Raw genomic sequence first — 56324 nt, 5'->3', positions numbered from 1 at the left:
TCTATTGGAATGGGCAGGGGAGGACGGCTTCAACGTTACGCCCGAAGCCATCGAAAAGGCCGTGGGCGCCCGCTGCAACCGGCGCAACTGGGAAGGTTGGATCATCACCCTCAGCAGTTGGCTCGGCCACCTGCTGCAAACGCCACTGCCTGTGGATAACGGTCACGTCTCCCTCAGTGGTTTGCAGCAGTACCAGATCGAGATGGAGTTCTGGTTCGCCAGCCACAAGGTTGATGTCCTCGCCGTCGACAAACTGGTGTGCCAATTCACCCACAACGGCGCTTCCCGCGTTGCCGCCGAACCTGTACTGCTCAACGGCATGTTCAAGGGCTTCATCGATTTGACCTTCGAACATGATGGTCGCTATTACGTGGCCGACTACAAATCCAACTGGCTGGGCCCCGACGATTCGGCCTACACCTTGGATGCCATGGAGCAGTCGATCCTTGATCATCGGTACGACCTTCAATACGTACTTTACCTGCTGGCTCTGCACCGCCAACTCAAGGCGCGCCTGCCGGACTACGACTACGACCACCATATCGGCGGCGCGCTGTACATTTTCTTGCGGGGCACGCAGTCCGCGAGCCAGGGCGCGTATTTCACCCGACCGCCGCGGGAACTGATCGAAGGCCTGGACCTGCTGTTCCAGGGCAAGCCCATCCCGCCCAAGGTTGAGCCCGCCTGGGAACAAGGAGTGTTGTTATGAGCCTGTCGCCGCTACCGCTGGAGGCGCTGATGCCCCTCAGCCGCGCCGCTGACCTGGTGCAACTGCTGGAGCGCTGGGTCGATCGTGGCTGGTTGCGTGCCTTGGACAAAGCCTTCGTTGGTTTCCTGCACGAGCTTGACCCTCAGGCCGACCCGCTGGTGCTGCTGGCCGCCGCGCTGACCAGCCACCAATTGGGCCATGGTCACGTCTGCCTCGACTTGTTCGAAACCCTCAAGGCGCCGGATTTTGCCCTGTCCTTGCCGCCAGAGGGCGATCTGCAAACCGACGCCATGTTGTTGCCGTCGCAGCTACTGGAAGGCCTGGACGGCGCCCACTGGTGCCACGCACTGGCCGCCAGTCATCTGGTCGCGCTGGCGGTCGATGGCAGCGAATCCGCGCAGAGTCGTCCTCTGGTCCTGTCCGGCAAGCGTCTGTACCTGCGCCGCTACTGGACTTACGAACGGCGCATCGACAGTGCCTTGCGCCTGCGTCTTGCCACCCAGGAAAACGTGGCCGTCGATTTGCCGCAGCGCCTCAACAGCCTGTTCGATCAACCGCCGCCTGACGGCGTGATCGACTGGCAAAAGCTCGCCTGCGCCCTGGCCACTCGCGGCGCATTCAGCATCGTCACCGGCGGCCCTGGCACTGGCAAAACCACCACCGTGGTGCGCCTGCTCGCGCTGTTGCAGGCGCCGGCTGTGGAATCTGGCAGCCCATTGCGCATTCGCCTGGCCGCCCCCACCGGTAAGGCCGCCGCACGCCTCACCGAGTCAATCAGCCAACAAGTGCTGTCACTGAAAGTGCCGGACAGCGTGAAGGAAAAAATCCCGACCCAGGTCACCACCGTCCACCGCTTGCTGGGCAGTCGCCCAGGCACACGGCATTTTCGTCATCACCTCGGCAATCCATTGCCCCTGGATGTGCTGGTGGTGGACGAAGCCTCGATGATCGACCTGGAAATGATGGCCAACCTGCTCGACGCCTTGCCGCCCCACGCACGCTTGGTACTGCTGGGTGACAAGGACCAACTCGCGTCGGTAGAGGCGGGCGCTGTCCTCGGTGACTTGTGCCGCGACGCCGAAGCCGGTTTCTACAGCGCCGAGACCCGGCAATGGTTGCAAGCCGTCAGCGGCGAAGACCTCAGCGCCAGCGGCCTGCAGGAAGACCTCGACGCAAGCCACCCCTTGGCCCAGCAGGTGGTAATGCTGCGTTACTCGCGACGTTTCGGCGAAGGCAGTGGCATCGGCCAACTGGCGCGTTGGGTCAACCAGCAAAACGCAGAGGAAGCCCGCAAGCTGCTCGCCGCACGCAGTCACGCTGACCTGTTCTGCGTCAGCCTCAAGGGCGAACACGATCACGCCCTCGAATGCCTAGTGCTGGACGGGCAGGGCGACGGTGCTGAGGGCTATCGCTATTACCTCAACCTGTTGCAGAGCGCTCGCCCGTCGCCGGATACGCCCCGTGAAAGCCAAGCCTGGACCCACTGGGCGCAACAACTGCTGCAAGCCTTCGACGCTTTCCAACTGCTCTGCGCGGTACGCAAAGGCCCCTGGGGCGTGGAGGGCCTGAACCTGCGCATCACCGCCGCCCTGCGCAAGGTGCGGCTGATCGAAGGCGATGAACAGTGGTACGAAGGCCGCCCGGTGCTGATGACCCGCAACGATTACGGCCTGGGCCTGATGAACGGCGACATCGGCATCGCGCTCAAACTGCCCGAAAGCGACGGCGGGCCCCAGGTGTTGCGCGTGGCCTTCCCACGCAATGACGGCCAAGGCGGTGTGCGATTTGTGCTGCCCAGCCGTCTGAACGATGTGGAAACCGTGTACGCCATGACCGTGCACAAATCCCAGGGCTCGGAATTCACCCATACCGCACTGATCCTGCCGGATGCGCTGAACCCGGTGCTGACCAAAGAGCTGATCTACACCGGCATCACCCGGGCCAAGCGCTGGTTCAGCCTGATCGAGCCCCGAGGCGGCGTGTTTGAAGAAGCCGTCAGGCGCAAGGTCAAGCGTTTGAGTGGGTTGATGCTGGAATTGGGTCACGAATCCGAAAATAACTGACTGCTAGGTCATGTCAGATTTCTGGTTCAGTCGCCTGATTTTTCTGGAAAAATAGCGCCCCCTGCGAAGACCTACTCTTCGCGGGGTTTTCCGCCGCTGTGCTATCGTTGCGGCATCATCTAAAAAACACCTGAGAGAATCGCTGCATGAACGTGGCTGTCTCGCCCACAGAGCGCAGTTTGAGCTGGAGACGCCTGCTGCTGGTGGCGGTCCTGTGCGTGTTCGCGCCATACACCTTCGCCCAGGCGCCCGACCCTGCGGGCCTTGCCGCCCAGCGTGCCCAGGCAGTGACGCAAGTGGTACTCGGTATCCTCAGTTATGCGCGCTGGCCGGTAGAACCTGCGCAATTGCGCCTGTGCATCGTCGGCCCGACCCAATACACCGACGACCTGATCAAAGGCACCACACAAGCCACCGGCCGTCCGGTAGTGGTGCAGCGCCTGCTGGCCAGCCATCCCGATATCGTCAATGCGTGCGACGCGGTGTATATCGGCAAGCTCAGTGCTGATGAGCGCAGCCAACTGTTCACGTCGTTGATCGGCCATCCGGTATTGAGTATCAGCGAAGGCGGCGACCAATGCACCGTGGGCAGTCTGTTCTGCCTGCGCGTGAGCGATGAGCAGGTGTCGTTTGAGGTCAACCTCGACTCCGTCGCCCGCAGCGGCGTGCGCATTCACCCGAGCGTGTTGCAGTTGTCCCGCCGCCGAGCGCCTGCCTCATGACAGCCGTCAAAGCGCGGCCGACCCTGCGTTCCGTCATTGGCCGGGGGCACATGATCCTGGCGCTGGTGGCGGTGACGCTGGCAAGTGTTTCCCTGACCCTGCTTGGCGTACTGGCACTGCGGGTCTATGCCGAGCACAACCTGCACCTGATCGCCCGCTCTATCAACTACACCGTGGAAGCGGCGGTGGTGTTCAACGACAGCGCGGCGGCCACTGAAGCCCTCAGCCTGATCGCCTCCACCGAAGAAGTGGCTGAGGCCGAAGTCTTCGATGCCAATGGCAAGCTGCTGGCGAAGTGGGTACGCCCGGAAACCGGCATGCTCTCCCGGGTCGAGTTGGAGTTGGCGCACACCCTGCTCGAACAACCCATCAGCCAGCCGATCCTGCATCAAGGCAAAGCCATTGGCAGCATTCATCTCACCGGCCATGGCGGTAGCCTGCTGCGCTTCCTGCTCAGCGGCCTGGCCGGGATCCTCATCTGCACCGCGCTTAGCGCGTGGATTGCCCTACACCTGGCGCGACGCCTGTTGCGCGGCATTACCGGCCCGCTGCAAAGCCTTGCCGCCGTGGCCCACGCCGCCCGCAGCGAGCGCGACTTCGACCGCCGCGTGCCGCCGGCGCGTATCGCCGAACTCGACAGCCTGGGCAGTGACTTCAATGCCTTGCTTGGCGAAATGGAAGCCTGGCAAAGCCACCTGCAAAGCGAGAACGAATCCCTCGCCCACCAGGCCAACCACGACAGCCTGACCGGCCTGCCCAATCGTGCGTTCTTCGAAGGCCGTTTGATCCGCGCCCTGCGCAGCGCAGCCAAGGCCAAGGAACAGGTGGCGGTGCTGTACCTCGATAGTGACCGTTTCAAAGAGATCAACGACAGCTTTGGCCACGCCGCCGGCGACGCCGTCCTCGTCGCCGTCGCCGAGCGCGTGCGTGCGCAATTGCGTGAAGACGACCTGGTGGCGCGCCTGGGCGGCGATGAGTTCGCCATCCTGCTGGCACCGTTGCACAAGGCGCAAGACGCCGAGCGTATTGCCGAAAAGATCATCGCCAGCATGGACCTGCCCATCCCCGTGCCCGGCAACACCCAGGTATTGACCTCCCTCAGTATCGGCATTGCGATCTACCCCGATCATGGCGCCACCCCTGGCACCTTGCTCAACGCCGCCGACGCGGCGATGTACCAGGCCAAGCGTTTATCCTCGGGCGGCCAGCAAACGGCGGAGTCGGATAACCCCGTCGTCAACGTTCAACACAGGAGTTGACCCCTTGTTCACGACCGCACGTTTCATGTTTATCACCCTGCTGGTAGCGCTGCTCGCCCTCGGCGGCTGCCAGACGCCGCCCCCCAAAGGCCTGACCCCGGCGCAAGTGGCCGTCCTCAAGCAGCAAGGCTTCGAACTGACCGACGAAGGCTGGGCATTCGGCCTGTCCGGCAAAGTGCTGTTCGGCAGCGACGTCGAGACCCTCAACCAACCCAGCACCGACATCGTCCAGCGCATCGGCAAGGCCTTGCTGAGCGTCGGCATCGAACGCGTGCGCGTCGACGGCCACACCGATGCGTCGGGCAAGGAAACCTACAACCAGCAACTGTCCCTGCGCCGCGCAAAAAGCGTGGCGGCGGTGTTGACCGGTGTGGGCATGAAGGAAGAGAACATCCAGCTGCGCGGGCTGGGTAGCAGCGAGCCGGTGGCGCCGAACACCACGGTGGCGGGGCGCACGGAGAATCGTCGGGTGTCGATTGTGGTGATGTCTGACTGATCCCGCCCCGCGCCAATCACAATTTGAAACCCAATCAATTGTAGGAGCCGGCTTGCCGGCGATAGCGGTGTCTCAGTACCGGATGTACTGACTGACACACAGCCATCGCCGGCAAGCCAGCTCCCACACTTATTTGTGAAAGGCCTGAATTTTGCGGCTTACCCAGTTCAACTGTGGGAGCAGGCTTGCTCGCGAATGCGGTCATTCAGTTAAGAATCTATTGCCTTACCCACCGCCATCGAAGGCAGGCCCCCACATCTGAACGGTGTCCGCTTAACGGTCCGGCGTGCATATCTAGGGTGGCTTCCATGGTGAGTTTCTTGAGGCAAAACTGCTGGGGTTGAGGTGTGTTCATGACCAGCCGCCTGCATAAGCTATCAATTTTTTGACTCTAGGAAAGGTCTGGCATGACGAATCTTGATGGCTAGGCTGATGAGGTTTCGCTTTTTTGCATCTGTTGGGCTTAGTTAAATAGCCGCTCTAACTAACAGCCGTAAAGGATTGCGATGAACATCAATGTCAGTGTCGTTGGCCAAGAGGCATCTAAAATCAAGCGTTCAACAACTCTGCTTGATGAGTTGGCAGGCGCGCAAACTGGCCTGCCGGGAAAGCAGAAAGTGTCGATCAGTAATCCCGAGGTATTGGCGCTGATTTATTCCGGTGCTGATGTAACAGTGGATTCTTCGATGTTCTCCGCGTTGCAACGTGATAGTCAGGCAATAGCCGCTCGGGATTCGAAGAGCCAAGTTACGTTCCGCAATGCAATGGTGGTTGATCAGCTCGAACGACTAGCTCTCTCGAAAAAAGCCCCCCGAGCAGTGCATTTCGATTTTTCTTGAGCGTTATCTCCGTATTGAGATGTACAAGGTTTCAGACGCGGCTTGCCAACCACTTCATTTCTCCCTGTCTCCAAAAGAACAAAGCCGAGCCCCATGGACAACTCCGATATCGCGATCACGCTGGTCTTGATCTCTGCCTTCATGCACGCCACCTGGAACGCTGTCGTCCGCGCCGGCAGCAGTCGCTTCATGACCTTGGCGATGGTGGATGGCACCGCGCTGGTGATATGCCTGTTGGCGTTGCCGTTTGTCAGCGTGCCGAGCCTGGAGGTGTGGGGCTACATCCTCGTCTCCGTGGGACTCAATACGGTCTATCGGCTATTTCTGATCAAAGCCTATGAAACGGGAGATTTCGGGCAGGTGTACCCGGTGATGCGTGGGATACCGCCGGTACTGGTCGCGTTGTTTTCCTACTTTCTGTTGCATGAGCAGTTGTCACGCGAGGCGCTGGCGGGTGTGGTGTTGATTTGTGTGGGCATCATCAGCCTGACATTTGTGCGCAGGATGACGGCGCAGATGCTCAAGCCGATCCTGATGGCGGTGTGTGCCGGGGCGTTTATTGCGGCTTACACGGTGGTGGACGCCAAAGGCGTGAGAGCCAGCGAAACGGTGTTGCAATACATCATCTACCTGACGGTATTCCAGAGCATTCCGATCCCGGTGCTGGCGTTTTCCAGGGAGCGTTTGGCCTTGATGCGTGCGATACGTGGGCATTGGCGAGTCGGCCTGTTGGGCGGTGTTTTTTACCTGGCGTCTTACGGATTGGTGTTGTTTGCGTTGTCGCTGGACGCGGTGGCCAAGGTCTCAGCGCTGCGGGAAACCAGTGTTATTATCGGCGCCATTATTGCCGCGCTGTTCTTTCACGAACGGTTCGGTTGGCGACGGATGCTGTCGGCATTCGTCATTGTTTGCGGGATCATCTTGATCAAAGTGAGCTCCTGATGGCCCAGCGTCCGCCTCCCACTCCAATGCTTCAAGCGTTCGTCAGCGCTGCGCAAACCGGTAGCTTTGCGCGTGCGGCGTCGCAGCTTAACCTCACTGCCAGTGCCATCAGCCATCAAATTGCAGGCCTGGAGGAGTGGTGGGGCGTGCAGTTGTTTGAGCGGCATTCGCGCGGCGTCAAGCTGACGGCCGCAGGGCAGGCTTTGTTGCCGGTCACCGACGGATTTTTCAAGGCGCTGGATGGGGTCTTGCATTCACTTAACCCCGCAAAATCCCGACCGCTGTACCTCTCATGCACGTCCTCGCTCTGCTCGACATGGCTGATCCCCAGGATGCACGGCTCTCACACTGAGGCCTCATTCAACCTTGATCTGGTGTTGACCAGTGCTGACATCAACCGCACTAGTCTGGAAGCGCATCAATACGATGTCGCGGTGGTGATGGGGTATGGCGATTACCCGGATCATCATGTTGAACTGCTGATGCGTGACGCGGTGTTCCCTGTTTGCTCGCCGGAATTTCTACGGTTGAAGGGGGATATCGCGCCGGGGGATGTGGCCCAATACCCGCTGATTCATCGGGTGGACGATCAGGTATGTCCGGGGTGGGAAAGCTGGTTTGCGTTTCAGGGCCTGCCGACGCCGCCTTATCACCATGGGCCTCGATTTCCGGATTCGAGCCTGGCGATCAGTCTGGCGGTAAAGGGCACAGGGATTGCGCTGGGCAGGACTGCGTTGGTGTATGACCAATTGGAAAACGGTGCATTGGTTGCGTTGAAAAGCCCCGTGATGATGTCCCCAGCGGCCTACTACATCATTTGTCGAAATGGGCGGCAGTCAGAGCCGGATATTGCGCGTCTGATTGAATGGCTCAAGACCCGTGCGGGTGAGTTCCTGCGCGAAGTTCGGGCTCGGTATCCACAAATAGCCGGGACCACCGCCGTTTAAATGTTGGGAGGAGCAGGGCTCCTCCCGCATTCGAACGGTGTTCGCTTAACGGCCCGGTGTCATCGCTTGCGTCAGGTCATCGACCACGGCTTTGCCCATCTCACACAGGTAATGCGCGGCCCACGCGTATTGCTCGCCGCGTACATCCATGGCGGCTTCCATCGCGAGTTTCTTGGAGTAGAAAAGCAGGGTTGAGGCGTGCTCTAACGCTTCCTCAATGGGCATGCCGGCGTTGACGCGGAATAGGGGTTTTTCGTTTTCGCCGTAGTCCCCGAAGGCGACGACGCCGAGGGTGGTGATGGAAGAAAGCGGTGGGTCGGAAACAATTTTGGTCATGATGATTGCTCTGTATTGGAGTAGAGCCGCCACATCACATCGCTAAACATGAAGAGGGTGGCAGCTGTGTGCAGGTTAGCGATCCGGGCCAGAGCGCATCCCGGGTAGACTCGAAAGTCTCCCGCACACAGCCGCCATAAAACGCTAAAAGCTGACGGACGCCAGCTGATACTGTTGGGGCAGTGTCACGCTTGAAACCCGGATCGCTAAACCCGGTCGCTGATGTGCAGCGACCCCAGGAGGCTAGTGACCCAAACGGTAAGGCGCAATGGGGTAGAGAGTCTCTAGGAAACGTCCTGCAAATTAAAGCGAATCATCGTTGATGGCCCTTTAATCCGCGAACCTGATCTCTCGCGTCTCCCCCATCAACAACCCCTGATTCTGCTCCGTCACTTCCCTGATGTAGTCCCACAACAACGTAATCCGCTTCAACTTCCTCAAGTCCTCCCGGCAGTACATCCAGAACTGGCGAGTGATGGAAATCTGCTCCCCCAACACTGGCAACAACCGTGGATCCTGCGCCGCCAAAAAACACGGCAATATCGCCATCGACCGCCCTTGCTGCGCCGCCACGTACTGCGCAATCACGCTGGTGCTGCGCAAACTGGCGCTGGCGCCGGGCACCACATTCGCCAGGTACAACAACTCCGAGCTGAACGCCAAATCATCCACATAACTGATAAACGGATGCTCGGCCAAGTCCGCCGGTTTGCGGATCGGCGGGTGTTGGTCGAGGTATTCCTGGGTCGCGTACAGCTGCAATTTGTAGTCGCACAATTTGCAGCACACATACGGCCCATGTTCCGGCCGTTCCAGGGCGATGACGATGTCGGCTTCGCGCTTGGACAGGCTGATGAAGTGGGGCAGGGGCAGGATGTCCACCGAGATGGCCGGGTAGGTGTCGACGAAGTGGCTCAATTGCGGGGTGACGAAGAAGCTGCCGAACCCTTCGGTGCAGCCCATGCGCACATGCCCCGACAGCGCCACGCCGGAGCCGGAGACTTGCTCGCAGGCCATGTGCAGGGTGCTTTCGATGGACTCGGCGTAGCCCAGCAAGCGCTGGCCTTCGGTGGTGAGGACGAAGCCGTTGGTCCGGGATTTTTCGAACAGCAGGGTGCCGAGGGACACTTCCAGTGAACTGATGCGCCGCGACACGGTAGTGTAGTCCACCGCCAGGCGCTTGGCGGCCACGCTGGCCTTGCGGGTGCGGGCCACTTCGAGGAAAAACTTCAGGTCATCCCAGTTCAGGGAGCCCAGCGACGTGATGTTTTTTTGCATATTGGTCCGGCTTTTATGTGCGTTCTTATTAGAGATTTGCACATCTATACTCCAAAAACAGTCCGAACGCCTCATTTCCCAAGGCGGTTACGCGCCTTGTCTCTGCATAACTATAAGATTGGAGACCACATGAACGCATCTGCCGATATTTCCGTGCAACAGGTCAGGTTGCTGATCAACGGCGAGTGGGTCGAGTCCAAGACCACCGAGTGGCAAGACATCGTCAACCCGGCCACCCAAGAGGTGCTGGCCAAAGTCCCGTTCGCCACCGCCGATGAAGTCAACGCTGCCATCGACGCTGCCCACCGCGCCTTCCAGACCTGGAAGCTGACGCCGATCGGCGCACGCATGCGCATCATGCTCAAGCTGCAAGCCTTGATCCGCGAACATTCCAAGCGCATTGCCGTGGTGCTCAGCAACGAGCAGGGCAAGACCATTGCCGATGCCGAAGGCGATATTTTCCGGGGCCTGGAAGTGGTGGAACACGCCTGCTCCATCGGCACCCTGCAAATGGGCGAGTTCGCTGAAAACGTTGCGGGTGGCGTCGACACTTACACCCTGCGCCAGCCAATCGGCGTGTGCGCCGGTATCACCCCGTTCAACTTCCCGGCGATGATTCCGCTGTGGATGTTCCCGATGGCGATTGCTTGCGGTAACACCTTCGTCCTTAAACCGTCCGAGCAGGACCCGTTGTCGACGATGCTGCTGGTAGAGCTGGCGCTGGAAGCTGGCGTGCCGGCTGGCGTGCTCAACGTGGTGCACGGCGGCAAGGATGTGGTGGATGCGCTGTGCACCCATAAAGACATCAAGGCCGTGTCCTTCGTGGGTTCGACCGCCGTGGGCACTCACGTCTACGACTTGGCCGGCAAACACGGCAAGCGTGTGCAGTCGATGATGGGCGCCAAGAACCACGCCGTGGTGCTGCCGGATGCCAACCGCGAACACACCCTCAATGCCCTGGTCGGCGCCGGTTTCGGTGCGGCGGGTCAGCGTTGCATGGCGACTTCGGTGGTGGTGCTGGTGGGTGCGTCCAAGCAATGGCTGCCGGACCTGAAAGCGCTGGCGCAAAAGCTCAAGGTCAACGCCGGCAGCGAAGCCGGTACCGATGTGGGCCCGGTGATTTCCAAGCGCGCCAAGGCACGTATCCTGGAACTCATCGAGAGCGGCGTAAAAGAAGGCGCCAAGCTGGAGTTGGACGGCCGCGACATCAAGGTGCCGGGCTTCGAGCAAGGCAACTTTGTCGGCCCGACCCTGTTCTCGGGCGTGACCACCGATATGCAAATCTACACCCAGGAAATCTTCGGCCCGGTGCTGGTGGTGCTGGAAGTGGCGACCCTCGATGAGGCCATCGCCCTGGTCAACGCCAACCCGTTCGGTAACGGCACCGGCCTGTTCACCCAGAGCGGCGCGGCGGCGCGTAAGTTCCAGAGCGAAATCGACGTGGGCCAGGTCGGCATCAACATCCCGATCCCGGTACCGGTCCCATTCTTCAGCTTCACCGGCTCCCGTGGTTCCAAGCTCGGCGACCTGGGCCCGTATGGCAAGCAAGTGGTGCAGTTCTACACCCAGACCAAGACCGTCACCAGCCGCTGGTTCGACGACGACACGGTCAACGATGGCGTCAACACCACCATCAACCTGCGCTGATTCCGGGAGACGACCATGAAGATTGCATTTATCGGCCTGGGCAACATGGGCGCACCCATGGCCCGCAACCTGATCAAGGCCGGCCATGCGCTGAACCTGTTTGACCTGAACCAGACAGTGCTCAAGGAACTGGCCGAACTGGGGGGCACAATCAGTGATTCACCGCGTGATGCGGCCACGGGCGCTGAACTGGTGATCACCATGCTACCGGCGGCGGCGCATGTGCGCAGCGTGTGGCTGAATGAAGACGGTGTACTGGCCGGCATCGGCCAAGGCGTACCGGCGGTGGATTGCAGCACCATCGACCCGCAGACCATCCGCGACGTAGCGGCTGCGGCGGCCAAGCAAGGTGTGGCCGTGGCCGATGCCCCCGTCTCCGGCGGCACCGGCGGCGCCGCAGCCGGGACGCTGACCTTCATGGTCGGCGCCACCCCGGAACTGTTCGCCACCCTGCAACCGGTGCTGGCACAGATGGGCCGCAACATCGTGCACTGCGGTGAGGTCGGCACTGGGCAAATCGCCAAGATCTGCAACAACCTACTGCTGGGGATCAGCATGGTCGGCGTCAGCGAGGCCATGGCGCTGGGTGATGCATTGGGTATCGACATGCAAGTGCTGGCGGGGATCATCAACAGCTCCACCGGGCGATGCTGGAGCTCCGACACCTACAACCCATGGCCGGGCGTGATTGAAACGGCACCGTCGTCCCGGGGTTACACCGGTGGGTTTGGTACCGACCTGATGCTCAAGGATTTGGGCTTGGCTACCGAAGCCGCGCGTCAGGCCAAACAACCCGTGATCCTGGGTGCGGTGGCCCAGCAGTTGTATCAATCGATGAGCCAGCGTGGGGAAGGGGGCAAGGACTTCTCGGCGATCATCAACAGCTATCGCAAGCCCAAATAGGGGCGTTTTCCGGGAGCCGGCTTTGGGTGGCTCCCGGTTTTTTGCAATTAGCGAGCCTTTTGACCTTTCAGCCAGCATCCCACCACATAAGGCACCAGGCTTGATGCCTTTCCTCGCATGAATTCGTAGCCGTAGGGCTTACGCGAAACGGCCAATCCAATCAGGACCTTTTCGGCAGAATGCCTGGCTTTTGTAACCAGTCCTGCGGCCGGCTGAGTGGTCAGTGATGTGCCCACGACCAGCACTTTCTCTGCGTTTTTAAAGTGCTGTAGCGCCTTCTCGATATTCGGCACATTTTCGCCATACCAGACGATATGGGGGCGTAATTGGCTGCCTTTTTCACAGGTGTCGCCCATCAAGATCGGCTTATCGTCGATCTTGTAAATCAGTTGCTCGTCGACCGTGCTTTGCGCCAGGTTGATTTGACCATGCAGATGCAGAACGCACGTGGACCCTGCGCGCTCGTGCAGATCGTCGACGTTTTGCGTGATCACCACGACGTCAAACTGCTGCTCCAACTCCGCTAGGGCGCGGTGCGCCGCATTGGGCTGTGCAGTCCACGCCTTATGCCGCAACGCGTTATAGAACGCCAGCACGTCTGCGGGGTGCCTATGCCATGCCTCGGGCGTAGCGACGTCTTCGACGCGATGGTCCATCCACAGTCCGGTCTCGTCGTTGAACGTGTCCAGGCCACTTTCGGCACTGATGCCGGAGCCGGTGAAGATGACGATTTTTTGCCTGTCGAATTCAGCCGTCATGGGGAGGGCTCCATTGCTCGTGACGAATACGCCTGAAAAATCTTGAATTCATCGTCGGCCCAAGGCTACACCCGATCTTGCTACCGTTTGCGCCCTTTCGCTGTTAACGCGACTTTCTGATCTTTCCACAACCCTCATAAGAATCTGATCGTAATGGCACGTCGATACTCGAACTCCCTCAAGTACCTGATCTTCCAGTCTCAATCGAGGAAGGCGGCGCTGGCTTCATTCATCGAACAGTGGACAGCGTTGGGTCACCAGTGGCTCGACGCTTCGAAAGTTCGCTTCGATGTGATTGATGGTCGGGCCGTAGAGGCGTGTTACCTCTGGGGAGGTGACGCTCAATTTCCCTGGGAGGATGTTCCCGCCTGGAGGGCCTTGGACGCCAAAGGGTTTGATCTGTCGATCTGGCACGATGAGCAACTGTGTGGCCTTTGTTATGCAACGCCTCGTGACAGTAAGGTCACGATCAAGATTGTGCTTCTCGAAGGTAACTCAGATAACGAACATCCTTTGAAAGGCTTGATCGCAGCGCTTGCTCTCGGCGCCATCGACGCATACGCGCGCGTCATCGGCTGCTCTCGTATCGAAATTCAGGAGCCACGACCGGACGTCGTACAGACGTATGAGCGACTTGGCTTTAGCTATGACGAAAAGCGGCGTCTTGTGATTTCAGTTGAGCACACCTAGTATGGGCCGCATATACAAGGCTTACAGAGGCTTGGTTTGATGAAAATTACTACCCAGAAAACAAAAGCGAAATTGGTTGAGAAGTTTTGCGCCGAAGCTAAAAAGCTTGGTGGAGCGACGTCTGCCAATCAAAAAAGGTTTTTCAGCGTTGCTATTGAACACGGCAAGACCATGGAGCCGGCAGGGCCCTTGGCTGGCCTGAGCCGCTAAGCCGCACAGAAAAAAACCGCCGTTCAGGGCGGTTTTTTATTTGCGAGCGTGGGTGGTCACTAGCTCACGCAAACACAAAATACTTACGCACTGTCTCCACCACTTCCCACGTCCCCTTCATCCCCGGTTCCACCACAAAGATATCCCCAGCCCGCAAGTGAATCGGCGCCAACCCCTCGGGCGTGATGATGCAGTAGCCTTCCTGGAAGTGGCAGTATTCCCACTTCACGTAGTCCACGTACCACTTGCCCGGGGTGCAGATCCAGGTGCCCATGATCTTGCTGCCGTCTTCGCTGGTGTAGGCGTTGAGGTTGACGGTGTGCGGGTCGCCTTCGAGTTTTTCCCATTTGCAGGCGTCCAGGACCGGCAGGGGTTGGGTGTCGCGCAGTACGGTGATGGGCTTGGACATGATGTCTCCAGGGCAGGGAATGGAAAGATCCACCCTAAGGCCTCGGGCGTTGTGTCAGTGGTCTGAACTCGACATCGGGATGCTCAGAAGCGCAGGTCCTGCGCAAGACAAGACCCTGTAGGAGCCGGCTTGCCGGCGATAGCGCCCGTCGGAACGCCATCGCCGGCAAGCCGGCTCCTACATTTGGAATATCCAGTCACGAATTCTGTATTTCTTCGCAGTAAGTGCGAAAGATTTCCTGCTTCACGCCAGAATTCGCAAGAAAATTCGCAGCCGGCCCTCGTATCATTCACCCCAGTAACCGCCGAGAGCCTTCAAATGAACCCAATAAAAACGTGGTGGGATATCAGCCCGCCCTTGAGTACGGCGACCCCGACCTGGCCGGGGGATACGCCGTTCCAGGAAGAGCGCGTGTGGCAGTTTGGCCCGGAGTGTCCGGTGAATGTCGGGCGTATCACCTTGTCTCCGCACACCGGCGCCCATGTGGACGCGCCGCTGCATTACAGCGCGGACGGCGCGCCGATTGGCGAGGTGTCGCTGGATGTGTACATGGGCCCATGCCGGGTGCTGCATTGCCTGGACAGCGGCGCGCTGGTGCAGCCGCATCAGTTGGAAGGCCGTGTGGATAACTTGCCCGAGCGCGTGTTGCTGCGCACTTATCCACAAGCGCCGCTGACTGAGTGGGATTCGAATTTCACCGCCATCGCCCCGCAGACCATCGAACTGCTAGCCAGCCTGGGTGTGCGCTTGATCGGCATCGATACGCCATCCCTGGACCCGCAGCAGTCCAAGACCATGGATTCCCATAACGCCGTGGCCCGTCATGGCATGGCGATTCTCGAAGGCATCGTGCTCGATGACGTACCGGAGGGCGACTATGAATTGATCGCCCTGCCGCTGCGGTTTGCCAACCTCGACGCGAGCCCGGTCCGCGCCATTCTCCGCCCGCTCAAGGAGCCCACGCGATGAGCCAATGTCCCTTCTCTGCTGACTACCAGCCGCCCGAAGAATGGCATAACGCCGAACTGAATTTTTCCGAGTCCATGAGCTACGGCGATTACCTGGACCTGGGCAAAGTCCTCAGCGCTCAGCACCCGCTGTCGCCGGACCACAACGAAATGCTCTTCATCATCCAGCACCAGACGTCCGAGCTGTGGATGAAACTGATGCTCCACGAACTCAAGGCCGCCCGTGAACACGTACGCCTGGGCGAGCTGCCGCCGGCGTTCAAGATGCTGGCGCGGGTGTCGCGGATCTTCGATCAACTGGTGCACGCCTGGGCGGTGCTGGCGACGATGACGCCGTCGGAGTACAAGTCGATCCGCCCGTTCCTGGGGCAGTCGTCGGGGTTCCAGTCGTTCCAGTACCGTGAGATCGAATTTATCCTCGGCAACAAAAGCGCGGCGCTGTTGCGGCCCCACGCCCATCGGCCGGAGCTGTTGAACGAGTTGAAAGTGGCGATTGCCACGCCGTCGCTGTACGACGAAGCGATCAACCTGATGATCAAGGCCGGCCTGGCGATTGATCCGAAACGCGCCGAGCGCGACCCGACGGCGGCGACGGTTCACGATGAGTCGGTGGAGGCGGCGTGGCGTGAGGTGTATCGCGATCCGAGCCGGTATTGGGATTTGTATCAGTTGGCCGAAAAGTTTATCGACCTGGAGGACTCGTTCCGTCAGTGGCGCTTCCGCCATGTGACCACGGTCGAGCGGATCATCGGCTTCCAGCCGGGAACCGGTGGCACGGAAGGGGTGGGGTATTTGCGCAAGATGCTCGACACCGTGCTGTTCCCCGAGTTGTGGCGAGTGCGCTCAACGCTGTAAGCAAAAAGCCCCGGAATTCCGGGGCTTTTTATTGGCTGAAACACGCCTTTTGTAGGAGCCCGGTTTGCCGGCGATGGCGTCCTCAAAATTACCGCAAGGCTTGAGGCCTATCGCCGGCAAGCCGGCTCCTACAGGTTTTATGCGGTCACGGCTTTTGCGTTTCTCATTCGCAACCGGTAGGCAATGTAGATAATCCCCACCCACACCGGCATCGCATACACCGACTCACTGATCCCCGGAATCGCCAGCATCACGCTGATGATCATCACCATGAACGCCAGGCACAGGTAATTGCTGAACGGGAACCAGAAGGTCTTGAACGACGGCGTCAGGCCTTGTTCGCCCATGGCTTTGCGGAACTTGATGTGGGTGATGCTGATCAGCGCCCAGTTGATCATCAGCGAGGCAACTACCAGCGCGAACAGCAGTTCCAGCGCGCTCTGCGGTGCCACGTAGTTGACCACCACGCACAGCATCGTCACCAGCGCCGAAATCGCCAGGGCGCGGATCGGTACGCCTTGCTTGTTCAGCTTCATCAGCGATTTCGGTGCATCACCTTGCTCGGCCAGGCCGAACAGCATGCGGCTGTTGCAGTACACGCCGCTGTTGTACACCGACAACGCCGCGGTCAGCACCACGAAGTTGAGGATGTGGGCGGCGGTGTCGTTGCCGATCAGCGAGAAGATCTGCACGAACGGGCTACCACTGTAGGCATCGCCCGAGGCGCCGAGGGTTTGCAGCAGTTGGTCCCACGGGTACAGCGACAGCAGCACGGTCAGGGCGCCGACGTAGAAAATCAGGATCCGGTAGACCACCTGGTTGATCGCTTTCGGGATCACTTTACGCGGCTCGCTGGCTTCGGCGGCAGTGATGCCCACCAGCTCCAGGCCCCCGAACGAGAACATGATGAACGCCATGGACATCAACAGCCCCATGCCGCCATTCGGGAAGAACCCGCCGTGGCTCCACAGGTTGCTGACTGAGGCTTGTGGGCCGCCGGTGCCGCTGAACAACAGGTAGCAGCCGAGCACGATCATGCCGACAATCGCCACCACCTTGATGATCGCGAACCAGAACTCGGCCTCACCAAAGAACTTCACGTTCAGGGTGTTGATCAGGTTCACCGCGACGAAGAACACCAGCGCGCTGACCCAGGTCGGAATCTCCGGCCACCAGAACTGGATGTACTTGCCCACCGCCGTCAGTTCGGCCATGCCCACCAGCACGTAGAGCACCCAGTAGTTCCAGCCCGCCAGGAAGCCTGCGTAACCGCCCCAGTATTTGTGCGCGAAGTGGCTGAAGGAGCCGGCCACCGGCTCTTCGACGATCATCTCGCCGAGCTGGCGCATGATCAGGAACGCGATAAAACCCGCAATCGCGTAACCCAGGATCATCGACGGTCCCGCCGACTTGAGCACCCCGGCCGAGCCGAGGAACAACCCCGTGCCGATCGCCCCTCCCAAGGCGATCAGCTGAATGTGCCGGTTTTTCAGGCCACGCTTTAGGCCTACCGGGTTAACCATGTCATCCGCCATTAACATTCCCTTCTACTTGTTTTTCTTGAGGGTGAGTGCGCGCCGCATCAGCCCCTCAGAACTGCTGAGGGTCAGATATTACTCTGCGTAAACTTTTCGTAATACAGCTGAACGCCATCAAGTGCCTGATCCGCCAGCCATTGCTGGATGGATTCGACCATTGGAGGGGGGCCGCACAGGTACATATCCGCCGAACTGTCCCGCAATTCGGCCAGGTCAAAATGCTCGGTGAGGTAGCCGCGCTTGCCGGGCCAATCGTCGGAGGGGGCGCTGAGGACTTCGGTGTAGCGAAAGCCTGCGATTTTTGCAGCGTAACCCTGGATACGCGCCGCTTCGCACAAGTCTTCGGCACCGCGCACGCCGTAATACAGGTGTACCGGTTGGTCGCAACCATTGGCCGCCAGTTCATCGAGCATGCCCAGCAAGGCCGATAACCCAGTGCCACCCGCCACCAGTACCAATGGTTGGGTGGCGTGGCGCAGGTAAAAGGCGCCGAGGGGCGCTTCCATCACCAGTTCATCGCCCACCTGGCAGCGTTCGCGCAGATAGTTGCTCATCACCCCATCGGGCAACAGGCGCACCAAAAATTGCAGGTGATTGCCCGGCAGGTTGGCGAAAGAGTACGAGCGCCAACTGTCCGTGCCAGGCACCAATAGGCGCGCATATTGGCCCGGCAGGAAGTCCAGCGCCTGATCCAACTGCACCTGCAGGATCGCCGTGCTGGCCGACACCTGTTCCACCGCGCTTACGCTGCCCTTGAGCTGAACCGGCCCCGGCGCGTTGCACAGGCTCGAATCAAAGTCGAAATAGAACGTCGCGTCGGACTTTACCCGTGTCTGGCAACTGAGCATCTTGCGCTGTTGCAGGTCGAGGCTGGACAGGGCTTCTTCGTCTACATAGTCCTGGCTGTAATCGCCGGACTCGCAACGGCCCTGGCACGTGCCGCACACACCTTCACGGCAATCCAGCGGGATCTTGATGCCGTTGCGCAGCGCGGCGTCCAACAGGATTTCATGGGCGCCCACCGGGAAAAACAGGGTTTTGCCGTCGGCAAAACTGAAGGCTACTTTGTGATTCATTCGCGAAACTCCACGCATGTATTGCTGGCGCATAACTTGTGGCGAGGGAGCTTGCTCCCGCTGGAGTGCGCAGCGCTCCCAAGATTTTGGGGCCGCTACGCAGCCCAGCGGGAGCAAGCTCCCTCGCCACAGGGTGTGATGTGCTGGGTCAAAGGTGATAGAAGTCCAGCACCGAGTTGATGGTGTCGTTGAGCAGCAGCGCGTGCTTGCGGGTGATCAACCAACTGTCGCCATTCGGCTTGAGGCTGTACGTTGCATGCCCGTAAAACTGCTCCGACATGGCCAGTCGATAGAACAAGGTGTGCCAGTTCAAACGCACCTCCAGCGTGCCGTCCACCTGCTCGGCAATGCGCACGTTATTGATCAGGTGCAGGGTGCGCGGCATCGGTGTCGCCGACGCGGCTTTGCCGGTGCGCAAACGGAACACACGGTCTTCCAGGCCCGAGCGGTTGGCGTAGTAGATCAACGACATCTCGCGCTTGGGATCACGGGTGTACACGTGTTCCGAGTCCCATTGCGGCAGGTGGAACTCACTCTGCGGGTCGAACAATTGCACATAGGCGTCCCAATCCTGGGCGTCGCACAGCTCGGATTTGCGGTAGAAGAACTGCTCGATCTGGTACTGCAGTTGCGCATTCATCACTTCACCTCCCGCAATGTCAGCGCTTGGTTGTCCAGGCCCTTGAGCAGGAACTGCTGCCAGTTGCGATGCTGGTTCACGTAGAGGCCTTCATGGGTGAATTCGGTGCCGGTCATGGCCGGTTGGATGCCGATGGCTTCGCTGTTGGGCGTGGGGCCGGTTTCCCAGCGATGGCTGCCGCGTGAGATGTCGCTCCAGCGTTCCAGGCGGCCCTGGAAACCGCGCTGGGCCTCGCGGAATTCCACCAGGTCATCCGGCGTGCCCATGCCCGACACGTTGAAAAAGTCCTCGAACTGACGAATACGGTTTTCGCGATCCGCGTCGGATTCGCCCTTCACGCCCAGGCACTGGCTGATGATCTCGGTCTTGTTCCACGCCACCGGGCGGATGATGCGCAGCTGCGAGCTGATCTGGTCGAGGAAGAACAGGCTCGGGTAGATATTCAGGTTGCGCAGGCGGTGCATCATCCACTCGGCCTTTGGCTGGCCGTGTTCTTCCACCAGGCGCGGCATGATGGTGGCGTAGCCGGAGCGCACGCTGGGGTTGGGCATGTCGCTGAACAACACACTGTGGCCGTTGTTGAAGGCAAACCAGCCGTCGTCGGTGTTCGCATCCCCCGCGCCAAGTTTGCTGTAGTCCAAGGTGGAGCCTGCGCCCGTGCCATTCTCGGTGTTCACTTGCTGGCGATGCTGCACCGTGGCCACGTAGTTGTAGTGCACGGTGCTGACGTGATAGCCGTCCAGGCCGTTCTCGTTTTGCAGCTTCCAGTTGCCGTCGTAGGTGTAGGCGGATTTGCCCGGCAATACCTCCAACTCACCGGTAGCAGACTGGGCGACCATCATGTCGAAGAACACTTTGGCGTCGCCCAGGAAGTCTTCCAGGCTGTCGGTGCCCGACACATCCAGGCTGATGAACACAAAGCCTTTGTAGCTCTCGATGCGTGCCTTTTTCAGCCCGCGCGTCGCCTTGTCGAAACCCTCCGGGTATTCCCCCGGCGCCTTGACCTTCACCAGCCGGCCATCGCTCTTGTAGCACCAGGCATGGAACGGGCAAGTGAAGGTGGACTGGTTGCCCTTGCCAACCCGCGTCAAAGTGGTGCCGCGATGCTGGCAGGCATTGATCAGCGCGTTGAGTCGGCCTTCGCCGTCGCGGGTGATGATCATCGGCTGGCGCCCGGCGCGCATCGTCACGAAGTCGTGATTATTCGCCAGTTCGCTTTCGTGGCAGGCGTAGATCCAGTTCTTTTCGAAGATCAGTTCCATCTCCAGATCGAACAGCTCCGGCTCGGTGAACATGTCGCGGGCGATGCGGAACACTTCATCCGCCGGGCGAAAATCCAGACAACCTTCGATAAATGTTTTCCACTGCTCAACGCTTCTTGCACCACTCATGGGAGGCACCTATTTGGTAGGGCTAATCGGTGGTTTATTAGAGGCAGCGGGGCAGGGCGCGGGCTATCCGCTTAGTGGGGGAACCTGCGCCGGATAATTGGGCAGCAAATACCCAACCCGGTGCGCAGCGGTCACGGGATGCGCTACTGTCTGGCAGGGCAATGGTCGCAAAAGTCGGCGTCTTATCCACTTAGTCGACCCTTGCTATCCACCCGCTGGCTATTGGGCTGGCGTGGCGCATTATTTGCTGTCGAACAACAACGACGCGCCGTCAGAGCGCGCAACAGCCTAACCGCCGTGGGTGCACCCTGATGAGCAGCCAAACGATTCAACGCTTCGACCTGGAAGGCGCACGCAGCTGGATGTCCGGCATCTGCGGGCCCCATCGCCTGGCCACCGCCACGCCCGAGCGCCTGCGTTTCCACCACAGTGCCAATATGTTCAAGTCCCGCGCCACCACCTTGGGCGTGATCGAATACGGCACTGACGTGACCATCGACATCGAAGACGCCGAGCACTTCAGCAGCTACAGCCTGAGCCTGCCGTTGGTGGGCGAGCAGGAGTTGAGCAAGAACGGTGAGCGCCTGAACTCCAACCGCGACCAGGGCGTGATCATCTCGCCCAACGAGCACCAGGTGCTGGCGATTTCCGGCGACTGTCGCAAGTTGCAGGTGGTGATCACGCGGGCGGCGATGAGTGAGTCGCTGGAAGGTTTGCTGCAACGGCCGATTGAGGCGCCGCTGCGCTTTGAGTCGGTGATGGATGCGATAGACGGCGCCTCGGCGGCGTGGTGGCGTATGGCGCGCTACTTCATTGCAGAACTGGAGCACGGCAGCGAGTTGTATGAGCAGGCCGCGTTTACCCGCGACCTGGAAAGCTCTCTGATCAAGGGCCTGATCCTGGCCCAGCCGAACAACTACTCCGAAGAGCTGCGCGATGTACTGGGGGTGAAACTGCCGCATTACCTGATCCGTGCGCGCCAGTACATCCACGACAACGCCCGCGAAGCTGTGCACCTGGAAGACCTGGAAGCCGCTGCGGGTGTGTCGCGGTTCAAGCTGTTCGATGCGTTTCGCAAGTACTTTGCGCTGTCGCCGATGGCTTATTTGAAGAAGCATCGGCTTTCTGCGGTACGCCAGGCCATCCTTGAGCAGGGCTCCACGTGCACCATCTCCGAGATTGCCCTGGGCTGGGGTTTTACTCATCTGGGGCGGTTCTCGGCGGAGTACCGCAAGCTGTTCGATGAGTCTCCAAGCCAGACCCTGCAGCGCAATGATGCGCGACGCCTGCGCTGACCCCTGTAGGAGCGAGCTTGCTCGCGAAAAACCTGAGAGCACCACATTCATCCAGGAGGCCCACGTTATCGTTGACGTTTTTCGCGAGCAAGCTCGCTCCTACAGCAATTCTTCCACCAGTTGCAGGCAATGACTGAGCCCTGGCGACTGGTCATTCACCCGTCGGCTGAGGATGATCGGCGAGGTCGCCGTAGCCTCCACCACCGGCGTGTAGCCGATGTCCGCACGGTGCAGCACTTGCACCGAGGCGGGCACCAGCGTCACGCCCATGCCGGCGCCGACCAGGCCGATGGCGGTCTGCAATTCGTTGGTCCACTGCGCCACCTTGAGGCTCAGGCCATGGGCGTCGAACAGTGCGATCACATGGTCGGCGTAGCTGGGGCGTGGGTTGCCGGGGTAGAGCACAAAAGGCTCGGCGGCCAGTTGGGCGAGGGTGGCGGGCGCGCCCAGCAACGGGTGGCCGGCAGGCAGCACGGCGACCAGCCGATCCTCCACCAGCACGCGCTGGACGATGGCCGGATCGTCGATGCGAATCCGCCCGAATCCCACATCGATGCGCCCGGCCTTGAGTGCTTCGACCTGCTGCAAGGTGGTCATTTCCGACAGCCCCAACTCCAGCTCCAGCGCCTCATGCGTGCGCAGCCGGCGAATCAGCTCTGGCAGCACGCCGTAGAGGGTCGAGGGCGCAAAACCGATGCCCAGCCAGGTCTTTTCGCCCTGGCCGATACGCCGCGTGTTATCGCAGACCTTGCTCAGTTGTTCCAGCAGCACATTGGCGTGTTCATAGAAGAATCGCCCGGCTTCGGTCAGCCGCAGCGGTCGGCCACGTTCCAGCAGGATCACGCCCAACTCATCCTCCAATTGCTGGATCTGCCGGCTCAACGGCGGCTGGGCGATGTGCAAACGTTCGGCGGCGCGGGTGAAGTTGAGGGTTTCCCCCAGCACCTGAAAATAGCGCAGGTGACGCAGTTCCATGACGGCTCCTTTCATACCTATTGGGTATTGTTTGAGACCCATTCTATATTGGAAGCCTTTAAAAATACGGCACAGAATCGGCTCAAATCTATAAAGAACCCAACGGGTATAGCCATGCCGATTTGCGCCATCGAGTCGATCGACACGATCATCGTCGACCTCCCCACCATTCGCCCGCACAAGCTGGCGATGCACACCATGCAAAACCAGACCTTGGTGATCATCCGCCTGCGCTGCGCCGACGGCATCGAAGGCATCGGCGAAGCCACCACCATCGGTGGCCTGAGCTACGGCAACGAAAGCCCCGACAGTATCAAGGTCAACATCGACCGCCACTTCGCGCCGCTGCTGATCGGCCAGGACGCCAGCAATATCAACGCGGCCATGTTGCGCCTGGAGCGCAGCATTCGCGGCAACACCTTTGCCAAGTCCGGTATCGAAAGCGCCTTGCTCGACGCCTTGGGCAAGCGCCTGAACCTGCCGGTCAGCGAACTGCTCGGCGGCCGTGTGCGCGATGCCTTGCCGGTGGCCTGGACCCTGGCCAGCGGCAACACGGAAAAGGACATTGCCGAAGCGGAAAAGATGCTCGACCTGCGCCGCCACCGCATCTTCAAGTTGAAGATCGGCGCCGGTGAAGTCAGCCACGACTTGGCCCATGTGATTGCGATCAAAAAAGCCCTGGGCGACCGCGCCAGTGTGCGCGTGGACGTCAACCAGGCCTGGGATGAAGCGGTGGCACTGCGTGCCTGCAAGGTGCTCGGCGACAACGGTATCGACCTGATCGAACAACCCATCTCACGCAACAACCGCGGCGGTATGGCGCGGCTCAACCTGTCGAGCCCGGCGCCGATCATGGCGGATGAGTCCATCGAATGTGTCGAAGATGCCTTCAACCTGGCCCGCGAAGGTGCGGCCTCGGTGTTCGCCCTCAAGATCGCCAAGAACGGCGGCCCGCGCGCCGTATTGCGTACGGCCGCAATTGCCGAAGCGGCGGGCATCGGCCTGTACGGCGGCACCATGCTCGAAGGCGGTATCGGCACCCTGGCCTCGGCCCATGCCTTTCTCACACTGAGCAAACTGGCGTGGGACACCGAATTGTTCGGCCCCTTGCTGCTGACCGAAGACATCCTCACCGAACCGCCGGTTTACCGCGATTTCCACTTGCATGTTTCCACCGCGCCGGGCCTGGGCCTGGCCATTGATGAAGAGCGCCTGGCGTTTTTCCGTCGTGACAAACACTAAGAGGCACCTGCCATGTTGTTCCACGTAAAAATGACCGTGAACCTGCCCCTCGACATGAATCCCGAGCGCGCCGCTGGGCTCAAGGCCGAAGAAAAAGCCTTGGCGCAGCGCCTGCAACAGCAAGGCAAATGGCGCCATCTGTGGCGCATCGCCGGGCACTACGCCAACTACAGCGTGTTCGATGTCGACAGCGTGCAGGACCTGCACGATTTGCTGATGCAACTGCCGCTTTTCCCCTACATGGCCATCGAAGTGAATGCCCTGTGCCGTCACCCGTCATCGATCCATGAGGATGACCGCTAAGCCGGTTTTCACCCTAATAACTACAAGATGAGGAATGCACCATGTCCATCCGACTGTCCCAGACTGCCCATGCCCAACAGTTTCTCGAAGAAGCCAGCGGCAACCTCAACGACGGCGGTAACCCGCGTACCAAGGCGTTGATCTACCGAATCCTGCGCGACACCGTGAACATCATCGAAGACCTGGAAGTGACCCCGGAAGAATTCTGGAAGGCGGTCAACTATCTGAACGACTTGGGCAAGAACCAGGAAGCCGGTCTGCTCGCCGCCGGGCTGGGCCTGGAGCATTACCTGGACCTGTTGATGGACGCGGCCGATGAGGAGGCCGGCAAATCCGGTGGTACGCCGCGCACCATCGAAGGCCCGTTGTATGTGGCCGGTGCGCCGCTGTCGAAGTATGAGGCGCGACTGGATGATGGCAGGGACGACGCGGTGCCGCTGTTCATGCGCGGGCAAGTGCGCGACACCGAGGGCAAGCCGCTGGCGGGGGCGATTGTGGACGTGTGGCAGGCCAATACCGGTGGCACCTATTCATGGTTTGACCCGACGCAATCGGAGTTCAACCTGCGCCGCCGCATTGAGACCGACGCTCAGGGTAACTACCGTTTCCGTAGCATTGTACCGTCGGGCTATGGGTGCCCGCCGACCGGGCCGACTCAGCAATTGCTTGATCAACTGGGGCGCCACGGGCAGCGGCCGGCGCATATTCACTTCTTCATTTCGGCGCCGGGGCATCGGCACCTGACCACGCAGATCAACCTGTCGGATGACCCGTACCTGCATGATGATTTTGCCTATGCGACGCGGGATGAGTTGATCGCCGAGATTCGCTTCAGTGACGACCCGCAACTGGCGCGAGAGTTTGGCGTGGAAGGGCGGTTTGCGCAGATTGATTTTGACTTTGAGTTGCAAGTGGCGGATGCGCCGGTAGAGCAAAAGCGCATGCAGCGCGTGCGTGCCCTCGAAGACTAAACGCCACGCCCCCTGTAGGAGCGAGCTTGCTCGCGAAGGTGTTCCAGGCACACCGCTGCGGCGGATGTACCTTTTTCGCGAGCAAGCTCGCTCCTACAGAAGGCATTCTCAGCCTACTTACGGACGACCAGGTCAAGCACCTCATCCCGATCCTTGATCTTCTGCAACACAATCTCCGAGCGTATATCCATCACCCCCGCCGTGCGGTTCAGGTGGTTCACGATAAAGTCCGAGAAGTGCTTGAGATTGCGCGCCTGCACCCGTAGCACATAGTTACTGGCGCCCGTGATCACATAGGCGCTGGCCACTTCCGGCCAGCCCTGCACCTTCTTGATGAACGTCTCGTGCCAATCCTCCACATCCTGGCGCAAGGACAGGTGGACGATGGCTTCCAGCTCGATCCCCAATTGCTCGGCGTTCAACACCGCGCGGTAGCCGCTGATAATTCCCTCGCTCTCCAGCAAGCGCAAACGGCGCAGGCAGGCGGACGGCGACAGCGCGACTTTTTCCGCCAGTTCCTGGTTGCTGATGCGGCCATCCTGTTGCAGGAAATGGAGGAGCCGTAGGTCGGTGGCGTCGAGAATCATGGTTAGAATAAATCCGCGTGTTTGGGGGGTAAATTCGAATTTCCTACAGCTTAATTAGCCTGTTGCTACTCACTTTGCACGAAAATTCTCTAAAACTTCGTTCATTATTTGGTCCATTCTTACTTATAAAAACCAGGATCGCCCATGACCACACGAAGCCATTGCCAAGCCCTCGATGCCCAAGACCCACTGGCGCCCTTGCGTAGCCAGTTCGCCTTGCCGCAGGGCGTTATCTACCTCGACGGCAACTCCCTCGGCGCCCGCCCGGTGGCGGCGTTGGCGCGGGCGCAGGCGGTGATCGCCGAAGAGTGGGGCAACGGGCTGATCCGCAGTTGGAACAGCGCGGGCTGGGCGGATTTATCCCAGCGCCTGGGCAATCGTCTGGCACCCTTGATTGGCGCGCGCGACAACGAAGTGGTGATCACCGATACCACCTCGATCAACCTGTTCAAGGTGCTGAGTGCCGCGTTGACCGTGCAGCGTCAACGCCAGCCGCATCGCAAGGTGATCGTCAGCGAGGCGAGCAACTTCCCCACCGACTTGTACATCGCAGAAGGCTTGGCTGAACTGCTGCAACAGGGCTATTCCCTGCGCCTGGTGAACAGCCCGGATGAACTGCCCCAGGCGATCGATCAGGATGTTGCAGTGGTGATGCTCACCCACGTCAACTACAAGACCGGCTACATGTACGACATGCAGGCGTTGACCGCCCTGAGCCATGAGTGCGGTGCGCTGAGCATCTGGGACCTGGCGCATTCGGCCGGCGCGGTGCCTATCGACCTGCATCAGGCGGGCGCCGATTATGCGATTGGCTGCACCTACAAGTACCTCAACGGCGGCCCGGGTTCCCAGGCGTTTGTGTGGGTCAACCCCGCGTTGGTGGATGTGGTGCGTCAGCCGTTGTCAGGCTGGTTCGGGCATACCCGGCAGTTCGCCATGGAGTCGACGTACGCTCCGAGTGCTGGTATTGCCCGTTACCTGTGCGGCACGCAGCCGATCACTTCGCTGGCCATGGTGGAGTGCGGCCTGGAGATTTTTGCCCAGACCGATATGGCGAGTTTGCGCAGCAAGTCCCTGGCGTTGACCGACCTGTTTATCGCGTTGGTCGAAGCCCGTTGCGCCGCCCATGACTTGAAGTTGATCACCCCACACGAGCACGCCAAGCGCGGCAGTCATGTGAGCTTTGAACACCCCGAAGGCTACGCGGTGATCCAGGCCTTGATCGCCCGTGGGGTGATCGGTGATTACCGTGAGCCGCGCATCATGCGGTTTGGTTTTACGCCGTTGTACACGAGCTTTACCGAGGTGTTTGAGGCTGTGGAAATCCTTGGCGACATCCTCGACAGCCACACCTGGGACCAGCCGCAATTCAAAGTCCGCAACAGCGTCACCTGACACACTTACCGACCACCTGTGCAATCACAATAATAAAGGGGCACACCACGTGACCACGCCAGACAACGGCTTTGCAGAGATCACCCACCGCGAACTGGGCCTGCGGCGCCAGCTCACTTCCGGCCAGATGAGCATGATCGCCATCGGTGGGGCCATTGGCACCGGGCTGTTCATGGGCAGCGCCTACGCCATCGGTTATGCCGGGCCCAGCGTCTTGGTGAGCTACGCCATTGGCGCGTTGATCACCTTGCTGTTGATGGGGTGCCTGGCGGAGATGACGGTGGCCCACTCCACCTCGGGCTCCTTCGGTGCCTACGCCGAGTTCTACATCAGCCCGCTGGCCGGGTTTCTAGTGCGCTACGCCTATTGGGCGGCCATTGTGCTGGCGGTGGGCGCCGAGGTCACGGCGGTGGCGATGTACATGAAGTACTGGTTTGCCAACGTGCCGGAGTGGGTATGGATCGTGTCGTTTTCCAGTGTGTTGATCCTGCTCAACGCCATCAGCGTGAAGACCTTTGGCAACTTCGAATACTGGTTTTCGACGATCAAGATCAGTGCGATTGTCGGCTTCATCATCCTTGCCGTGTACGTGGTGTTCGGCTCCGGCAACCCGGAGTATGGCGTGCAGAACTACACGGCCCACGACGGCTTTTTCCCCCATGGCCTGAGCGGCATGTGGATGGCGGTGATCGTGTCGATCTTCAGCTATTTGAGTGTGGAGATGATCGCCGTGGCCGCCGGTGAAGCCGCGGACCCGGAACAGGCGGTGAAGAAAGCTTTCCGCGCCACCATTGTGCGCCTAGTGGTGTTTTACCTGCTGACCCTGGCGCTGATGCTGGCCATCGTGCCGTGGAACCAGGCCGGACAAACCCAGAGCCCGTTCGTCACGGTGATGCAGACCATCGGCATTCCCGGTGCGACCGGCGTGATGAACTTCGTGATCCTGATCGCCGCGCTCTCGGCGATGAATAGCCAGCTCTACATCACCACCCGCATGATGTTCAGCCTGTCCCGCGCCGGCTTTGCGCCCAAGTCCATGGGCGCGTTGAGCAAGAGTGGTATTCCGCTGAATGCGTTGCTGCTGTCCAGTTCGGGCATTGCGCTGGCGACGTTGCTCAACGTGGTGTACCCGGAAAGCTCGTTCACCCTGATGATGGCGATCTCGATGTTTGGCGCGATCTTCACCTGGTTCATGATCTTCCTCACCCACCTGTTTTTCCGTCGCTACCGCAAGCGCCACGGTGGGCCGAAGCTGTCGTTCCAACTGCGGCTGTTTCCCTACAGCACGCTGCTGGGGCTGGTGCTGATGGGCGCGGTGATGATCACCACCTATTTCACCGAGGCGTTCAAGATGACCCTGGTGTTTGGCGTGCCGTTCCTGCTGATTCTGTCAGCGGTGTATTACGGGTTCTTCCGCAAGGGCAGGGCCAAGGCGTCGAACAAGGCCTTGGCATAACCGGGCAGCTGTTCGAACGAGCGCGCGCATAACAGCAGTTTCCGGCAGGCCCACGCTTCTTGCAGGGGGTGGGCCTTGAAGCTGCGTTCCAGCGGCCAACGTTCCAGCGCGGCTTGGGGCACGATACCCAAGCCAGCGCCACGGGCGACCATGCGAATCACCCCGTCAAAGCCCTCGGCGCGGATACGAGTTTGCAGGCGGAAACCCGCGTGCAATGCCTGTTCTTCAAGGTAAACCGTCAACGCGCTGTGAGTGGCGAGGCCGACAAAGTCGTGTTGCAGGCTATCGACAAAACTCCCTGCGGTGAACGGATGATCCAGCGGCGCGATCAGCACCAGCGGGTCATCGCGAAAGGGCTGTGTCTGCAGGCCGTGGGTATCCACTGCGTCGGAAATGATCCCAATATCCGCCGTGCCCTGGCGCAAGGCCTGGGTGATACGCAGGCTTGGCAGCTCTTGCAGGTCGATATCGAGGTTGGGGTGCTCGCATAGAAAGTCCGCCAGCAATTCCGGCAGGTATTCGCTGAGGGCGGTGGTGTTGCACAGCAAGCGCACCTGGCCTTTGATGCCGTTGGCGTATTCCGCGAGGTCCTGCTGCAGGTGTTCGGCTTGTTGCAGCAACAAGCGTGCATGGCGGGCCAGGGCCTTGCCGGCGGGCGTTGGGGTGACGCCGCGACGGTTACGCTCCAGGAATTCGATACCCAGCGAAGCCTCCATCGCCCGGATACGCGCACTCGCGGCGGCCAGGGACAAATGGCTGCGCCCGGCACCGGCGGTGATGTTGCCGGTGTCGAGGATGTGCAGATAAAGGCGCAGGTCGATCAGGTCAAAGTGCATGGCTTGAGGTTCTCGGTGTCTGGACGGGCGTCATCGCCGGCAAGCCGGCTCCTACAGTCGTGTATCTACACCTCCCAATGTAGGAGCCAGCTTGCCGGCGATGGCGTCATCAGCCTCTCACAAAACAAGAGGCTGCCTCAGTATATGGCGAATTTCAGCCTTCATCGAATAGCCGCACAATCCCCCCATGAATACCTTCCTCGCGTTCTACCAACAAATCGGCCCCGCCCTGACCCTGCTGGTGATCGGCACCTTCGTGCTGGCCGGCACCGTCAAGGGTGTGATTGGCCTGGGCTTGCCGACAGTCTCCATGGGCTTGCTCGGCCTGGCTATGTTACCGGCGCAGGCTGCGGCGTTGCTGATCATCCCTTCGACGATCACCAACCTGTGGCAATTGGCGTTCGGTGGGCATCTGAGTGCGTTGCTCAAACGCCTGTGGCCGATGCTGCTGCTGATCTTCCTCGGCACCGGGTTTGGCACGCTGTGGCTGGGCATGAGCGGGGGAAGCTGGGTGGGCCATGCGTTGGGCGGTGCTTTGCTGGTGTATGCGCTGAGCGGATTGTTCCTGCCTACGTTCAAGGTTAAATCTGAGGCCGAACGCTGGCTGGGGCCCGTGTGCGGCCTGATCACCGGCATCATCACTTCGGCGACCGGTGTGTTTGTGATTCCTGCTGTGCCGTATCTGCAAGCGCTGGGCTTGAACCGTGATCAGTTGGTCCAGGCGTTGGGGCTGTCGTTTACCGTCTCCACCTTGGCATTGGCTGCCGGGCTGGCTTGGCGCGGCACCCTCGGTGGCGGGGAAATCAACGCGTCACTGCTGGCGCTGGTGCCGGCACTGCTGGGCATGCGGCTGGGCCAGGCGGTGCGCCAGCGCATCAGCGCCGCGTTGTTCAAGCGCGTGTTTTTCGTCGGTATGGCGTTATTGGGCGCTCATCTATTGATCGGTGGTTAAGGGCGCGAGAGGTCAATCTCTCAGTGTAAGCTGCTGCGAGCCGATTAAAGGGGACAACGTGTGAAAGCCCGATCCGATGAGCTACAGATCTTCGTCAGCGTGATTGAATGCGGTTCGATTTCCGCTGCCGCAGAACAGGTCGGGCAGACGCCCTCGGCGGTCAGTCGCACCTTGTCGCGCCTGGAAGCCAAGCTCGACACCACGCTGATCAACCGCACCACGCGGCGTATGGACCTGACCGAGGAGGGCAAGTACTTCTTCGAGCAGGCCAAGGTGATCCTGGCGCAGATGGATGAGCTGGAAGAGCGCCTGTCGTCACGCCAGAAAAAACCGGCGGGGCGCCTGCGCATCAATGCGGCGGTGCCCTTTATGCTGCATGGGATCGTGCCGTACATCGCGGAGTTTCGCAGTCTTTACCCGGATATCCAGCTGGAGCTGAACAGCGATGACCTGATCATCGACCTGTTGGAACAGAGTACCGACATCGCCATTCGCATCGGTGCGTTGGCCGACTCCACCCTGCATGCGCGCGCGCTCGGTTGCACGCCACTGCATATCCTCGCCAGCCCCGACTATCTCAAGCAGTACGGCACGCCGACTACGGTTGCCGAATTGGCTAACCACACCTTGCTGGGGTTCACCCAGACCGAAACCCTCAACCACTGGCCGCTGCGCCATGTGGAGGGCGATCGCTGGCTGATCCAGCCGGGCGTGGCCGCGTCCAGTGGCGAGACCGTGCGCCATCTGGCGTTGGAAGGGCAGGGCATTTGCTGCCTGTCGAACTTCATGACCATCGACGACATCGAGGCCGGGCGCCTGGTGCCGGTGCTGGAGGCGTTCAACAGCGGTTATCGCCAGCCGATCCACGCGGTGTTCTACCGTAACTCGCAGTTGGCCTTGCGCATCCAGTGTTTCCTCGACTTCATGCAGGCCAAGCTGGCGCGGTATGCCTGCTGATTCGTGACCTTCGCGCAAGAGTGAATTGGGCAATAAGGGCTTATTCGTCAGGGATCGGCCCTTGATACTGGACCCATCACTTACTCACTCAGGAGGACTCTCCATGAACGTATTCGTTACCGGCGCTGCTGGTTTTATCGGTGGCTCCATCGCAACCGGCCTCGTCAAGGCAGGCCACAGCGTGACTGGCCTGGTGCGCAGCGCCGAGCAGGCGGCCGAGATGACCGCATTGGGTATTACCCCAGTGATCGGCACCCTGGATGACACTGCTGTATTGACCCAGCAAGCGCAAAAGGCCGATGCCGTGATCAATGCCGCAAGCAGCGACCATCGCGCTGCCGTGGAAACCCTGCTGGCAGCCTTGAAGGGCTCGAACAAGCCATTCCTGCACACCAGCGGTTCAAGCATTGTCGGTGATGCGTCGGGCGGCAAGTCCAGCGATGTCATCTACTTTGAAGCCAACCTGCCGGAGCCGACCGTCGACAAGGCCGCTCGCGTTGCCATCGACAACTTGATCCTGGCGGGTGCCAACGAAGGCGTGAACTCGGCGGTGATCTGCAACACGCTGATCTACGGTCACAGCCTGGGCGTGAAGCGCGATAGCGTGCAATTGCCGCGTCTGCTCAAGCAGGCGCGCAAGAGTGGGGTGGTGCGCCATGTGGGCAGTGGGCAGAACATCTGGTCCAACGTGCATATCGAAGATGTGGTGGCGCTGTACCTGCTGGCACTGACCAAGAACGTACCGGGCACCTTCTACTTCGTGGAGAGCAGCGAGGCGGCGTTTATCGACATGACCACCGCCATCGCCGAAGCCCTGAACCTGGGCAAACCGCAGGATTGGCCATTGGCCGACGCCGAAGCCGAGTGGGGCTATGAAATGGCCAACTATGGTCTGGGTTCCAACAGCCGGGTGCGGGGCAAGCATGCCCGTGAGTTGCTGGGCTGGGCGCCGAAGCGTACGTCGGTGGTGGAGTGGATTCGCAACGAGATGGTTTGACACCTACCCCCGTAGGAGCCGGCTTGCCGGCGATGGCAACCTTGGATCCTGTTTCGATTTCAAGGGCCTCATCGCCGGCAAGCCGGCTCCTACTGGTTCTGCCTTCTGTAATTCCGTACCATTCCCCGCCTTATCCCCCGCAATGCCCTGGTACCTCATGAACCTCACCCGTCTGCGCGCCGATGCCCTGGCCGGCCTCACCACGTCTTTTGCGTTGCTGCCCGAATGCATCGCCTTTGCCCTGGTGGCCCATCTCAACCCGCTGATGGGGCTCTATGGCGCCTTTATCATCTGCACATTGACCGCGTTGTTTGGCGGGCGCCCCGGCATGGTGTCCGGTGCGGCGGGCTCGATGGCGGTGGTAATCGTGGCGTTGGTGGTGCAACACGGCGTGGAATACCTGCTGGCGACGGTGTTGCTGGGCGGGTTGATCATGGTCGCCTTTGGCCTGCTGCGCCTGGGCAAGCTGGTGCGCATGGTGCCGCACCCGGTAATGCTAGGGTTCGTGAATGGCCTGGCGATCATCATTGCCCTGGCGCAGTTGGAGCATTTCAAAAACGGTGAACACTGGCTCAGCGGCACGCCGCTGTACGTGATGATCGGCCTGGTGTTGGTGACTATGGCCATCGTCTACCTGCTGCCGCGCATCACCCGCGCGGTGCCGCCTGCATTGGTGGCGATCCTCGGCGTGGGCTTGGCGGTGTACCTGCTGGGCCTGCCGACCCGCACCCTGGGCGACATGGCCCACATTGCTGGTGGCCTACCCAGCTTTGCCTTGCCGCAGATCCCCTGGACCCTGGAAACCCTCGGCATCATCGCGCCGTACGCCTTTCTGATGGCCATGGTCGGCCTGCTGGAAACCCTGCTGACCCTAAACCTCACCGACGAAATCACCGAGACCCGTGGCTACCCGGATCGCGAAAGCGTGGCCCTGGGCGCGGCGAATATGGTCTCGGGCCTGTTTGGCGGCATGGGCGGTTGCGCGATGATCGGGCAAACCGTGATCAACCTCAGCTCCGGCGGGCGCGGGCGCTTCTCCGGGGTATTTGCCGGGGTGATGATCCTGCTGTTCATCCTGTTCCTGTCGCCGTTTATCGAGCGGATCCCGCTGGCGGCGCTGGTGGGTGTGATGTTCGTGGTGTCGCAGCAGACCTTCGCCTGGGCGTCCTTGCGGGTGATCAACAAGGTGCCGCTCAATGACGTGCTGGTGATTATCGCGGTGACGGTGATCACCGTGTTCACGGACCTGGCCACGGCCGTGTTGTGCGGGATAGTGATTGCGGCGCTGAACTTCGCCTGGCAACAGGCGCGCGAGCTGTATGCCGATGAACACCTGGAGGCCGATGGCAGCAAGCTCTATCGCCTGCATGGCACCTTGTTCTTTGCCTCGACCACGCCGTTCCTCAACCAGTTCGACCCGGCCAACGACCCGGCCCAGGTGACGCTGGATTGCCGCCACCTGAGCTTTGTCGACTATTCAGCAATTGCGGCGCTGATGACCCTGCGTGAGCGTTACAGCAAGGCCGGCAAGCACTTGCGGGTACTGCATTTGTCCGAGCGCTGCAAGAAGTTGCTCAAGCGGGCCAAGGTTCATCACGACTGAACACCCACTTGTAGGAGCGAGCTTGCTCGCTAAAGACTTGAGTGCGCCGCATGCACTCAGGTCACCCGCGTTATCGTTGACGATTTTCGCGAGCAAGCTCGCTCCTACAGGGGGAGGGGGCCATTCCTTACGGCCCGACCAGGTCTTCCAGCTCCTGGGCGCGGGTCTGGGTCATGTCCAGCAGGCAAGCGGAGCCGTTGACCTGGTCGATGGTGCCACCGGTGGCGGAGCCGGCGAAGCCGCAATTGGCATCACGGTATTTTATCCACAGGCGCTGCACGTCTTGCAGTTGCTGCTTGCGCGCACCTTCCTGTGCGGCGAGGGCGGTCTTGTAGGCTTTGTTCAGGCGCGTGTCCTGCACCTTGGCTTCCTTGGCGTTGCAATTGACCATGTCTGCGGTCGTGTTGGCGCTGTCCATGCATTTTTTCAACGCCGCGTTATCGGCGGCCGACGCAGTGCCGCACAGGGCGAGAAGCAGGGCGCTGGCGGCGAGGGAGGTGCGAATCATGGTCGATTTTCCTGGGCATGAGGGGAGGCGCATTCTATGACTCGATGGCGGCGTTTGAGTTTCCGGCATCCTCTGATCTTCATGTAAGAACACCCCCCGAATTTTCATAGGCGACCGTTGGGCATATCCCAACGCGACAGCGCTTATCTGTGGGCGAAAATTATTTTCATAAAAATTGAAAATACTCCTCGGTAATGATTTATGAGTTTCACAACCAATTCGACGTGACCCTTTCCGAGGAGTACCGCATGGCCGCATCACCGGGCTTCGGGCTATTGGCATACGCTGCCATCGCCATCATTGCTTTGATCGTGCTGATTGCACGTTATCGGCTCAACCCGTTTATCGTCATCACCCTGGTGTCCATTGGCCTGGCGCTGATGGCCGGGATGCCGGCAGACACCATCATGGGCTCGTATGAAGCGGGCGTCGGCAAGACCTTGGGGCATATCGCCCTGGTCGTGGCGCTGGGCACCATGCTCGGCAAGATGATGGCCGAGTCTGGCGGCGCCGAGCAGGTGGCGCGCACGTTGATCAACCGCTTTGGCGAGCGCAATGCGCACTGGGCCATGGTGTGCATCGCCTTCCTGGTGGGGCTGCCGCTGTTTTTCGAGGTCGGTTTTGTGTTGCTGGTGCCGATTGCCTTTACCGTGGCGCGGCGGGTGGGCGTGTCGATCCTGATGGTCGGTTTGCCGATGGTCGCCGGCCTGTCGGTGGTGCATGCGCTGGTGCCACCGCACCCGGCGGCGATGATGGCAGTGCTGGCGTACAACGCATCGGTGGGGCAGACCGTGCTCTACGCCATCCTGATTGGTATCCCGACGGCAATCATCGCAGGTCCCGTCTACGCCAAATTCATCGTGCCGCGTATCCATCTGCCGGCGGAAAACCCGCTGGAACGCCAGTTCATTGACCGCGAACCGCGTACCCGCTTGCCGAGTTTTGCGCTGACCATGGGCACCATCCTGTTGCCGGTGGTGCTGATGATGATCGGCGGTTGGGCCAACGTGATTTCCACGCCGGGCACCGGTTTCAATCAGTTCCTGTTGTTTATCGGTAACTCGGTGATCGCGCTGTTGGTGGCGACCCTTGTCAGCTTCTGGACCTTGGGTATCGCCCAAGGCTTCAACCGCGAGTCGATCCTAAAGTTCACCAATGAATGCCTGGCGCCGACCGCGAGCATCACCTTGCTGGTGGGGGCGGGCGGCGGTTTGAATCGCATCCTGGTGGATGCGGGTGTGACCAACGAGATTCTGGGTTTAGCCCATGCTTTCCACCTGTCGCCGTTGGTGATGGGCTGGCTGTTTGCTGCGCTGATGCGTATTGCCACGGGCTCGGCCACCGTCGCCATGACCACCGCGTCCGGTGTGGTGGCGCCGGTTGCGATGGGCCTGGGTTATCCACACCCCGAATTGCTGGTGCTGGCCACTGGTGCGGGTTCGGTGATCTTTTCCCACGTGAACGACGGCGGCTTCTGGCTGATCAAGGAATACTTCAATATGACGGTGATCCAGACCTTCAAGACCTGGACCGTGTTGGAGACTCTGATATCGGTGGTCGCCTTCGGTCTTACGTATGGTCTGTCCTGCATCTTGTAACCCGGAGCCCCCATGGACATCCTCTACCAGATCCGCGCCCGCCTGGACTCCTTCAGCGCCGGCGAAGGGCGTATCGCCAAGCTGATGCTCGATGACGTGGGCTTTGCCGCGTCGGCCAGCTTGGAAGCGTTGTCCCAGCGGGCTGAGGTCAGCACGGCCACCTTGTCGCGCTTCGCGCGCAGTGTGGGTTGCCGGGATCTGCGGGATTTGCGTCTGCAATTAGCCCAGGCCAGTGGCGTCGGCAGTCGCTTCCTCGACCCTGCGGGGTTGCCGGAGCAGTCGGCGTTTCATCGGCAGATTCTGGGGGATATCGAAGGGACCTTGCGTCAGCACTTGTCGGGGTTCAACCAGGCGAGTTTCGTCGATGCGGTCAACCTGCTGGGCAAGGCGCGGATGATCCATGCGTTCGGCATGGGCGGCCCGTCGAGCCTGTGCAGCGACGAGTTGCAGGTACGCCTGGTACGCCTGGGTTATCCGATTGCCGCCTGCCATGACCCGGTGATGATGCGTGTTACGGCGGCGACGCTGGGGCCCGAGCATGCGCTGATTGTGTGCTCCCTGACCGGCCTCACGCCTGAGCTGCTCGACGTAGTGACCCTGGCGCGTAACTACGACGCGCGCATCGTCGCCATCACCCTGGCAGATTCGCCCTTGGCGCAGTTGGCCGATGTGTTGTTGCCGCTGCAACCGGCCGAAACCAGTTTTATTTACAAGCCCACCGCGGCGCGCTACGGAATGCTGCTGGCCATCGACTTGCTCGCCACCGAGCTGGCCTTGGCCCTGCCGGACGACAACCAGGAACGCCTGCGCCGGATCAAGCTGGCCCTGGACGATTATCGCGGCGGCCCCGACAGCCTGCCGCTTGGAGACTGATATGAAGTACGACACGCTGATTCGCCAGGCGCTGATCATTGATGGCAGCAACACCCCCGGCTACGTCGCGGATGTGGGGCTGCGCGACGGGCGCATCGAGACGATCGGCGATTTGTCGACGGCGGTGGCCGAGCATGAAATCGAGGCGTGCGGACGTGTGCTGGCGCCGGGATTTATCGACGTGCATACCCATGACGATACGGTGGTGATCCGCCATCCGCAGATGCTGCCCAAACTGAGCCAGGGTGTGACCACGGTGATTGTCGGCAACTGTGGCATCAGCGCGTCGCCGGTGACGTTGCGCAGTGATCCGCCGGATCCGATGAACCTGCTGGGCAGCGTTTCGGCGTTCGTTTATCCGCGTTTCAGTGACTATCGTGCGGCGGTCGAAAAGGCTCACCCGGCGGTCAACGTCGCCGCGTTGATCGGCCATACGGCGCTGCGCAGCAACCATATGGATGACCTGCACCGCACTGCCTCAGCGGATGAAATTGCCGCCATGCGCGCGCAGTTGCAAGAGAGTCTCGAAGACGGTGCCCTCGGTTTATCCACAGGCTTGGCCTACGCCAGCGCGTTCAACGCCGAGACCGATGAAGTGCTGCAACTGAGTGAGGCACTCACCGCGTTCGGTGCGGTGTACACCACCCATTTGCGCAGCGAATTCGAGCCGGTGCTGGAGGCGATGGACGAGGCGTTCCTGATCGGCCGGCATGCCAAGGCACCGGTGATCATTTCCCACCTCAAATGTGCCGGCGCTGGTAATTGGGGGCGTAGTCCGCAGCTATTGGCGTCGCTGGAACTGGCGGCGAAAACCCACCCGGTGGGCTGTGATTGCTATCCCTATGCGGCGAGTTCTTCGACCCTGGACCTCAAGCAGGTGACTGACGCCTTTCGGATCACCATTACCTGGTCGACGCCGCATCCGGAAATGGGCGGGCGTGATTTGCAGGATATCGCCGCTGAGTGGGATGTTTCGCTGATGGACGCAGCCCGTCGGCTACAACCGGCAGGCGCTGTGTACTACGGAATGGATGAGGCGGATGTGCGACGGATCCTGGCGCATCCGTTGTCGATGGTCGGCTCGGATGGGTTGCCTGAAGACCCCTTCCCGCATCCGCGTTTGTGGGGCGCGTTTCCACGGGTGTTGGGGCATTTCAGCCGGGATGTCGGATTGTTTCCGCTGCACACTGCCGTGCACAAAATGACAGGGTTGTCGGCGGCGCGGTTTGGTTTGTCTGAGCGGGGTGAAATCCGCGAAGGGCACTGGGCCGACCTGGTGTTGTTCGACCCGTTGCGCGTGCGCGATGTGGCGGACTTCAAGGAGCCGCAACGCGCGGCCGAGGGCATTGATGGGGTGTGGGTCAACGGCGTGTTGAGCTATAGCGACGGGCAGGCGAACGGTCAGCGGCAGGGTCGGTTCCTGGCGCGCAGCGGGGATTTGCGTCGGGGTTTTTCGCCTCTATAGTGGGCGCTCATTTAAACGGAGCGGTTGCCATGCACTTAGGAAAAGTCATCCCCATCCTGCGGATTTTCGACGAGGCCAAGGCGTTGGAATTCTATGTCGATTTTTTGGGGTTCAAGGTGGATTGGCAGCATCGTTTCGAGGCCAATTTTCCGTTGTACCTGCAGGTGTCTTTGGGGGACTGCGTACTGCACTTATCCGAGCATCATGGTGATGCCTCGCCGGGCGCGGCGGTGCGGATTCAGGCTCAGGGTGTGGACGCTTACCAGCAGCAATTGGTAGGCAAGGATTACCGGTATGCCAAGCCTGGGGTTGAGGAAACGCCTTGGGGATCGCGGGAGATGAGCATCAAGGATCCGTTTGGGAATCGGCTGGTGTTTGTTGAGGATGGCGAGGGCTGAGGGGTAAATCGCAGGCAATAAAAAACCGCCTTAGTAGGGCGGTTTTTTTTGCAAACCCAGTTAGTGGCTGGGGTTGCGATCTCAAAAGACGCATCGACCCGCAGGTGAATACTACCGCCGCTCACGTCATCACGCAAAACGGAAGGATAGTTGGCATGGAGCGCTTTCGGCATTCTTTTCTGGCGTGATTCGACTGCAAAAGCTTGCAATGAATCTATCGATCAATACTGGATATTTGACCACTCTTTGAAACACCTTCAACGGGGATGTTGGTTAGGATCTTCCCCGTTCTACGTTGGTCGCTTTTGGGTGGGCTGGGTCTGCGTGCGAATTCTGGACTGACCGCCACGGGCTAGTAATCCGTGCCGGATTGATGCGGAAGGACCATTAGCCCGGCCACCTCAAAGGACGCATTGACCCGCGTCCGAAGGCTCACGTGTTCCGGTAAGTGCGCTGGAGGTAAGGCCCAACTCACGGAGGGCCGAGTATGTCTAAGTTTGCCTGTGGCGAGGGAGCTTGCTCCCGTTGGGCTGCGTAGCAGCCCCGAAGCATTCACCGTGTTCTCAACTTCAAATCTGCATCAAGTTGATTAGGGCCGCTTCGCGGCCCAACGGGAGCAAGCTCCCTCGCCACAGTGATTGCGGTTTGTTAAACCCGGAAATGACTGACCATCTGCTGCAACTGGCTACCCAACCGCGCCAGTTCAACACTCGACTTGGCGGTCTCGTCACTTGCCGTAGCGGTCTGCTCCGACACATCCCGCACATTCACAATGCTGCGGCTGATCTCTTCAGCCACGGCGCTTTGCTGCTCGGCGGCGGCGGCAATTTGCTGGTTCATCGACTGGATATTCGACACCGTACGGGTGATGTTCTCCAGTGACACACCGGCCTTGCGCGTCAGCTCGACACTGCTGTCAGTGAGGCTGCGGCTGTTGTTCATCACGTTGGCCACTTGTTGGGTGCCGTTCTGCAAACCGGCGACCAGGCCTTCGATTTCCTCGGTGGATTTTTGCGTGCGCTGGGCCAGGCCGCGCACTTCGTCGGCGACCACGGCAAACCCACGCCCGGCTTCACCCGCCCGTGCGGCTTCGATCGCCGCATTGAGGGCCAGCAGGTTGGTCTGTTCGGCGACGGCTTTGATCACGTCCATCACGCTGCCGATCTTGTTGCTCTCTTGTTGCAGGTGGGTCATGGCGTCAGTGGAACGTGCCACTTCAGCGGCCAGACGCTCGATCTGGGCGATGGCTTCAGCCACCACCTTGTCGCCTGCGCGGGCTTGGCCGTCGGCATCGGCGGCGGCCAGGGAAGCCTGCTCTGCGTTGCGCGCCACTTCCTGCACGGTGGCAGTCATTTCGTGCATCGCCGTGGCGACCTGGTCGGTCTCGATCTTCTGGCTGTTCACACCGGCGCTGGTCTGCTCGGTCACGGCCGACAGTTCTTCAGCAGCGCTGGCGATCTGGGTCACGCCGTCACGAATACCGCTGATCAATTCACGCAAGGTCGTGCCCATGCGCTGGATGCCTTGTTGCAGCACGCCCAGTTCATCGCGACGAGTGACCTGAATGTTGTGGCTCAAGTCGCCGGAGGCAATGCGCTCCACCACCGCCAGGGTTTCCTGGATCGGGCGGGTGATCTGGCGGGTGATAACCCATGCGGCAATGACGCCCACCAGCAACGCCAGCAAGGTGCTGATCAGTTGCAGGCTGCGGGCCTGGGCGCTTTCGGCGTCGCGGCGGGTCAGCTGGATTTCATACAGTTTGTCGCTGATCGTGACGATATCAGCGCCCTGGGTGGTCATTTCGGCACGGGCGGTGACGATGTTGGCGTTGGCTGCCTTGTAGTTCTGCACAGCGCTGCGATAGGCGCCCAGGGCGGTTTCCAATGCGGTCAGCGCGCTTTGCTGGCTGGCGCCAAAGGCGGCGCTAAGGTCTTTCAAGCCGGCAATGGCTTTTTCAATCTGTGCGGCAGCGCGGGCTTCTGTCTCTGGGCTGACGTTACCGGTGTAGCCACGCACTTCGTAGCGAGCCAACTGGAATTGCATCTTGGCATCGGCCACCGCCTGGAACTGAGCCAGGTGCTCCGAGCTGTCAGGCATTTGCTTCACGCTGGTTTCCAATGCGTTGATCTGCGCATTGGCGATATCCGCCTTGTCGCCCATCACCTGGCGAGAGGCGTTGCCGTTTCGGTAGGCCTCACGCATTTTGTTCAGCGATTGCTGGTAAGCGGTGATGATGGATTTCTGCTCGTTGAGCAGCTTGAGATTCTCCGGGCTCTTGAAGCTGTCCAGCAGTTTCTGTTGTTGGGCGGCGAAGGCATCCAGGTTGGTTTGTACGTTCTGGGCCACGGCTTCGTCGCCATTGGCGAGCATGTATTGCAGGCGCACGATGCGTAGTTTGGTCAGCGACGCATTCAGCTGGGTGATGTCGCTCATCCAGTTGCTGCGGTCGATCAGGCCGCCCAGGCTGGTCCAGCCGGTGAGGGCCAGGATCGAGGTGAGGACCAGCACCAGGCCGAAGCCCAGGCCCAGTTTGAGGTTGACGCTGATGTTGCCGAACCAGCTATTCATCGAATGCTCCGCAAAAGTGATGTCTGTCTGCTGGACGGTATTGTTGTTTGAGCCAGCCAAGGTGTAGCGCTATATCGGCGGCATGGCGTGAATCTGAAATGCTTTTGTTCTGTGGGGCGACGAAGGGTCGCCAAGGCGGTGCAGCCATGGCGACCGATATCAGTGTTTGTCAGACCGGTAAGTGCGCCGTGGGCACCACCGTCAGCCTGAGGCAGGAGGCCGCATCGCGGCTCAGGTGCACGGTATTGCGCGCGACCTGAGGCTGGCGGGCCTGGCCTGAGGGTTCGCCGCTGTTGGGGTTGACGTCAAAGCGCGGGAAGTTGCTGCTGGCGATGTCCAAGCGCAGTCGATGGCCACGCTTGAACCGATTGCACGTGGCAAAAGGTTCGATCAGCACCCTGACTCGTTCACCCGGGGTCAAAGGGGTGGGGTGCTTCCAGTCGTCGCGATAGCGGCAGCGGCGGATGCCGTCGGTGATGTTCATCGCAAAACCGTCGGGGTAATCGGCGCTGGGCGGGTACACGTCCACCAGTTTGGCGGTGAAGTCGGTGTCGGGCGCGTCACTGTCGATCCACAGTTCGATCTGCACGTCACCCGCGACGATCAGGTCGTCGTCGAGGGGGGCCGTTTGAAAACTCAGTACGTCTCCACGCTGGGACAGGGCGCTATTGTCACCCTGGGTGCCAAAAAAATCGGCACGTTCGCGTTGGTCGAAAGCACCGCCCACAAAAACCGGACCGCCGGAAGTCAGGGCGCCGCCGAGGGTCGGGACTGGGTTGGCGGGGTCGGCAAGGTAACTCAAATGGGCGTCTGGTTCGTCCGGTGCGGTACGGCTCAATTGGCCCTGTGCATTGAGGTACAGGGTCATTGCCTGGCTGCCCGGCAAGGGCCATTGTGCCGACTGAATCCAGCGCCCGCCGTGCTGCAGGCGGCCGTTGTGGTCGCGCGTGCCGCTGCCTCCGCCCATCAGAAACACCTGCACGCGCGCCTGCGCCCGAGGCGATGGCTTGAGGGATTGTTCGAACCAGGCCAGGCGACAGCCCAGCCAGTCTTCATCGACCTGGCCATCGAATGCGGCGTCAGGCCCGAATTCCACTTCGCCGCTGTGGCTGATATTGCGATCGCCATGCAGCCATGGGCCCATGACCAACCGCTGGGGCGCGGTACCGTTCTGGTTGAAGGCACGGTAGTTGGCCAGGGTTGAACTGACATAAGCGTCGTACCAACTGGACATGAACAGCACCGGAATATCAGGCAGTTGCGGGTAATGGCCTTCGGCGTACAGGCCGACCTTCTGCCAGTACTCACTGAAATCGCCCTGGGCCCACTGCTCCAGCAGATAGGCTTCGTATTCCGGAACATGGCGCAAGGGCGACTGGCCGGGCTGCCACGGCATGCGCGTAAACCACTGATGAATATCCTCCTGCTCCAGCGCTTCGCGAATGGCGGGATTGGCCAGGGCCGTGGGGCTTTCCTTGGCCTGGCGAAAAGCCCAGGTGGCCTGCTTGAGTTCGAAGGCACCGCCCTGGCGAATCCCGCATTGGTAAGCGTTGGCGAAACCGCCGCTGTCCAGCACCATGCTGCTCAACCCAGGCGGGTGCAGGCAGGCCATTGCCAACTGTGTGTGGGCTGCGTAGGACAGGCCCATGCTGCCGATCTTGCCGTTGCACCAGGGCTGGCGGACGATCCAGGCCAGGGTGTCGAAACCATCCTCGCCCTCGGCGATGTATTTGGTGAACACGCCTTCGGAGGCATAGCGCCCACGGCAGTCCTGGAAGATCGCGACAAACCCTTGCGCGGTAAACCGTGCGGCCATCTGCTCCCGTGAGAGGTGCTGGCCGTCGAGCTGTTTTTCCGAGCGCGAAGGTTTGCACTTGTCGTAGGGCGTGCGTTCGATCACCACTGGAAAGGGACCTTCACCGGTGGCTGGCAAGTAGATGTCGGTGGCCAACCGGACGCCGTCGCGCATCGGGATCATTTGGTCGTACAGGGTTTGCATGGCTAAAACATTTCCTTGGAAAACGCTCATCGGTTCAGTACCCGCTGGTGACCGCAATGGCCAATAACACCATGGCCAGCACGGCATAAATCAAGAACAACGGCAGGATGAAGCGCGCCCATTGACCCCAGCCGACATTGGCGGTGGCCAGTAACACCAGCAAGCCGCTGGAGGTCGGGGTGATCATGTTGGTCAGGCCGTTGCCCATCAGAAAGGCAAATACGGTGGTCTGCGGGCTGACGCCGGACAGTTGGCCCAGCGGGCCGAAGATCGGCATGGTCACGGCGGCCTGGCCGGAAGTAGAGGGGATCAGTACATCCAACCCCAACTGCGCGAAGAACATGCCGTAGGCCGAAACGATCGGGCCGTGGTCACCGACCAGGTTGGCCAGGCTGTTGACGATGGTATCCAGTACCTGGCCGGTGCTGAGGATGATTTCTACCGCAGTGGCCAAACCGATCAGCACGCCGGCAATCAGCACTTTCTTCATGCCGTCGACAAAGGCACTCGCGGCGACGCTTGCGCCCAGCCCGGCGATAACGCTGAAGGCCACGGTCAGCAACAGGTAGAACGCCGACAGCTCATGGTATTTCCAGCCCCAGCGGTTGGAGGCGTACACCAGGAAACCGATTCCCGTCAGCAGTACGACCAGGTTGATCAGGTGGCGCATGGGCAAGGGTTTGCGTTCGAATGTGATCTGCGCGCTGGCATCAAAACCGTGCCGGCGGATGCTCCACAGCACAAAGGCAATCCCCACCAACAGGAAGGTCCCGTAGGCCAGGACGCGCATACTCAAACCACTGAATATCGGCAACCCGACCATGGGCTGGGCGACCGACAATGCCACCGGATTAGAGATCGACGCCAGGTAGCCGATCTTCACCGAGATGGTGACGATGGCCAGCCCGATCAGGTTCGACAGCCCCAGCCGATTGGCCATGGCGACCATCAGCGGCACAATCAGGATAAATTCCTTGGCCAGCCCCATGAAAGTACTGCCTGCAGAAAACACCAGCATCAGGCTCGGTACCAGCACGTAGATATTGCCGCGAGTCAGCCCCAGCAAGCGTTCCAACCCTGCATCGATCACGCCGGCCTTGTTCAGCACACCGAACATGCCACCAATGAACAGCACCATGAAAATCAGCGCCGCACGTTTCTCGATGCCTTGGGGAATTGCCATGAAGCCCTCTACCAGCGATACCGGGCGGGCTACGGTGTCGCCGGCTTTGCGCGGTTCCAGTGCGAACAACTGGCCAAGAGAATCGTGTTTCTCCAGCACCTGGTAGGAGCCCGGCACCACCAGGCCATTCTGGCGCTGAAACTGCCCTGAGTTCACCGCGTAGGTGAACGCGATAGCGAGCAAGACGATGCTCAGCAGGATGATGGCGGGGTTGATCTGTTTGCGTTGCGTGGTGTTGTCCACCGCCGCGTGGGTAGGAATGCTCTGCGATTCGCTCATGCTGGTAGCCCCGGCGTGCGCCGTTGTTGTTGTAGGGGGGACGCTTGTGGGGCGGACACTAGGGCAAAGCTTTTGCGACGACAACGTTATGCGTACGGTGGGTTGGGCTATGCGTTTTGTGCAGCCAAGCGCTGCTTGAGGTGCTCGGCAAACGCGATCACGACCTGTGACCTGGGCTCATTGGCGCGAAAGGCCAGGCCGAATGTGTATGGCAGCACAGGGCGAAAGGGACGGGTGACAATCGGCAAGTGTCGGAAGTGGCTGGCCAGCAACCCATTGACGATCGATACCCCGAGGCCTTCGGCGACAAAGCTGCAGGCGGCGCCTACCGAGTGCACCTCTACCCGTACCTGGGGGGTAAGGTTGGCGGCGCGAAAAACCTGGTTCAGCTCCGCCCGCAGCGCCCGTTGCCGGCCCAGCATCACCAGGGGAACGTCACGCAGGTGCTGCACTTCGATGCACGCATGCCGGGTCAGGGGGTGGCCGGCCGGCATGACGCACACACCTTCGGTGTGCAGCACCGGCTCGATGTCGAAGTCAGGGATCTCGGTCGGCAGGCGCACAAAGCCCAGGTCGGCGGAACGGTCCAGCACGGCGCGCTCGATCATGTCGTAGGAGCCGGTCAGCAACTCGACGACGGTGTCTTCATGGTGCTTGAGAAACTCTGCGACGATCTGCGGCAACAGTTCCTGGGTCATGCTGGTGGGCACCCCGACCTTGAGCAGGCTCTTGCGCGAGCGACCTACGCGCATTTCATCGGCCAGGCGCTGGATACGCTGCATGCCGTCCACCAGCCCGGCGACCTCGGTCAGCAATTCCTCGGCTTCCGGCGTAGCCATCAGGCGGCCTTTTTTACGCAGAAACAACGCGAAACCCAACGTGTCCTCCAGTTGGCTCAGCAAGCGGCTGACCGCCGATTGCGAGAGGCCCATACGCGTCGCTGCGCCGATGGTCGAACCGGTGGCCATGATCGCTTTGAAGGCTTCGAGTTGCTTGAGATTCACCGTGTTTTTCCTGTCCGTGGCGAGGGCGGGCGCTGCTTCACGCATAGCCTGATGCGCATCTCGCATAACGTTGTGGGGCTGTGGAGGAGCCGTTAGTGTCCGCCCCAATGCGCCATCGCGTCCAGCCTGTCGCACGGTGCAACTGCCCATAAAAAATCGACAATACGGCATTGAGGGAAACGTAATGCGTGAGCTTTTCACAAGGGGAGGAGTGGTCTGTGCGGGGGTGTTGGCGAGCGTGTCGCCAACGCTGATGGCTCAGGGGTTTTGGGAGGATTCCCATGGGCGTCTGACCTTGCGCAATTTCTACTTCAACGACGGTTATCGGGATGGCGGCGAAGACCGTAAGGAGTGGGCGCAGGGTTTTCTGCTCAACCTTCAATCGGGATACACCGAAGGCGCTGTAGGGTTTGGCCTGGATGCCCTGGGGTTGGCGGGGCTACGCCTCGACTCCAGCCCGACCCATGCCGGAACAGGCTTGTTGCCTGTACACGATGACGGTCACGCTGCCAGTGAGTTCTCCAGCCTGGGCGTTACCGCCAAGTTACGCTGGGGCGAGGCAGTGGTGAAAACCGGCACGCTGCTGCCGAAGATTCCAGTGTTGGTGCACAACGATGGCCGCCTGTTGCCGCAGACTTTCCAAGGCACCCAGGTGGAGTACAAGGGTATTCAGGATTTGTACCTGCATGTCGGGCACTTGGATAAATTCAAGCAGCGTAACTCCACCGACAGTGTGGATATTTATCCCCAGGGCTACAGCGGCAAAAAGGGCAGTGACTTTGATTTTGCCGGTGCAACGTACGCCTTCACGCCGACACTCAGTGGTACTTGGTATTACGGCGAAATGCGCGAGTTCTATCGCCAGCAGTTCTTCGGGCTTGTGCATAAACAACCGCTGGGCAGTGGCACGTTGACCAGCGACCTGCGCTACTTCATCAGCAGCGACGCGGGCGAAGCACGCAATGGGGTTGTGGACAGTGACATGTTCAGCGGTCTGTTTACCTACCGCTTGGGTGCACAGGCGCTCGGCGTTGGTTACCAGAAGGTCAGTGGTGACACAGCACTGCCTTATGCCAGTGTCTCGACGGTGTATTCCTTCAGTAATGCAGGTGTAGGCAAATTCATCCAAGCGGGTGAGCAAACCTGGATGCTGCGCTACGACTATGATTTTGCCGCAGTACTCCCAGGCCTGAGTTTCATGACCCGTTATTACAAAGGCGAAAACGGTGATTACAAGGGGCGCGAGGCGCGGGAGTGGGAATCGGACACCAATCTGCGTTACGTGATCCAGGACAGCACCCTCAAAGGCCTGGGGGTGGAGGTGCGCAAGGCAACCTATCGCTCGACCTATGCCAGTGACCGCGACAACTATCGGCTCTACCTGACTTACGAGCTGGCACTGTGGTAGGCGGGTCGGGGGGCTGATCAGAGGCCGGTCTTGTGTGCTAGTCTGCGGGCCCTTTTAGTTTTGGATTGCGCGGGAAACCGCGTTGTCCTACAGCGGAGCCTCTTCATGTCCGAAGTTAATCTGTCCACCGACGAAACCCGCGTCAGCTACGGTATCGGCCGTCAGTTGGGCGACCAACTGCGCGACAACCCGCCACCGGGCGTGAGCCTGGACGCGATCCTGGCTGGCCTGACCGACGCTTTCGCCGGCCAACCAAGCCGTGTGGATCAAGAGCAAATGGCCGCCAGCTTCAAAGTGATCCGCGAAGTCATGCAAGCCGAAGCGGCTGCCAAGGCTGAAGCGGCTGCTGGCGCTGGCCTGGCTTTCCTGGCTGAAAACGCCAAGCGCGATGGCATCACCACTCTGGCCTCCGGCCTGCAATTCGAAGTGTTGACCGCAGGTGACGGCGCCAAGCCGACCCGTGAAGACCAAGTGCGCACTCACTACCACGGTACCCTGATTGACGGCACTGTGTTCGACAGTTCCTACGAGCGCGGCCAGCCTGCAGAATTCCCGGTGGGCGGCGTGATCGCCGGCTGGACCGAAGCCCTGCAACTGATGAATGCCGGCAGCAAATGGCGCTTGTACGTGCCGAGTGAACTGGCTTACGGCGCTCAAGGCGTTGGCAGCATCCCGCCGCACAGCGTTTTGGTGTTCGACGTCGAGCTGCTCGACGTTCTGTAAGACCTGTTTTTGATTACCTGTAGGAGCGAGCTTGCTCGCGAAAAACGTCAACGATAACGCAGCGTGTAGGGTGTGGCGCGGCGGTTTCAAGTTCTTCGCGAGCAAGCTCGCTCCTACAGTGTTTTGCGTGGTCGCTCATGGATGGAACTTGCCATTCAGTTCCGTCGCCGGGCGCAACGCTCGGGCATAGCAGAACAGAAACAGATTGCGCACCACTTCCTTCAACACGCCAGGTTCGCTCGAACTCAGCCCATTGACGTCCAGGTCGCCCTGGTCTTGCAGTTCATTCAGCGCTTCTTCTTCCAGCACCGCACAGACTTCACCGGTTTCCCGATGCAGGATCCGCAGGTAAGGGTGTGGGCGGTCCAGCCAGGCATCTATCAAATAAGTCATGGGTCTCATCTCCTTGATGGATTTCAATGAGAATAATTCTTATTCATAGAATAGCAAGTGCCTATTGGCGGTTTCTGGGTTTTTCTGTGTGGATATTGCGCGGGATCAAACGGGAGGGCAAAACGCCATCCCGCGGCGGGCGCGGGATGGGGGGCAGCATATTCAGACTTTGCGCACGAACTCGGACTTGAGCTTCATCGGGCCAATACCGTCGATCTTGCAGTCGATATCGTGGTCGCCATCGCACAGGCGGATGTTCTTGACCTTGGTGCCGACCTTCACGACCAGGGAAGTGCCCTTGACCTTGAGGTCCTTGATCACGGTGATGGTGTCGCCGTCCTGCAGCACATTGCCGACGGAGTCTTTCTTCACGGTTTCGTCGCTGGCTGCTTCGGCCTCGCCATTGGCGGACCACTCATGGGCGCATTCCGGGCAGATCAGCTGGGCGCCGTCTTCGTAGGTGTATTCGGAATTGCATTTCGGGCAGGGTGGCAACGTGCTCACTAAGGCTCCTTGAGAGTCAGGATGGCTAAAGGGCGCACATTATATAGGGTTTTGCAGTCTTACAGGTTGTGTGAAATCTAAATGTGGGAGGGGGCCCTCCCACATAGGCCCGCGTTTTAGTGAGTGCGCGCGACCGCGAACTCACTCAGCTCGACCAGGGCGTCGCGGTATTCGCTGGCGGGAAGGGCTTCCAGGCATTTGATTGCACGGGCCACGTAGTCACGCGCGAGTTGGGCGGTGTACTCCAGCGAACCCGAGGCTTCCACGGCGGCGCGGATGGCCTCCAGGTCTTCGATCCCGCCTTTCTGGATCGCCTTGCGCACCAGGGCGGCCTGTTCCGGCGTGCCTTCGCGCATGGTGTAGATCAGCGGCAGGGTCGGCTTGCCTTCGGCCAGGTCATCACCGACGTTCTTGCCCAGGGTTTCAGCGTCGCCCTTGTAGTCGAGCAGGTCGTCGACCAGTTGGAAGGCTACGCCCAGGTGGTCACCAAAGGTGCGCAGTGCTTCGGCCTGTTCGGCCGTTGCGCCGCACAGCGCAGCGGCGCTGTGGGTGGAGGCTTCGAAGAGCATCGCGGTTTTGCCGCGAATCACTTCCATGTAGGTTTCTTCGGTGGTGCTGGCGTCACGGACCTTCGACAACTGCAACACTTCGCCTTCGGCGATGATGCGGGTGGCCTGTGAAAGAATCTTCATCACCGGCATCGAGCCGAGTTCAACCATCATTTCGAACGAGCGCGAGTACAGGAAGTCGCCCACCAGCACGCTTGGGGCGTTGCCCCACATGGCATTGGCGGTCTCGCGACCACGGCGCATGCCGGACATGTCGACCACGTCGTCATGCAGCAGGGTGGCGGTGTGCAGGAATTCGATCGTGGCTGCGAGCAGGCGCAGGTCATCGCCTTCGCGACCCAGGGCCTTGCCGCACAGCAGCACTAATAAAGGACGCAGGCGCTTACCGCCCGCCGACGTAATATAGTCGCCAATTTTGGAGACCAGCGGCACTTTAGAAGTCAGCTGCTGCTTGATGATGCCGTCGACGGCGCTAAAATCGTCCGCGACCGCGCGGTAGAAAGCTTGGGGTTGCATCAGCGACAGTCGCTCCAGAAGGGTTGCGCGGCATGCTAGGACCCAGGCCCCCCAGTGTCAAGGCGCGATAGACGGCCCCTTGCAACACCTCTTTACCTTGCGTACAATCGCGCACCCTGAACTTCCTGGGCAGCACCTGCCTTACGCAATTGCATTCGGGACGTCCATCCCATGCAGCCATGCCAGCCAATACCTCTTCTTATAAAGCGCTGGGTGAGCAGGATTATCGGAGAAATACCATGTCGTACGCAGTAATTGTTACTGGTGGCAAGCAATACAAAGTCGCCCCAGGTGAATACCTGAAGATCGAAAAACTGGAAGTCGCTACCGGCGAATCCGTTACTTTTGATCGCGTTCTGTTGGTCGCCAATGGCGATGACGTGAACATCGGCGCTCCAGTTGTTGCTGGCGCTACCGTTGTGGCTGAAGTGATCTCCCAAGGTCGTCACGATAAAGTCCGCATCATCAAGTTCCGTCGTCGTAAGCACCACATGAAGCGTATGGGCCACCGCCAGTGGTACACCGAGATCAAAATCACCGGTATTCAGGCTTAATTTCAGCCTAATTCCTCACTAGGAGAATTGACTCATGGCACACAAAAAAGCTGGTGGTAGTACCCGTAACGGTCGCGACTCAGAAGCCAAACGCCTTGGCGTGAAGATGTATGGCGGCCAGAAAATCATTCCGGGCAACATCATCGTGCGTCAGCGCGGCACCCAATTCCACGCCGGTTACGGTGTAGGCATGGGTAAAGATCACACCCTCTTCGCGAAAATCGAAGGCGTGATCAAGTTTGAAGTAAAAGGCGCGTTCAACCGCCGTTACGTGAGCGTTGTCGCAGCTTAATTGCGAGATCGCTGGAAAAGCCCTGTCTTGCGACGGGGCTTTTTCGTTTGTGGGGTGAGTCTCTTGCAAAGCTGTTTGTAATGGGCTCAGGCGCTGGTTCTGCGGTCGCTGATTGAGGTCGCTGCGCTCATTTTTGCAAGAGTCTTATGTCTTGGTTTCTTAAGCTCGTCCGTGCGGCGAGAGGCGTTTTGTTATGAAGTTCGTTGATGAAGTTTCCATCCGAGTAAAAGCAGGCGACGGCGGTAACGGTTGCATGAGTTTCCGTCGCGAAAAATTCATCGAAAACGGTGGCCCCAACGGCGGTGACGGCGGTGACGGCGGTTCCATCTACATGATGGCCGACGAAAACCTCAACACCCTGGTCGACTACCGTTACACCCGGCACTTCGATGCCGAGCGTGGCTCCAACGGCGGCAGCACCGACTGCACCGGTAAAAAAGGCGAAGACCTGGTACTGCGCGTACCGGTCGGTACCACGATTATCGATTCTGCGACCCAGGAAGTGATCGGCGACCTGACCAAGGCCGGCCAGAAGCTGATGGTTGTGCAGGGCGGCTGGCACGGCCTGGGTAACACCCGATTCAAGTCCAGTACCAACCGTGCGCCACGCCAGACCACACCAGGCAAGCCGGGCGAGCAGCGTGACCTCAAGCTGGAAATGAAAGTGCTCGCTGACGTGGGCCTGCTGGGCCTACCAAACGCTGGTAAAAGTACCTTCATCCGCTCGGTCTCGGCCGCCAAGCCGAAAGTCGCCGACTACCCGTTCACCACCCTGGTGCCAAACCTGGGCGTGGTCAGCGTCGACCGTTGGAAAAGCTTCGTGATCGCCGACATTCCCGGCCTGATCGAAGGTGCTTCCGACGGCGCCGGTCTGGGGATTCGCTTCCTCAAGCACTTGTCGCGTACCCGTTTGCTGCTGCACCTCGTCGACATGGCGCCGCTGGATGACACCAGCGCACCAGACGCCGCCGAAGTGATCGTCAGCGAACTGACCAAGTTCAGCCCGGCCCTGGCCGAGCGTGATCGCTGGTTGGTGCTGAACAAGTGCGACCAGATCCTGGAAGAAGAGCACGAAGAGCGCGTCAAGGAAATCGTTGACCGCCTGGAGTGGGAAGGTCCGGTCTACGTGATCTCGGCCATCGCCAAAGAAGGCACCGAGCGCTTGACCCGCGACATCATGCGCTACCTCGAAGACCGTGCCGACCGCCTGGCGGCCGATCCGGTGTTCAAGGCCGAACTGGCTGAGCTCGATCAACAGATCGAAGACGAAGCCCGTGCCCAGCTGCAAGCCCTGGACGACCAGCGTGCCCTGCGCCGCAGCGGCGTGAAGTCGGTCCATGACATCGGTGACGACGATTGGGACGAAGAAGACGTGGATGATGAAGACGGTCCTGAAATCATTTACGTGCGCGACTGATTCGTTGCGATAAACTTGAACGCCGCTCCTGTTAGAGCGGCGTTTTAGTATCCGGGTTTAACGTTATGGGCCGCGCTGGGTCGCGCAGCCCTCAATCTAAGGTTGAAGATGATGCGGAGCAAAGTGACAGGTGCGCAGCGCTGGGTCGTAAAGATCGGCAGTGCGTTGCTGACGGCGGATGGCAAGGGGCTCGATCGCGCAGCCATGAGCGTCTGGGTCGAGCAGATGGTGGCCTTGCATGAGGCCGGTGTTGAATTGGTGCTGGTATCGTCCGGGGCGGTTGCCGCCGGGATGAGCCGCCTCGGCTGGACCGCGCGACCCAGCGCGATGCACGAACTGCAAGCCGCCGCCGCCATCGGCCAGATGGGCCTGGTGCAAGCCTGGGAATCCAGCTTTGCCGAGCACGGCCGCCACACGGCGCAGATCCTGCTGACCCACGACGACCTGTCCGACCGCAAGCGCTACCTCAACGCCCGCAGCACCTTGCGCGCGCTGGTGGAGCTGAAAGTCATCCCGGTGATCAACGAAAACGACACTGTGGTCACCGACGAAATCCGTTTTGGCGACAACGACACCTTGGCCGCCCTGGTGGCCAACCTGGTGGAAGCCGACCTGCTGGTGATCCTCACCGACCGCGACGGCATGTTCGACGCCGACCCGCGCAACAACCCCGAAGCCCAGCTTATTTATGAGGCTCGCGCCGATGACCCGGCGTTGGACGCCGTGGCCGGCAGTGTCGGCGGCGCCCTGGGCCGCGGCGGCATGCAGACCAAGCTGCGTGCAGCACGCCTGGCGGCGCGTTCCGGCGCCCACACCATCATCATTGGCGGGCGCATCGAGCGCGTGCTGGACCGGCTCAAGGCGGGCGAGCGCATCGGTACGCTGTTGTCGCCGGAACGCGGCATGCTTGCGGCGCGCAAACAATGGCTGGCCGGTCATCTGCAAACCCGTGGCACCCTGGTGCTGGACGATGGCGCCGTATCGGCGTTGTCCCAAGGCAACAAGAGCCTGCTGCCGGTCGGCGTCAAGTTGGTGCAGGGCAGCTTCCGCCGGGGCGAGATGGTGGTGTGCGTGGCGCCGGACGGTCGTGAGATTGCCCGTGGTCTGGCCAACTACAGCGCCCTCGAAGCCCAGAAAATTATTGGACAATCCTCCGATGCGATTGTCGGACTATTGGGTTACATGGCGGAGCCGGAACTGGTTCACCGCGACAACCTGATCCTGGTTTAACCAAAGGAATACACCATGCGTGTCATGAAGGGATTGCTCGGCCTGCTGTTGGCCATGCCACTGTTGGCCTCGGCTGAAGAAATCGGTCAGGTGTCGACGGTGTTCAAGTTTGTCGGCCCCAACGACCGGATCGTGGTTGAAGCCTTCGATGACCCCAAGGTCGACGGCGTAACCTGCTACCTGTCTCGCGCCAAGACCGGCGGTGTCAAAGGCGGCCTTGGCCTGGCCGAAGACCGCGCCGAAGCCTCGATTGCCTGCCGTCAGGTCGGTCCGATCCGCTTCAAGGGCGAGCTCAAGGACGGCGACGAAGTGTTCAAGGAACGCACCTCGTTGGTGTTCAAGACCATGCAGGTGGTGCGCTTCCTCGACAAGAAGCGCAACACCCTGGTTTACCTGGTGTACAGCGACCGCCTGATCGAAGGCAGCCCGCAAAACGCCGTGACCGCCATTCCGATTTTGCCCTGGCCGACCGCTCAGTAACCCGAAGGCGGGTTTTGCAATCGGCGTCTATGATTGCAGGCTTGCGGGTTGTAATCTCGACGTGCCGCAATGCGAAGAACATGGGATATCTGGAGTTCGTCATGAGTGCTTTCCACGACCTGAAACTCAAAGCTTTGGACGGACAAGAGCTACCGCTGGCGCCCTTCAAGGGGCAAGTTGTGCTGGTGGTCAACGTGGCCTCCAAATGTGGTTTGACCCCGCAATACGCCGCGCTGGAGAACCTCTACCAGCAGTACAAGGACCAGAAGTTTACCGTGCTTGGCCTGCCGTGCAATCAGTTTGCCGGTCAGGAACCGGGCACCGAGGAGGAAATCCAGGAGTTCTGTAGCCTGAATTACGGGGTGACTTTCCCGTTGGGCAGCAAACTTGAGGTCAACGGGCCTGATCGTCATCAGTTGTACCGCTTGCTGGCGGGGGAGGGGGCCGAGTTTCCTGGGGACATCACCTGGAACTTCGAGAAGTTCCTGCTGGGCAAGGATGGGCGGGTGCTCGCACGCTTTTCCCCACGTACTGCGCCGGATGATCCGACGATCGTCCAGGCCATCGAAAAAGCCCTGAGCTGAACCCTTCCCCTTGTAGGAGCGAGCTTGCTCGCGAAAAACCTGAGAGCGCTACGTTCACCCAGAATGTCCCGCGTTATCGTTGGCGATTTTCGCGAGCAAGCTCGCTCCTACAGTGATCAAGGCGCTTTTACCCTTTAATCACTCAGATCAATAGTGCTGTTCAGCCCTGCACGAGCCCCATATTATCCACGTCATAAACCCGCCTTACGTGGAGTACACCCATGCCTGTCCAAGCCTTGTTCAAACCTTTCCAGCTCGGTGCTCTGCAACTGTCCACCCGTGTGGTCATGGCACCGATGACCCGTTCGTTCTCCCCAGGCGGCATCCCCAACTCCAAGGTCATCGAATACTACCGTCGCCGCGCCGCTGCCGGTGTGGGCCTGATCATCACCGAGGGCACCGTGGTCGGCCACCAGGCCTCCAACGGTTACCCCAACGTCCCGCATTTCTACGGTGAAGCCGCCCTGGCCGGCTGGAAGAAAGTCGTCGACGCGGTGCACGCCGAAGGCGGCAAGATCGTCCCGCAACTGTGGCATGTGGGCAGCGTGCGCCGCATCGGCACCGAGCCGGATGCCAGCGTGCCGGCCTACGGGCCGATGGAAAAGCTCAAGGACGGCAACGTGGTCGTGCACGGCATGACCCATCAAGACATCAAGGCGGTGATCAACGCCTTCGCCCAAGCCGCCAAAGATGCCCAGAGCATCGGCATGGACGGCGTTGAGATCCACGGCGCCCACGGCTACCTGGTCGATCAGTTCTTCTGGGAAGGCAGCAACCAGCGTACCGACGAGTACGGCGGCAGCCTTGCCAACCGCTCGCGCTTTGCCATCGAACTGATCCAGGCCACCCGCGCCGCCGTCGGCCCGGACTTTCCGATCATCTTCCGTTTCTCCCAATGGAAGCAGCAGGATTACACCGCGCGTCTGGTGCAAACCCCTGAGGCGCTGGGCGAGTTTCTCAAGCCGTTATCTGACGCGGGCGTGGATATTTTTCACTGCTCCACGCGCCGTTTCTGGGAGCCTGAATTCGAAGGGGCTGATCTCAATCTGGCCGGCTGGACGCGTCAGCTCACCGGCAAGCCGACCATCACCGTGGGCAGCGTTGGCCTGGATGGCGAGTTCCTGCAGTTTATGGTTAACACCGACAAGGTTGCGCAACCTGCCAGCCTGGAGAAACTGCTGGAGCGCTTGAACAATGACGAGTTCGACCTGGTCGCCGTGGGCCGTGCGCTGTTGGTGGACCCGGACTGGGCGGTGAAGGTGCGCGAAGGTCGCGAGGGCGACATCTTTCCGTTCAGCCGAGAGGCCCTGATGACGCTGGTTTGAAGTAAATGCCGATGCAGGTTCGCGGTATTTGACGGGGGCTGGATAGGGATATCCAGTCCCCGTTTGGCTTCAGGTCATTGCTGACGCCAAGGTCTGTAGTTTTTAACAGTCATTCTCGTTTTGTATGTGCGGACGATTTTGGTGTCGTGGCGAGTATCCGTTGTAAGAAGTGGTCTGGTAGTCCGGGCGGTTGGGTTGCGGACGGTTCC

The 56324-nt window shown here is 60.3% G+C and carries 55 protein-coding genes and 3 pseudogenes (1 of these 58 running past the window's edge); 38 read left to right on the top strand and 20 right to left on the bottom strand.

What is annotated here, in order from left to right; all coding sequences use genetic code 11:
* The 8 genes from recB to HX868_RS16460 form a co-directional block, all read left to right on the top strand.
* A protein-coding gene (recB, locus tag HX868_RS16495) for an exodeoxyribonuclease V subunit beta (RefSeq protein ID WP_177003592.1) crosses the window boundary here: on the top strand, positions 1-709 show its final stretch. It extends 2966 nt beyond the left edge of the window; 709 of the gene's 3675 nt are visible here — the last part of the coding sequence; its start codon lies off the left edge, out of view; the stop codon is at positions 707-709.
* The gene (recD, locus tag HX868_RS16490) at positions 706-2772 is read left to right on the top strand and encodes an exodeoxyribonuclease V subunit alpha (protein ID WP_177003591.1); all 2067 of its coding nucleotides are present in this window, start codon (positions 706-708) and stop codon (positions 2770-2772) included. The genes recB and recD overlap by 4 nt, the downstream gene beginning before the upstream one ends.
* A 146-nt stretch (positions 2773-2918) precedes the next feature.
* Positions 2919-3494 (top strand): regulatory sequestration protein YfiR, encoded by a 576-nt coding sequence (yfiR, locus tag HX868_RS16485; RefSeq protein ID WP_177003590.1) that lies wholly within the window; start codon positions 2919-2921, stop codon positions 3492-3494.
* Positions 3491-4753 (top strand): diguanylate cyclase DgcN/YfiN, encoded by a 1263-nt coding sequence (dgcN, locus tag HX868_RS16480; RefSeq protein ID WP_177003589.1) that lies wholly within the window; start codon positions 3491-3493, stop codon positions 4751-4753. The genes yfiR and dgcN overlap by 4 nt, the downstream gene beginning before the upstream one ends.
* Positions 4754-4757: 4 nt before the next feature.
* Positions 4758-5249 carry an outer membrane lipoprotein YfiB gene (gene yfiB / locus HX868_RS16475; protein ID WP_177003588.1) on the top strand — a complete coding sequence of 164 codons (492 nt, stop codon included), beginning with the start codon at positions 4758-4760 and terminating at the stop codon, positions 5247-5249.
* A 506-nt stretch (positions 5250-5755) separates the two neighbouring features.
* Entirely contained in the window at positions 5756-6088 is a 333-nt protein-coding gene (locus HX868_RS16470; protein WP_177003587.1) for a hypothetical protein, read from the top strand.
* Positions 6089-6181: 93 nt separating this feature from the next.
* Complete coding sequence (locus HX868_RS16465) at positions 6182-7030, top strand: EamA family transporter (protein WP_177003586.1); 849 nt, start codon at positions 6182-6184, stop codon at positions 7028-7030.
* A complete protein-coding gene (locus HX868_RS16460) occupies positions 7030-7977 on the top strand; it encodes a LysR substrate-binding domain-containing protein (protein WP_177003585.1) in 948 nt (315 codons plus the stop codon). Before HX868_RS16465 ends, HX868_RS16460 begins: the two co-directional genes overlap by 1 nt.
* A gap of 45 nt (positions 7978-8022) precedes the next feature.
* Here HX868_RS16460 and HX868_RS16455 read toward each other — a convergent pair whose 3' ends face one another.
* Positions 8023-8313 (bottom strand): DUF3077 domain-containing protein, encoded by a 291-nt coding sequence (locus tag HX868_RS16455; protein ID WP_016974888.1) that lies wholly within the window; start codon positions 8311-8313, stop codon positions 8023-8025.
* A gap of 330 nt (positions 8314-8643) precedes the next feature.
* Complete coding sequence (locus tag HX868_RS16450) at positions 8644-9591, bottom strand: LysR family transcriptional regulator (RefSeq protein ID WP_028617937.1); 948 nt, start codon at positions 9589-9591, stop codon at positions 8644-8646.
* Between the two features lie 129 nt (positions 9592-9720).
* Between HX868_RS16450 and HX868_RS16445 the strand changes: the two genes are divergently transcribed.
* The gene (locus HX868_RS16445; RefSeq protein WP_177003584.1) at positions 9721-11238 is read left to right on the top strand and encodes a CoA-acylating methylmalonate-semialdehyde dehydrogenase; all 1518 of its coding nucleotides are present in this window, start codon (positions 9721-9723) and stop codon (positions 11236-11238) included.
* A 15-nt stretch (positions 11239-11253) separates the two neighbouring features.
* On the top strand, positions 11254-12141 hold the full coding sequence (mmsB, locus tag HX868_RS16440) for a 3-hydroxyisobutyrate dehydrogenase (protein WP_177003583.1): 888 nt from the start codon (positions 11254-11256) through the stop codon (positions 12139-12141).
* 47 nt (positions 12142-12188) lie between these two features.
* On the opposite strand, the gene HX868_RS16435 is transcribed toward mmsB, so the two are convergent.
* Positions 12189-12899 carry an SIR2 family NAD-dependent protein deacylase gene (locus HX868_RS16435; RefSeq protein ID WP_177003582.1) on the bottom strand — a complete coding sequence of 237 codons (711 nt, stop codon included), beginning with the start codon at positions 12897-12899 and terminating at the stop codon, positions 12189-12191.
* Between the two features lie 153 nt (positions 12900-13052).
* Between HX868_RS16435 and HX868_RS16430 the strand changes: the two genes are divergently transcribed.
* Both HX868_RS16430 and HX868_RS16425 read left to right on the top strand, forming a co-directional pair.
* Positions 13053-13589, top strand: a complete 537-nt coding sequence (locus HX868_RS16430; RefSeq protein ID WP_177003581.1) for an N-acetyltransferase — start codon at positions 13053-13055, stop codon at positions 13587-13589.
* Between the two features lie 39 nt (positions 13590-13628).
* Positions 13629-13799 (top strand): hypothetical protein, encoded by a 171-nt coding sequence (locus HX868_RS16425; protein ID WP_177003580.1) that lies wholly within the window; start codon positions 13629-13631, stop codon positions 13797-13799.
* Between the two features lie 64 nt (positions 13800-13863).
* Here HX868_RS16425 and HX868_RS16420 read toward each other — a convergent pair whose 3' ends face one another.
* Complete coding sequence (locus HX868_RS16420) at positions 13864-14208, bottom strand: cupin domain-containing protein (RefSeq protein ID WP_177003579.1); 345 nt, start codon at positions 14206-14208, stop codon at positions 13864-13866.
* Positions 14209-14526: 318 nt separating this feature from the next.
* Between HX868_RS16420 and kynB the strand changes: the two genes are divergently transcribed.
* Complete coding sequence (kynB, locus tag HX868_RS16415; protein ID WP_177003578.1) at positions 14527-15177, top strand: arylformamidase; 651 nt, start codon at positions 14527-14529, stop codon at positions 15175-15177.
* Entirely contained in the window at positions 15174-16031 is an 858-nt protein-coding gene (gene kynA / locus HX868_RS16410) for a tryptophan 2,3-dioxygenase (RefSeq protein ID WP_122725634.1), read from the top strand. Before kynB ends, kynA begins: the two co-directional genes overlap by 4 nt.
* 137 nt (positions 16032-16168) lie before the next feature.
* Here kynA and HX868_RS16405 read toward each other — a convergent pair whose 3' ends face one another.
* The 4 genes from HX868_RS16405 to antA all read right to left on the bottom strand — a co-directional run bounded on the left by HX868_RS16405 (position 16169) and on the right by antA (position 20676).
* Positions 16169-17566 carry an amino acid permease gene (locus HX868_RS16405; RefSeq protein WP_177003577.1) on the bottom strand — a complete coding sequence of 466 codons (1398 nt, stop codon included), beginning with the start codon at positions 17564-17566 and terminating at the stop codon, positions 16169-16171.
* Between the two features lie 71 nt (positions 17567-17637).
* On the bottom strand, positions 17638-18645 hold the full coding sequence (gene antC / locus HX868_RS16400) for an anthranilate 1,2-dioxygenase electron transfer component AntC (RefSeq protein WP_177003576.1): 1008 nt from the start codon (positions 18643-18645) through the stop codon (positions 17638-17640).
* Between the two features lie 148 nt (positions 18646-18793).
* Entirely contained in the window at positions 18794-19285 is a 492-nt protein-coding gene (gene antB, locus HX868_RS16395) for an anthranilate 1,2-dioxygenase small subunit (protein ID WP_177003575.1), read from the bottom strand.
* The gene (gene antA / locus HX868_RS16390) at positions 19285-20676 is read right to left on the bottom strand and encodes an anthranilate 1,2-dioxygenase large subunit (protein ID WP_177003574.1); all 1392 of its coding nucleotides are present in this window, start codon (positions 20674-20676) and stop codon (positions 19285-19287) included. The genes antB and antA overlap by 1 nt, the downstream gene beginning before the upstream one ends.
* A 311-nt stretch (positions 20677-20987) precedes the next feature.
* On the opposite strand from antA, the gene HX868_RS16385 reads away from it, so the two are divergent.
* Positions 20988-21971 (top strand): AraC family transcriptional regulator, encoded by a 984-nt coding sequence (locus HX868_RS16385; protein WP_177003573.1) that lies wholly within the window; start codon positions 20988-20990, stop codon positions 21969-21971.
* Between the two features lie 99 nt (positions 21972-22070).
* Here the strand turns inward: HX868_RS16385 and HX868_RS16380 are convergent, their stop codons facing one another.
* Complete coding sequence (locus HX868_RS16380; RefSeq protein WP_095013531.1) at positions 22071-22946, bottom strand: LysR family transcriptional regulator; 876 nt, start codon at positions 22944-22946, stop codon at positions 22071-22073.
* A gap of 114 nt (positions 22947-23060) precedes the next feature.
* Between HX868_RS16380 and HX868_RS16375 the strand changes: the two genes are divergently transcribed.
* The 3 genes from HX868_RS16375 to catA are packed head-to-tail and all read left to right on the top strand — an operon-like array spanning position 23061 to position 25462.
* Complete coding sequence (locus HX868_RS16375; protein ID WP_177003572.1) at positions 23061-24188, top strand: muconate cycloisomerase family protein; 1128 nt, start codon at positions 23061-23063, stop codon at positions 24186-24188.
* A gap of 12 nt (positions 24189-24200) precedes the next feature.
* Positions 24201-24491: a muconolactone Delta-isomerase gene (catC, locus tag HX868_RS16370; RefSeq protein WP_177003571.1), complete on the top strand. Its 291-nt coding sequence runs from the start codon at positions 24201-24203 to the stop codon at positions 24489-24491.
* Positions 24492-24532: 41 nt separating this feature from the next.
* Positions 24533-25462, top strand: coding sequence for a catechol 1,2-dioxygenase (catA, locus tag HX868_RS16365; protein WP_177003570.1), 930 nt, complete (start codon positions 24533-24535; stop codon positions 25460-25462).
* Between the two features lie 113 nt (positions 25463-25575).
* On the opposite strand, the gene HX868_RS16360 is transcribed toward catA, so the two are convergent.
* Positions 25576-26049: an Lrp/AsnC family transcriptional regulator gene (locus tag HX868_RS16360; protein WP_003176072.1), complete on the bottom strand. Its 474-nt coding sequence runs from the start codon at positions 26047-26049 to the stop codon at positions 25576-25578.
* Between the two features lie 144 nt (positions 26050-26193).
* Here HX868_RS16360 and kynU point away from each other — a divergent pair, with 144 nt between their 5' ends.
* Together kynU and HX868_RS16350 are read left to right on the top strand one after the other, a co-directional pair.
* The gene (kynU, locus tag HX868_RS16355) at positions 26194-27444 is read left to right on the top strand and encodes a kynureninase (RefSeq protein ID WP_177003569.1); all 1251 of its coding nucleotides are present in this window, start codon (positions 26194-26196) and stop codon (positions 27442-27444) included.
* 49 nt (positions 27445-27493) lie between these two features.
* Positions 27494-28900, top strand: a complete 1407-nt coding sequence (locus tag HX868_RS16350; protein WP_033896175.1) for an amino acid permease — start codon at positions 27494-27496, stop codon at positions 28898-28900.
* On the opposite strand, the gene HX868_RS16345 is transcribed toward HX868_RS16350, so the two are convergent.
* Positions 28846-29736, bottom strand: a complete 891-nt coding sequence (locus tag HX868_RS16345; RefSeq protein WP_177003568.1) for a LysR family transcriptional regulator — start codon at positions 29734-29736, stop codon at positions 28846-28848. The two genes, HX868_RS16350 and HX868_RS16345, sit on opposite strands and share 55 nt — an antisense overlap.
* 187 nt (positions 29737-29923) lie before the next feature.
* On the opposite strand from HX868_RS16345, the gene HX868_RS16340 reads away from it, so the two are divergent.
* The 4 genes from HX868_RS16340 to HX868_RS16325 all read left to right on the top strand — a co-directional run bounded on the left by HX868_RS16340 (position 29924) and on the right by HX868_RS16325 (position 34245).
* Positions 29924-30688 (top strand): sulfite exporter TauE/SafE family protein, encoded by a 765-nt coding sequence (locus HX868_RS16340; RefSeq protein ID WP_177003567.1) that lies wholly within the window; start codon positions 29924-29926, stop codon positions 30686-30688.
* A 60-nt stretch (positions 30689-30748) separates the two neighbouring features.
* Positions 30749-31645 (top strand): LysR substrate-binding domain-containing protein, encoded by an 897-nt coding sequence (locus HX868_RS16335; RefSeq protein ID WP_177003566.1) that lies wholly within the window; start codon positions 30749-30751, stop codon positions 31643-31645.
* Positions 31646-31748: 103 nt separating this feature from the next.
* Positions 31749-32642, top strand: a complete 894-nt coding sequence (locus HX868_RS16330; RefSeq protein WP_177003565.1) for an NAD-dependent epimerase/dehydratase family protein — start codon at positions 31749-31751, stop codon at positions 32640-32642.
* 157 nt (positions 32643-32799) lie between these two features.
* Positions 32800-34245 carry a SulP family inorganic anion transporter gene (locus tag HX868_RS16325; protein WP_177003564.1) on the top strand — a complete coding sequence of 482 codons (1446 nt, stop codon included), beginning with the start codon at positions 32800-32802 and terminating at the stop codon, positions 34243-34245.
* A 127-nt stretch (positions 34246-34372) separates the two neighbouring features.
* On the opposite strand, the gene HX868_RS16320 is transcribed toward HX868_RS16325, so the two are convergent.
* Positions 34373-34753, bottom strand: a complete 381-nt coding sequence (locus tag HX868_RS16320; protein ID WP_071496370.1) for a lysozyme inhibitor LprI family protein — start codon at positions 34751-34753, stop codon at positions 34373-34375.
* A gap of 248 nt (positions 34754-35001) precedes the next feature.
* Between HX868_RS16320 and HX868_RS16315 the strand changes: the two genes are divergently transcribed.
* From HX868_RS16315 to HX868_RS16300, 4 genes are read left to right on the top strand one after another with little or no spacing between them, the layout of a single operon-like run.
* Positions 35002-36351 (top strand): GntT/GntP/DsdX family permease, encoded by a 1350-nt coding sequence (locus tag HX868_RS16315; RefSeq protein WP_038842258.1) that lies wholly within the window; start codon positions 35002-35004, stop codon positions 36349-36351.
* 12 nt (positions 36352-36363) lie between these two features.
* Complete coding sequence (locus HX868_RS16310) at positions 36364-37224, top strand: MurR/RpiR family transcriptional regulator (RefSeq protein ID WP_177003563.1); 861 nt, start codon at positions 36364-36366, stop codon at positions 37222-37224.
* Position 37225: 1 nt separating this feature from the next.
* A complete protein-coding gene (locus HX868_RS16305; RefSeq protein WP_177003562.1) occupies positions 37226-38689 on the top strand; it encodes an N-acyl-D-amino-acid deacylase family protein in 1464 nt (487 codons plus the stop codon).
* A gap of 29 nt (positions 38690-38718) precedes the next feature.
* Complete coding sequence (locus HX868_RS16300) at positions 38719-39087, top strand: glyoxalase superfamily protein (protein ID WP_177003561.1); 369 nt, start codon at positions 38719-38721, stop codon at positions 39085-39087.
* A 648-nt stretch (positions 39088-39735) separates the two neighbouring features.
* Here HX868_RS16300 and HX868_RS31235 read toward each other — a convergent pair.
* The 5 genes and pseudogenes from HX868_RS31235 to HX868_RS16280 form a co-directional block, all read right to left on the bottom strand.
* Positions 39736-40329: pseudogene (locus HX868_RS31235) on the bottom strand (methyl-accepting chemotaxis protein); the annotation flags it as partial.
* A 261-nt stretch (positions 40330-40590) separates the two neighbouring features.
* A pseudogene (locus HX868_RS31230) lies at positions 40591-41655 on the bottom strand (methyl-accepting chemotaxis protein); the annotation flags it as partial.
* A 169-nt stretch (positions 41656-41824) separates the two neighbouring features.
* The gene (locus HX868_RS16290; protein ID WP_177003560.1) at positions 41825-43654 is read right to left on the bottom strand and encodes a CocE/NonD family hydrolase; all 1830 of its coding nucleotides are present in this window, start codon (positions 43652-43654) and stop codon (positions 41825-41827) included.
* A gap of 34 nt (positions 43655-43688) precedes the next feature.
* Positions 43689-45116, bottom strand: a complete 1428-nt coding sequence (locus tag HX868_RS16285; RefSeq protein WP_177003559.1) for a YfcC family protein — start codon at positions 45114-45116, stop codon at positions 43689-43691.
* Positions 45117-45223: 107 nt separating this feature from the next.
* Entirely contained in the window at positions 45224-46120 is an 897-nt protein-coding gene (locus tag HX868_RS16280) for a LysR substrate-binding domain-containing protein (protein WP_177003558.1), read from the bottom strand.
* A gap of 184 nt (positions 46121-46304) precedes the next feature.
* Here HX868_RS16280 and HX868_RS16275 point away from each other — a divergent pair, with 184 nt between their 5' ends.
* The 3 genes and pseudogenes from HX868_RS16275 to HX868_RS30795 all read left to right on the top strand — a co-directional run.
* A complete protein-coding gene (locus HX868_RS16275) occupies positions 46305-47528 on the top strand; it encodes an OprD family porin (protein WP_177003557.1) in 1224 nt (407 codons plus the stop codon).
* 105 nt (positions 47529-47633) lie between these two features.
* Positions 47634-48251 carry a BamJ family beta-barrel-assembly machinery protein gene (gene bamJ / locus HX868_RS16270; RefSeq protein ID WP_016976188.1) on the top strand — a complete coding sequence of 206 codons (618 nt, stop codon included), beginning with the start codon at positions 47634-47636 and terminating at the stop codon, positions 48249-48251.
* 31 nt (positions 48252-48282) lie between these two features.
* Positions 48283-48384: pseudogene (locus HX868_RS30795) on the top strand (outer membrane lipoprotein carrier protein LolA); the annotation flags it as partial.
* A gap of 2 nt (positions 48385-48386) precedes the next feature.
* On the opposite strand, the gene HX868_RS16265 reads toward HX868_RS30795, so the two are convergent.
* The 3 genes from HX868_RS16265 to HX868_RS16255 all read right to left on the bottom strand — a co-directional run bounded on the left by HX868_RS16265 (position 48387) and on the right by HX868_RS16255 (position 50233).
* Positions 48387-48644, bottom strand: a complete 258-nt coding sequence (locus HX868_RS16265; RefSeq protein ID WP_003194088.1) for a PA4570 family protein — start codon at positions 48642-48644, stop codon at positions 48387-48389.
* Between the two features lie 162 nt (positions 48645-48806).
* Complete coding sequence (locus tag HX868_RS16260; RefSeq protein WP_027617845.1) at positions 48807-49148, bottom strand: zinc ribbon domain-containing protein YjdM; 342 nt, start codon at positions 49146-49148, stop codon at positions 48807-48809.
* Positions 49149-49264: 116 nt separating this feature from the next.
* Positions 49265-50233, bottom strand: a complete 969-nt coding sequence (locus HX868_RS16255) for a polyprenyl synthetase family protein (RefSeq protein ID WP_057724030.1) — start codon at positions 50231-50233, stop codon at positions 49265-49267.
* 239 nt (positions 50234-50472) lie between these two features.
* On the opposite strand from HX868_RS16255, the gene rplU reads away from it, so the two are divergent.
* The 7 genes from rplU (at position 50473) to HX868_RS16220 (ending at position 56115) form a co-directional block, all read left to right on the top strand.
* On the top strand, positions 50473-50787 hold the full coding sequence (rplU, locus tag HX868_RS16250) for a 50S ribosomal protein L21 (RefSeq protein ID WP_007950961.1): 315 nt from the start codon (positions 50473-50475) through the stop codon (positions 50785-50787).
* 34 nt (positions 50788-50821) lie between these two features.
* Positions 50822-51079, top strand: coding sequence for a 50S ribosomal protein L27 (gene rpmA / locus HX868_RS16245; RefSeq protein ID WP_003176049.1), 258 nt, complete (start codon positions 50822-50824; stop codon positions 51077-51079).
* 193 nt (positions 51080-51272) lie between these two features.
* A complete protein-coding gene (cgtA, locus tag HX868_RS16240; protein ID WP_016976186.1) occupies positions 51273-52496 on the top strand; it encodes an Obg family GTPase CgtA in 1224 nt (407 codons plus the stop codon).
* A 111-nt stretch (positions 52497-52607) separates the two neighbouring features.
* Positions 52608-53726, top strand: coding sequence for a glutamate 5-kinase (gene proB / locus HX868_RS16235; RefSeq protein ID WP_025999729.1), 1119 nt, complete (start codon positions 52608-52610; stop codon positions 53724-53726).
* Between the two features lie 15 nt (positions 53727-53741).
* Positions 53742-54206, top strand: coding sequence for a CreA family protein (locus HX868_RS16230; RefSeq protein ID WP_015885841.1), 465 nt, complete (start codon positions 53742-53744; stop codon positions 54204-54206).
* A gap of 101 nt (positions 54207-54307) precedes the next feature.
* Complete coding sequence (locus HX868_RS16225) at positions 54308-54790, top strand: glutathione peroxidase (protein ID WP_177003556.1); 483 nt, start codon at positions 54308-54310, stop codon at positions 54788-54790.
* A 221-nt stretch (positions 54791-55011) separates the two neighbouring features.
* A complete protein-coding gene (locus HX868_RS16220) occupies positions 55012-56115 on the top strand; it encodes an NADH:flavin oxidoreductase (RefSeq protein ID WP_177003555.1) in 1104 nt (367 codons plus the stop codon).
* The last annotated feature ends 209 nt before the right edge of the window (positions 56116-56324 follow it).

It is taken from the genome of Pseudomonas reactans, from assembly GCF_013385825.1.
GTDB classification, from domain to species: Bacteria; Pseudomonadota; Gammaproteobacteria; order Pseudomonadales; family Pseudomonadaceae; genus Aquipseudomonas; species Aquipseudomonas reactans.
This window is presented reverse-complemented; position numbering and strand designations above follow the sequence as displayed.

What these genes read in the sequence shown, in the direction of transcription:
- dgcN (WP_177003589.1), top strand. Translation starts at nt 3,491, where the DNA reads ATGACAGCCGTCAAAGCGCGGCCGACCCTGCGTTCCGTCATTGGCCGG.
- recD (WP_177003591.1), top strand. Translation starts at nt 706, where the DNA reads ATGAGCCTGTCGCCGCTACCGCTGGAGGCGCTGATGCCCCTCAGCCGC.
- HX868_RS16450 (WP_028617937.1), bottom strand. Translation starts at nt 9,591, where the DNA reads ATGCAAAAAAACATCACGTCGCTGGGCTCCCTGAACTGGGATGACCTG.
- HX868_RS16275 (WP_177003557.1), top strand. Translation starts at nt 46,305, where the DNA reads ATGCGTGAGCTTTTCACAAGGGGAGGAGTGGTCTGTGCGGGGGTGTTG.
- HX868_RS16470 (WP_177003587.1), top strand. Translation starts at nt 5,756, where the DNA reads ATGAACATCAATGTCAGTGTCGTTGGCCAAGAGGCATCTAAAATCAAG.
- HX868_RS16385 (WP_177003573.1), top strand. Translation starts at nt 20,988, where the DNA reads ATGAGCAGCCAAACGATTCAACGCTTCGACCTGGAAGGCGCACGCAGC.
- HX868_RS16300 (WP_177003561.1), top strand. Translation starts at nt 38,719, where the DNA reads ATGCACTTAGGAAAAGTCATCCCCATCCTGCGGATTTTCGACGAGGCC.
- HX868_RS16380 (WP_095013531.1), bottom strand. Translation starts at nt 22,946, where the DNA reads ATGGAACTGCGTCACCTGCGCTATTTTCAGGTGCTGGGGGAAACCCTC.
- HX868_RS16315 (WP_038842258.1), top strand. Translation starts at nt 35,002, where the DNA reads ATGGCCGCATCACCGGGCTTCGGGCTATTGGCATACGCTGCCATCGCC.
- HX868_RS16265 (WP_003194088.1), bottom strand. Translation starts at nt 48,644, where the DNA reads ATGACTTATTTGATAGATGCCTGGCTGGACCGCCCACACCCTTACCTG.
- HX868_RS16420 (WP_177003579.1), bottom strand. Translation starts at nt 14,208, where the DNA reads ATGTCCAAGCCCATCACCGTACTGCGCGACACCCAACCCCTGCCGGTC.
- HX868_RS16255 (WP_057724030.1), bottom strand. Translation starts at nt 50,233, where the DNA reads ATGCAACCCCAAGCTTTCTACCGCGCGGTCGCGGACGATTTTAGCGCC.
- HX868_RS16375 (WP_177003572.1), top strand. Translation starts at nt 23,061, where the DNA reads ATGCCGATTTGCGCCATCGAGTCGATCGACACGATCATCGTCGACCTC.
- HX868_RS16330 (WP_177003565.1), top strand. Translation starts at nt 31,749, where the DNA reads ATGAACGTATTCGTTACCGGCGCTGCTGGTTTTATCGGTGGCTCCATC.
- bamJ (WP_016976188.1), top strand. Translation starts at nt 47,634, where the DNA reads ATGTCCGAAGTTAATCTGTCCACCGACGAAACCCGCGTCAGCTACGGT.
- HX868_RS16360 (WP_003176072.1), bottom strand. Translation starts at nt 26,049, where the DNA reads ATGATTCTCGACGCCACCGACCTACGGCTCCTCCATTTCCTGCAACAG.
- HX868_RS16225 (WP_177003556.1), top strand. Translation starts at nt 54,308, where the DNA reads ATGAGTGCTTTCCACGACCTGAAACTCAAAGCTTTGGACGGACAAGAG.
- kynA (WP_122725634.1), top strand. Translation starts at nt 15,174, where the DNA reads ATGAGCCAATGTCCCTTCTCTGCTGACTACCAGCCGCCCGAAGAATGG.
- HX868_RS16325 (WP_177003564.1), top strand. Translation starts at nt 32,800, where the DNA reads ATGAACCTCACCCGTCTGCGCGCCGATGCCCTGGCCGGCCTCACCACG.
- mmsB (WP_177003583.1), top strand. Translation starts at nt 11,254, where the DNA reads ATGAAGATTGCATTTATCGGCCTGGGCAACATGGGCGCACCCATGGCC.
- HX868_RS16405 (WP_177003577.1), bottom strand. Translation starts at nt 17,566, where the DNA reads ATGGCGGATGACATGGTTAACCCGGTAGGCCTAAAGCGTGGCCTGAAA.
- HX868_RS16220 (WP_177003555.1), top strand. Translation starts at nt 55,012, where the DNA reads ATGCCTGTCCAAGCCTTGTTCAAACCTTTCCAGCTCGGTGCTCTGCAA.
- HX868_RS16345 (WP_177003568.1), bottom strand. Translation starts at nt 29,736, where the DNA reads ATGCACTTTGACCTGATCGACCTGCGCCTTTATCTGCACATCCTCGAC.
- HX868_RS16285 (WP_177003559.1), bottom strand. Translation starts at nt 45,116, where the DNA reads ATGAGCGAATCGCAGAGCATTCCTACCCACGCGGCGGTGGACAACACC.
- catC (WP_177003571.1), top strand. Translation starts at nt 24,201, where the DNA reads ATGTTGTTCCACGTAAAAATGACCGTGAACCTGCCCCTCGACATGAAT.
- HX868_RS16425 (WP_177003580.1), top strand. Translation starts at nt 13,629, where the DNA reads ATGAAAATTACTACCCAGAAAACAAAAGCGAAATTGGTTGAGAAGTTT.
- proB (WP_025999729.1), top strand. Translation starts at nt 52,608, where the DNA reads ATGCGGAGCAAAGTGACAGGTGCGCAGCGCTGGGTCGTAAAGATCGGC.
- antC (WP_177003576.1), bottom strand. Translation starts at nt 18,645, where the DNA reads ATGAATCACAAAGTAGCCTTCAGTTTTGCCGACGGCAAAACCCTGTTT.
- cgtA (WP_016976186.1), top strand. Translation starts at nt 51,273, where the DNA reads ATGAAGTTCGTTGATGAAGTTTCCATCCGAGTAAAAGCAGGCGACGGC.
- rpmA (WP_003176049.1), top strand. Translation starts at nt 50,822, where the DNA reads ATGGCACACAAAAAAGCTGGTGGTAGTACCCGTAACGGTCGCGACTCA.
- HX868_RS16430 (WP_177003581.1), top strand. Translation starts at nt 13,053, where the DNA reads ATGGCACGTCGATACTCGAACTCCCTCAAGTACCTGATCTTCCAGTCT.
- HX868_RS16455 (WP_016974888.1), bottom strand. Translation starts at nt 8,313, where the DNA reads ATGACCAAAATTGTTTCCGACCCACCGCTTTCTTCCATCACCACCCTC.
- HX868_RS16320 (WP_071496370.1), bottom strand. Translation starts at nt 34,753, where the DNA reads ATGATTCGCACCTCCCTCGCCGCCAGCGCCCTGCTTCTCGCCCTGTGC.
- HX868_RS16435 (WP_177003582.1), bottom strand. Translation starts at nt 12,899, where the DNA reads ATGACGGCTGAATTCGACAGGCAAAAAATCGTCATCTTCACCGGCTCC.
- catA (WP_177003570.1), top strand. Translation starts at nt 24,533, where the DNA reads ATGTCCATCCGACTGTCCCAGACTGCCCATGCCCAACAGTTTCTCGAA.
- yfiR (WP_177003590.1), top strand. Translation starts at nt 2,919, where the DNA reads ATGAACGTGGCTGTCTCGCCCACAGAGCGCAGTTTGAGCTGGAGACGC.
- HX868_RS16230 (WP_015885841.1), top strand. Translation starts at nt 53,742, where the DNA reads ATGCGTGTCATGAAGGGATTGCTCGGCCTGCTGTTGGCCATGCCACTG.
- kynU (WP_177003569.1), top strand. Translation starts at nt 26,194, where the DNA reads ATGACCACACGAAGCCATTGCCAAGCCCTCGATGCCCAAGACCCACTG.
- HX868_RS16445 (WP_177003584.1), top strand. Translation starts at nt 9,721, where the DNA reads ATGAACGCATCTGCCGATATTTCCGTGCAACAGGTCAGGTTGCTGATC.
- HX868_RS16460 (WP_177003585.1), top strand. Translation starts at nt 7,030, where the DNA reads ATGGCCCAGCGTCCGCCTCCCACTCCAATGCTTCAAGCGTTCGTCAGC.
- HX868_RS16305 (WP_177003562.1), top strand. Translation starts at nt 37,226, where the DNA reads ATGAAGTACGACACGCTGATTCGCCAGGCGCTGATCATTGATGGCAGC.
- rplU (WP_007950961.1), top strand. Translation starts at nt 50,473, where the DNA reads ATGTCGTACGCAGTAATTGTTACTGGTGGCAAGCAATACAAAGTCGCC.
- antB (WP_177003575.1), bottom strand. Translation starts at nt 19,285, where the DNA reads ATGAATGCGCAACTGCAGTACCAGATCGAGCAGTTCTTCTACCGCAAA.
- HX868_RS16465 (WP_177003586.1), top strand. Translation starts at nt 6,182, where the DNA reads ATGGACAACTCCGATATCGCGATCACGCTGGTCTTGATCTCTGCCTTC.
- antA (WP_177003574.1), bottom strand. Translation starts at nt 20,676, where the DNA reads ATGAGTGGTGCAAGAAGCGTTGAGCAGTGGAAAACATTTATCGAAGGT.
- HX868_RS16340 (WP_177003567.1), top strand. Translation starts at nt 29,924, where the DNA reads ATGAATACCTTCCTCGCGTTCTACCAACAAATCGGCCCCGCCCTGACC.
- HX868_RS16310 (WP_177003563.1), top strand. Translation starts at nt 36,364, where the DNA reads ATGGACATCCTCTACCAGATCCGCGCCCGCCTGGACTCCTTCAGCGCC.
- kynB (WP_177003578.1), top strand. Translation starts at nt 14,527, where the DNA reads ATGAACCCAATAAAAACGTGGTGGGATATCAGCCCGCCCTTGAGTACG.
- HX868_RS16290 (WP_177003560.1), bottom strand. Translation starts at nt 43,654, where the DNA reads ATGCAAACCCTGTACGACCAAATGATCCCGATGCGCGACGGCGTCCGG.